General features: G+C 64.7%; 48 protein-coding genes (2 of these 48 running past the window's edge). 21 read left to right on the top strand and 27 right to left on the bottom strand.

The genetic code is table 11. The features are described from left to right. Nucleotides 1–1,880, top strand: the 3' portion of a protein-coding gene (gene ptsP / locus BMY03_RS16375) for a phosphoenolpyruvate--protein phosphotransferase (RefSeq protein WP_094011675.1). Its footprint begins 664 nt before the window's first position; 1,880 of the gene's 2,544 nt are visible here — the last part of the coding sequence; the start codon falls outside the window, past its left edge; its stop codon occupies nt 1,878–1,880. A 12-nt stretch (nt 1,881–1,892) separates the two neighbouring features. Then, the gene (nagE, locus tag BMY03_RS16380; RefSeq protein WP_094011676.1) at nt 1,893–3,554 is read left to right on the top strand and encodes an N-acetylglucosamine-specific PTS transporter subunit IIBC; all 1,662 of its coding nucleotides are present in this window, start codon (nt 1,893–1,895) and stop codon (nt 3,552–3,554) included. A gap of 80 nt (nt 3,555–3,634) precedes the next feature. On the opposite strand, the gene BMY03_RS16385 is transcribed toward nagE, so the two are convergent. After that, entirely contained in the window at nt 3,635–3,946 is a 312-nt protein-coding gene (locus BMY03_RS16385; protein WP_094011677.1) for a YqfO family protein, read from the bottom strand. A gap of 3 nt (nt 3,947–3,949) precedes the next feature. Then, nucleotides 3,950–7,849 (bottom strand): phosphoribosylformylglycinamidine synthase, encoded by a 3,900-nt coding sequence (gene purL / locus BMY03_RS16390; RefSeq protein ID WP_038706725.1) that lies wholly within the window; start codon nt 7,847–7,849, stop codon nt 3,950–3,952. Between the two features lie 222 nt (nt 7,850–8,071). Between purL and mltF the strand changes: the two genes are divergently transcribed. Next, nucleotides 8,072–9,529: a membrane-bound lytic murein transglycosylase MltF gene (gene mltF / locus BMY03_RS16395; protein WP_023631723.1), complete on the top strand. Its 1,458-nt coding sequence runs from the start codon at nt 8,072–8,074 to the stop codon at nt 9,527–9,529. A gap of 104 nt (nt 9,530–9,633) precedes the next feature. On the opposite strand, the gene tadA is transcribed toward mltF, so the two are convergent. The 6 genes from tadA to BMY03_RS16425 form a co-directional block, all read right to left on the bottom strand. Beyond that, entirely contained in the window at nt 9,634–10,113 is a 480-nt protein-coding gene (tadA, locus tag BMY03_RS16400) for a tRNA adenosine(34) deaminase TadA (RefSeq protein ID WP_038706726.1), read from the bottom strand. Beyond that, a complete protein-coding gene (locus BMY03_RS16405; RefSeq protein ID WP_094011678.1) occupies nt 10,113–11,495 on the bottom strand; it encodes a multicopper oxidase family protein in 1,383 nt (460 codons plus the stop codon). Before BMY03_RS16405 ends, tadA begins: the two co-directional genes overlap by 1 nt. An 89-nt stretch (nt 11,496–11,584) precedes the next feature. Continuing rightward, the gene (locus BMY03_RS16410; protein ID WP_094011679.1) at nt 11,585–13,057 is read right to left on the bottom strand and encodes a M48 family metallopeptidase; all 1,473 of its coding nucleotides are present in this window, start codon (nt 13,055–13,057) and stop codon (nt 11,585–11,587) included. A gap of 31 nt (nt 13,058–13,088) precedes the next feature. Then, entirely contained in the window at nt 13,089–13,787 is a 699-nt protein-coding gene (locus tag BMY03_RS16415; protein WP_232887998.1) for a hypothetical protein, read from the bottom strand. Then, nucleotides 13,747–14,406, bottom strand: a complete 660-nt coding sequence (locus BMY03_RS16420; RefSeq protein WP_082337649.1) for a hypothetical protein — start codon at nt 14,404–14,406, stop codon at nt 13,747–13,749. Before BMY03_RS16420 ends, BMY03_RS16415 begins: the two co-directional genes overlap by 41 nt. A 2-nt stretch (nt 14,407–14,408) precedes the next feature. After that, on the bottom strand, nt 14,409–14,855 hold the full coding sequence (locus tag BMY03_RS16425) for a hypothetical protein (RefSeq protein ID WP_094011681.1): 447 nt from the start codon (nt 14,853–14,855) through the stop codon (nt 14,409–14,411). A 177-nt stretch (nt 14,856–15,032) separates the two neighbouring features. Between BMY03_RS16425 and BMY03_RS16430 the strand changes: the two genes are divergently transcribed. Continuing rightward, nucleotides 15,033–15,977 (top strand): helix-turn-helix transcriptional regulator, encoded by a 945-nt coding sequence (locus BMY03_RS16430; protein ID WP_050704159.1) that lies wholly within the window; start codon nt 15,033–15,035, stop codon nt 15,975–15,977. A 65-nt stretch (nt 15,978–16,042) separates the two neighbouring features. On the opposite strand, the gene guaA is transcribed toward BMY03_RS16430, so the two are convergent. The 4 genes from guaA to BMY03_RS16450 all read right to left on the bottom strand — a co-directional run bounded on the left by guaA (nt 16,043) and on the right by BMY03_RS16450 (nt 20,617). Continuing rightward, complete coding sequence (gene guaA / locus BMY03_RS16435) at nt 16,043–17,620, bottom strand: glutamine-hydrolyzing GMP synthase (protein ID WP_038706730.1); 1,578 nt, start codon at nt 17,618–17,620, stop codon at nt 16,043–16,045. 77 nt (nt 17,621–17,697) lie between these two features. Further along, a complete protein-coding gene (gene guaB / locus BMY03_RS16440; protein WP_023628475.1) occupies nt 17,698–19,167 on the bottom strand; it encodes an IMP dehydrogenase in 1,470 nt (489 codons plus the stop codon). Between the two features lie 86 nt (nt 19,168–19,253). Then, complete coding sequence (locus tag BMY03_RS16445) at nt 19,254–19,811, bottom strand: hypothetical protein (RefSeq protein WP_023628476.1); 558 nt, start codon at nt 19,809–19,811, stop codon at nt 19,254–19,256. A 50-nt stretch (nt 19,812–19,861) separates the two neighbouring features. Next, nucleotides 19,862–20,617, bottom strand: coding sequence for a sulfite exporter TauE/SafE family protein (locus tag BMY03_RS16450; protein ID WP_094011682.1), 756 nt, complete (start codon nt 20,615–20,617; stop codon nt 19,862–19,864). Between the two features lie 97 nt (nt 20,618–20,714). On the opposite strand from BMY03_RS16450, the gene BMY03_RS16455 reads away from it, so the two are divergent. From BMY03_RS16455 to leuA, 4 genes are all read left to right on the top strand, one after another. After that, nucleotides 20,715–21,593 carry a LysR family transcriptional regulator gene (locus tag BMY03_RS16455; protein WP_094011683.1) on the top strand — a complete coding sequence of 293 codons (879 nt, stop codon included), beginning with the start codon at nt 20,715–20,717 and terminating at the stop codon, nt 21,591–21,593. A gap of 76 nt (nt 21,594–21,669) precedes the next feature. Further along, the gene (xseA, locus tag BMY03_RS16460) at nt 21,670–23,049 is read left to right on the top strand and encodes an exodeoxyribonuclease VII large subunit (protein WP_038707595.1); all 1,380 of its coding nucleotides are present in this window, start codon (nt 21,670–21,672) and stop codon (nt 23,047–23,049) included. A 3-nt stretch (nt 23,050–23,052) separates the two neighbouring features. Then, entirely contained in the window at nt 23,053–23,880 is an 828-nt protein-coding gene (locus BMY03_RS16465) for a M23 family metallopeptidase (protein WP_094011684.1), read from the top strand. Between the two features lie 350 nt (nt 23,881–24,230). Further along, entirely contained in the window at nt 24,231–25,904 is a 1,674-nt protein-coding gene (leuA, locus tag BMY03_RS16470) for a 2-isopropylmalate synthase (protein WP_023632519.1), read from the top strand. Nucleotides 25,905–26,094: 190 nt separating this feature from the next. Here the strand turns inward: leuA and BMY03_RS16475 are convergent, their stop codons facing one another. Genes BMY03_RS16475 through zwf form a run of 3 tightly spaced genes read right to left on the bottom strand, consistent with a single transcriptional unit; the run spans nt 26,095 to nt 28,956 of the window. Then, complete coding sequence (locus tag BMY03_RS16475; RefSeq protein WP_046854326.1) at nt 26,095–26,769, bottom strand: bifunctional 4-hydroxy-2-oxoglutarate aldolase/2-dehydro-3-deoxy-phosphogluconate aldolase; 675 nt, start codon at nt 26,767–26,769, stop codon at nt 26,095–26,097. Between the two features lie 17 nt (nt 26,770–26,786). Further along, nucleotides 26,787–27,500, bottom strand: a complete 714-nt coding sequence (gene pgl / locus BMY03_RS16480) for a 6-phosphogluconolactonase (RefSeq protein WP_094011685.1) — start codon at nt 27,498–27,500, stop codon at nt 26,787–26,789. After that, nucleotides 27,487–28,956, bottom strand: a complete 1,470-nt coding sequence (zwf, locus tag BMY03_RS16485; protein ID WP_038706735.1) for a glucose-6-phosphate dehydrogenase — start codon at nt 28,954–28,956, stop codon at nt 27,487–27,489. Before zwf ends, pgl begins: the two co-directional genes overlap by 14 nt. 191 nt (nt 28,957–29,147) lie before the next feature. On the opposite strand from zwf, the gene hexR reads away from it, so the two are divergent. Next, entirely contained in the window at nt 29,148–30,011 is an 864-nt protein-coding gene (gene hexR / locus BMY03_RS16490; RefSeq protein ID WP_172670918.1) for a DNA-binding transcriptional regulator HexR, read from the top strand. Here the strand turns inward: hexR and BMY03_RS16495 are convergent. From BMY03_RS16495 to edd, 11 genes are all read right to left on the bottom strand, one after another. After that, entirely contained in the window at nt 30,004–30,858 is an 855-nt protein-coding gene (locus tag BMY03_RS16495) for a D-hexose-6-phosphate mutarotase (RefSeq protein ID WP_094011686.1), read from the bottom strand. The two genes, hexR and BMY03_RS16495, sit on opposite strands and share 8 nt — an antisense overlap. 119 nt (nt 30,859–30,977) lie before the next feature. After that, entirely contained in the window at nt 30,978–32,351 is a 1,374-nt protein-coding gene (locus BMY03_RS16500) for a carbohydrate porin (protein ID WP_371041597.1), read from the bottom strand. A 13-nt stretch (nt 32,352–32,364) separates the two neighbouring features. Further along, nucleotides 32,365–33,519, bottom strand: a complete 1,155-nt coding sequence (locus tag BMY03_RS16505; protein ID WP_094011687.1) for an ABC transporter ATP-binding protein — start codon at nt 33,517–33,519, stop codon at nt 32,365–32,367. 3 nt (nt 33,520–33,522) lie between these two features. Then, entirely contained in the window at nt 33,523–34,368 is an 846-nt protein-coding gene (locus BMY03_RS16510; protein WP_023630394.1) for a carbohydrate ABC transporter permease, read from the bottom strand. After that, nucleotides 34,361–35,269, bottom strand: coding sequence for a carbohydrate ABC transporter permease (locus BMY03_RS16515; protein ID WP_023630395.1), 909 nt, complete (start codon nt 35,267–35,269; stop codon nt 34,361–34,363). The genes BMY03_RS16510 and BMY03_RS16515 overlap by 8 nt, the downstream gene beginning before the upstream one ends. Before the next feature lie 141 nt (nt 35,270–35,410). Beyond that, nucleotides 35,411–36,697, bottom strand: coding sequence for an ABC transporter substrate-binding protein (locus BMY03_RS16520; RefSeq protein WP_094011688.1), 1,287 nt, complete (start codon nt 36,695–36,697; stop codon nt 35,411–35,413). A 115-nt stretch (nt 36,698–36,812) separates the two neighbouring features. Next, entirely contained in the window at nt 36,813–38,030 is a 1,218-nt protein-coding gene (locus BMY03_RS16525) for a D-mannose isomerase (protein ID WP_094011689.1), read from the bottom strand. A gap of 121 nt (nt 38,031–38,151) precedes the next feature. Next, entirely contained in the window at nt 38,152–39,606 is a 1,455-nt protein-coding gene (locus BMY03_RS16530; protein ID WP_094011690.1) for an ATP-binding protein, read from the bottom strand. Beyond that, nucleotides 39,590–40,285 carry a response regulator gene (locus BMY03_RS16535; protein ID WP_201754994.1) on the bottom strand — a complete coding sequence of 232 codons (696 nt, stop codon included), beginning with the start codon at nt 40,283–40,285 and terminating at the stop codon, nt 39,590–39,592. Before BMY03_RS16535 ends, BMY03_RS16530 begins: the two co-directional genes overlap by 17 nt. A gap of 96 nt (nt 40,286–40,381) precedes the next feature. Beyond that, nucleotides 40,382–41,338 carry a glucokinase gene (locus BMY03_RS16540; RefSeq protein ID WP_094011691.1) on the bottom strand — a complete coding sequence of 319 codons (957 nt, stop codon included), beginning with the start codon at nt 41,336–41,338 and terminating at the stop codon, nt 40,382–40,384. Then, nucleotides 41,335–43,161, bottom strand: a complete 1,827-nt coding sequence (gene edd, locus BMY03_RS16545) for a phosphogluconate dehydratase (protein WP_094011692.1) — start codon at nt 43,159–43,161, stop codon at nt 41,335–41,337. Before edd ends, BMY03_RS16540 begins: the two co-directional genes overlap by 4 nt. Nucleotides 43,162–43,427: 266 nt before the next feature. Between edd and gap the strand changes: the two genes are divergently transcribed. The 6 genes from gap (at nt 43,428) to BMY03_RS16575 (ending at nt 50,102) form a co-directional block, all read left to right on the top strand. Next, a complete protein-coding gene (gene gap / locus BMY03_RS16550; protein WP_038706743.1) occupies nt 43,428–44,429 on the top strand; it encodes a type I glyceraldehyde-3-phosphate dehydrogenase in 1,002 nt (333 codons plus the stop codon). Between the two features lie 140 nt (nt 44,430–44,569). Further along, nucleotides 44,570–45,082, top strand: coding sequence for an RNA polymerase sigma factor (locus BMY03_RS16555; protein ID WP_023632569.1), 513 nt, complete (start codon nt 44,570–44,572; stop codon nt 45,080–45,082). A gap of 93 nt (nt 45,083–45,175) precedes the next feature. Continuing rightward, the gene (locus BMY03_RS16560) at nt 45,176–46,138 is read left to right on the top strand and encodes a FecR family protein (protein WP_038706744.1); all 963 of its coding nucleotides are present in this window, start codon (nt 45,176–45,178) and stop codon (nt 46,136–46,138) included. Nucleotides 46,139–46,263: 125 nt separating this feature from the next. Next, nucleotides 46,264–48,852 (top strand): TonB-dependent receptor, encoded by a 2,589-nt coding sequence (locus tag BMY03_RS16565; protein WP_094011693.1) that lies wholly within the window; start codon nt 46,264–46,266, stop codon nt 48,850–48,852. Between the two features lie 181 nt (nt 48,853–49,033). Then, entirely contained in the window at nt 49,034–49,639 is a 606-nt protein-coding gene (locus BMY03_RS16570) for a biliverdin-producing heme oxygenase (protein WP_038706745.1), read from the top strand. Between the two features lie 49 nt (nt 49,640–49,688). Further along, complete coding sequence (locus BMY03_RS16575; RefSeq protein ID WP_031315060.1) at nt 49,689–50,102, top strand: YbaN family protein; 414 nt, start codon at nt 49,689–49,691, stop codon at nt 50,100–50,102. A gap of 24 nt (nt 50,103–50,126) precedes the next feature. Here BMY03_RS16575 and arcD (BMY03_RS16580) read toward each other — a convergent pair whose 3' ends face one another. Continuing rightward, a complete protein-coding gene (gene arcD, locus BMY03_RS16580) occupies nt 50,127–51,554 on the bottom strand; it encodes an arginine-ornithine antiporter (RefSeq protein ID WP_023630516.1) in 1,428 nt (475 codons plus the stop codon). A gap of 425 nt (nt 51,555–51,979) precedes the next feature. Here arcD (BMY03_RS16580) and arcD (BMY03_RS16585) point away from each other — a divergent pair, with 425 nt between their 5' ends. The 6 genes from arcD (BMY03_RS16585) to BMY03_RS16610 all read left to right on the top strand — a co-directional run. Further along, nucleotides 51,980–53,407, top strand: coding sequence for an arginine-ornithine antiporter (gene arcD, locus BMY03_RS16585; RefSeq protein ID WP_023630518.1), 1,428 nt, complete (start codon nt 51,980–51,982; stop codon nt 53,405–53,407). Between the two features lie 32 nt (nt 53,408–53,439). After that, nucleotides 53,440–54,693 (top strand): arginine deiminase, encoded by a 1,254-nt coding sequence (gene arcA / locus BMY03_RS16590; RefSeq protein WP_038706746.1) that lies wholly within the window; start codon nt 53,440–53,442, stop codon nt 54,691–54,693. 68 nt (nt 54,694–54,761) lie between these two features. After that, entirely contained in the window at nt 54,762–55,772 is a 1,011-nt protein-coding gene (locus BMY03_RS16595) for an ornithine carbamoyltransferase (RefSeq protein ID WP_094011694.1), read from the top strand. Between the two features lie 143 nt (nt 55,773–55,915). Then, a complete protein-coding gene (arcC, locus tag BMY03_RS16600; RefSeq protein WP_023630520.1) occupies nt 55,916–56,845 on the top strand; it encodes a carbamate kinase in 930 nt (309 codons plus the stop codon). A gap of 56 nt (nt 56,846–56,901) precedes the next feature. Beyond that, nucleotides 56,902–57,270: a DUF5064 family protein gene (locus tag BMY03_RS16605; RefSeq protein ID WP_031315061.1), complete on the top strand. Its 369-nt coding sequence runs from the start codon at nt 56,902–56,904 to the stop codon at nt 57,268–57,270. Between the two features lie 105 nt (nt 57,271–57,375). After that, a protein-coding gene (locus BMY03_RS16610) for a sigma-54-dependent transcriptional regulator (RefSeq protein ID WP_094011695.1) crosses the window boundary here: on the top strand, nt 57,376–57,671 show its start. 1,213 nt of this gene lie beyond the right edge of the window; only the first 296 of its 1,509 coding nucleotides appear in the window; its start codon is at nt 57,376–57,378; the stop codon falls past the right edge of the window.

Here is a 57,671-nt window from a genome sequence, read left to right on the forward strand (position 1 = left end):
TTGGCGAAGGTGCCGAAGTCGAACTGATCTGCACCGGGCCAGACAGCCAGGCCGCGCTGCTGGCGTTGACCGCCGCCGTGCAGACAGCCTCGGTCGGTGAGCGCCATGCCGCGCACGCGCCGACCAGCACCGCCATGCCCAAGCCCGCTGCCGGGCCCGGCATGCTTACCGGTGTCTGCGCCGCCCCCGGGCTGGCCCAAGGGCCACTGGCCCGGCTGGACGGGGTCAGCCTGCCGCCCGATAACGGCGACAACGATCCCGCCGCACAGCACCAGGCGTTGAACTCGGCCTTGGCCGAAGTGCGCCACGCCATTGACCGTGATTGGCGCCACCTGCCGCGCGGCCAGGAGGACGCGGCCGCGATCCTCGAGGCCCACCTGGCCTTGCTCGACGATCCGGCCCTGCTCGGCGACGCCCGCCAGCATATCGCCAACGGCGTCGCCGCCAGCCATGCCTGGAGCCGTGCCATCGATGCCCAGTGCCAGATCCTGCGCAGCCTGGGCAACCCGTTGCTGGCCGAGCGCGCCAACGACCTGTACGACCTGCAACAGCGCGTGCTGCGCGCTTTGCTTGGTGAAACCCGGCAACTGCGCCTGCCGCCCTCGGCCATTGTCGTCGCCCATGAACTGACGCCCTCCGACCTGCTGCTACTGGCCCGCCACGAGGTCGCCGGGCTGTGCATGGCCGCCGGCGGCGCCACCTCGCACGTCGCCATCCTTGCCCGCGCCCGCGGCCTGCCGTGCCTGGTGGCCGTGGGCGAAGCGCTGCTGGAGCTGCCCGCCGGCACGCCGCTGGTGCTGGACGCCGACCAGGGCCGCCTGGAAACCGAGGCTGATGCGCAGCGCCTGGCCGAGGTGCAGCGTCATGTGCAACAGCGCCACGAAACCCGCCAACGCCAGCGGGCCGCCGCCCAGCAAAGCGCCCGCACCCGCGATGGCCAAGTGATCGAGGTTGCCGCCAACGTCGCCAGTGCCGAGGAAGCCGCCGAGGCCTTGGCCCAAGGTGCCGACGGCATCGGCCTGCTGCGCAGCGAGTTCCTGTTCATCGACCGCCCCACCGCGCCGGACGAGGCCGAGCAGCGCAGCGCCTACCAGGCCGTGCTCGATGCCATGGCCGAACGCCCGGTGATCATCCGTACCATCGATGTGGGCGGCGACAAGCAGCTCGACTACCTGCCCCTGCCGGCCGAGGCCAACCCGGTGCTGGGCCTGCGCGGCATCCGCCTGGGCCAGGTGCGCCCGGAACTGCTCGACCAGCAGTTGCGCGCGTTGCTGCAAGTCAGCCCGCAACAGCGTTGCCGGATCATGCTGCCGATGGTGACCGAAGTCGACGAGCTGATCGCCATCCGCCAGCGCCTGGACCGGCTGGCCGGCGAGCTGGGCATCGGGCAACGCGCCGAGCTGGGGGTGATGATCGAGGTGCCCGCCGCGGCGCTGCTCGCCGAGCGCCTGGCCGAACATGCCGATTTCTTCTCCATCGGCACCAACGACTTGTCCCAGTACACCCTGGCCATGGACCGCGACCACGCCGGGCTGGCTGCGCGGGTGGATGCCTTGCACCCCGCCCTGCTGCGCCTGATCGAGCTGACCTGCCAGGGCGCGGCGAAGCACGGGCGCTGGGTTGGCGTGTGCGGTGCGCTGGCCTCCGACCCGCTGGCCACGCCGGTGCTGATAGGGCTGGGGGTGGCCGAGCTGTCGGTCAGCGCGCCGCAGATCGGTGAGATCAAGGCGCAGGTGCGCCAGCTCGATGCCGCCGCCTGCCGCCGCTTCAGCCAAGGCCTGCTGGGCTTGTCCAGCGCCGCCGCAGTGCGCCAGGCCTGCCGCGACTTCACCGCCCAGTCCCACGCCCAACCGGCCGCCGCCGCGGCCCTACAACAATAATCGGAGCGCACCATGTACCAGCACTTCATCCAGGGCCTGCAACGGCTCGGCCGCGCCTTGATGCTGCCCATCGCCATCCTGCCCATCGCCGGCCTGCTGCTACGCCTGGGCGACACCGACCTGCTCGACATCGCCCTGGTGCATGACGCAGGGCAAGCGATTTTCGCCAACCTGGCGCTGATCTTCGCCGTCGGCATCGCCGTGGGCTTCGCCCGCGACAACAACGGCACCGCCGGCCTGGCCGGAGCCATCGGCTACCTGGTGCTGGTGGCGACGCTGAAGGTGATCGACCCGAAGATCGACATGGGCATGCTCGCCGGGATCATCTGTGGTCTGCTCGGCGGTGGCCTGTACAACCGCTTCAAGGACATCCAGCTGCCGGACTACCTGGCGTTCTTCGGCGGCCGGCGCTTCGTGCCGATTGCCACCGGGGTGTCGGCGGTGTTCCTCGGGCTGCTGTTCGGCCTGGTCTGGCCGCCGATCCAGGACGGCATCAACAGCCTCGGCCAACTGATGCTGGAGAGCGGCAGCATCGGCGCGTTCTTCTTCGGTGTGCTCAACCGCCTGCTGATCATCACCGGCCTGCACCACATCCTCAACAACCTGGTGTGGTTCGTCTTCGGCAGCTTCCAGGCGGCCAGCGGCCAGGTGGTCACCGGCGACCTGGCGCGCTTCTTCGCCGGCGACCCGAACGCCGGGCAGTTCATGGCCGGCATGTTCCCGGTGATGATCTTCGGCCTGCCCGCCGCGTGCCTGGCCATGTATCGCCACGCCCTGCCGGCCCGGCGCAAGCTGATCGGTGGCGTGCTGCTGTCGATGGCGCTGACCTCGGCGCTGACCGGGGTGACCGAGCCGATCGAGTTCGCCTTCATGTTCCTCGCGCCGCTGCTGTACCTGATCCACGCGCTGCTCACCGGAGTGTCCATGGCGGTCTGCGACCTGCTGGGCATCCGCCTGGGCTTCACCTTCTCCGGCGGCGCCATCGACATGGCCCTGGGCTGGGGGCGCTCCAGCAATGGTTGGCTGGTGTTCCCTGTAGGCCTGCTGTATGCGGTGGTCTACTACTTCGTGTTCGACTTCTGTATCCGCCGCTTCGACCTCAAGACGCCGGGACGCGAGGAGCAACCCGGCAACGAAGCGGCGGCCGGGGCGGAGGTGCCCAGGGCCCGGCGCTATATCGACGCACTGGGCGGCGCGGCCAACCTGCAAGGGGTGGACGCCTGCACCACGCGCCTGCGCCTGGTACTTGCCGATCGCGGCCTGGCCCAAGACCAGGCCTTGAAAGCCCTCGGCGCCATGGCGGTGGTACGGCCTGGCAGCGGCGGCAGCCTCCAAGTGGTGGTGGGGCCGATGGCCGATGCGCTGGCCGATGAGATCCGTGGTGAACTACCCCATGCGCGGGTGACGGCAGCGGTGGCCGAGAAGGCCGCCGTGGTCACCGAGACGGTCGTCGTGGATGAATGGCTGCAGGCCCTGGGCGGGCGCGACAATCTGCTGGAAGCGCAGTGCGTGGCCTCGAGCCGGGTGCGGGTGCAAGTCAGGGATGAGAGCAAGGTGGAACAGGATCACCTGGCCGCCTTGGGATGCCTGGGAGTGAGTCTGCAGGCGGGTGGCGTTTGGCATCTGCTGGTGGGTGGCAAGGCGCCTGCGCTGGGCGCCGCCTTGCAAGGCTGAAAAGCATCGCGGGGCAAGCGCGCTCCCACGAATTTGCTTCGTGAGAGCGCGCTTGCCCCGCGATGTCATTCAACGCTTTCCTAGAAATCGGCCAGCGGCCAGACATCATAGGCAGGCGTTTCATACGGGTGGCTCTGCTTGAGCGCAGCGACCACCTGGGCGATAAGCGCATCAGCCACCACCAGCTCCACCTTCCATTCCTCGACCACCTCGACCTGACCGGTCTGCCCGAGGTACGGCTGGCTGCCGTGCAACGGGCGGAACTGGCCCTGGCCGAGGGTCTGCCAGGCGCAGTGGTCATAGTCGCCAATGCGCCCGCCACCGGCGGCGAACACAGCGACCTTGACCACTTCGACATGGCTGTCGGGGACGAAGAAGGCGAGCTTGTACACGCCTTAGTTCACCCACACCCGCGCGTTACGGAACATGCGCATCAGGGCCGCGTCTTCCTGCCACTCATCCGGGCGCCAGGAGTTCTGCACGGCGCGGAACATACGCTCCGGGTGCGGCATCATGATGGTCACGCGACCGTCGCGGCTGGTCAGGCCGGTGATCCCGCGCGGCGAACCGTTCGGGTTGGCCGGGTAGGCTTCGGTGACCTTGCCGTGGTTGTCGACGTAGCGCAGGGCCACGCAACCGGACAGGTCGGCTTCCAGCAGTGCCTCTTCGCTGGCGAATTCGGCATGGCCTTCACCGTGGGCGATGGCGATCGGCATGCGCGAACCGGCCATGCCCTGCAGGAAGATCGAGTTGGACTTCTGCACCTCGACCATGGCCACACGGGCTTCGAACTGCTCCGAGCGGTTGCGCACGAAGTGCGGCCAGTACTCGGTGCCCGGGATCAGCTCGTGCAGGTTGGACATCATCTGGCAACCGTTGCACACGCCCAGGGCGAAGCTGTCGGTACGCTCGAAGAAGGCCTGGAAGGCATCGCGGGCACGGGCGTTGAAGAGCGCCGACTTGGCCCAGCCCTCACCGGCACCGAGCACGTCGCCGTAGGAGAAGCCGCCGCAGGCCACCAGGCCCTTGAACGCTTCGAAATCGACACGACCAGACAGGATGTCGCTCATATGCACGTCGACGGCGGCGAAGCCGGCGCGGTCGAAGGCCGCGGCCATCTCGACCTGGCCGTTGACGCCCTGTTCGCGCAGGATCGCCACTTGCGGGCGCACGCCCTTCTTGATGTACGGCGCGGCGATGTCTTCGTTGACGTCGTAGCCGAGCTTGACCGACAGGCCTGGGTTGTCTTCCTCGAGCAGCGCGTCGAACTCCTGGTCGGCGCAGTCGGCGTTGTCGCGCAGGCGCTGGACCTGGTAGCTGGTCTCGGCCCACTGGCGCTGCAGCAGGCGACGGTCGCCCTTGAACAGCTCTTCGCCTTCGAACTTGATCAGCACTTCACCGTTGTTGATCGGCTGGCCGATCACCGCGACGCAATCTTCGCCCAGGCCTGCGGCGCTGAACTGCGCCAGCACATCCGGCGTGGCGTCCTGACGGACCTGGATCACCGCGCCCAGCTCTTCGTTGAAGAGGATGGCGGCGACTTTCTCGCGCTTGCTGGTCAGGTTGCCCAGTTCCAGCTCCAGGCCACAGTGGCCGGCGAAGGCCATTTCCAGCACGGTGGTCAGCAGGCCACCGTCGGAACGGTCGTGGTAGGCCAGCAGGTGGCCGTCTTCGTTCAGGCCCTGGATAACGGCAAAGAACGCCTTGAGGTCTTCGGCGTCGTCGACGTCCGGCGCCTGGGCGGCCAGCTTGCCGTGGGTCTGCGCCAGGATCGAGGCGCCCATTCGGTTCTTGCCACGGCCCAGGTCGATCAGGATCAGGTCGGTCTCGCCCTTGTCCATGCGCAGCTGCGGGGTCAGGGTCTTCCGGATGTCGGTGACCGGGGCGAAGCCGGTGATGATCAGCGACATCGGCGAGGTGACGCTCTTCTGCTCGCCGGCTTCGCTCCACTGCGTCTTCATCGACATCGAGTCTTTACCCACCGGAATGGTGATGCCCAGCTCCGGGCACAGCTCCATGCCGACGGCCTTGACGGTGTCGTACAGGCGGGCGTCTTCGCCCGGGTGGCCGGCGGCGGACATCCAGTTGGCCGACAGCTTGATGTCGGACAGCTTCTCGATGCGCGAGGCGGCCAGGTTGGTCAGGGTCTCGCCGATCGCCATGCGCCCGGACGCCGGGGCGTCGAGCAGGGCCAGCGGGGTACGCTCGCCCATGGCCATGGCTTCACCGGTGTAGACGTCGAAGCTGGTGGCGGTGACGGCGCAGTCGGCCACCGGAACCTGCCACGGGCCGACCATCTGGTCGCGGGCCACGAGGCCGGTAATGGTGCGGTCGCCAATGGTGATCAGGAAGCTCTTGCTGGCCACGGCCGGGTGACGCAGCACGCGCTCGACCGAGTCCTTGAGTTCCAGGGTGCTCGGGTCGAACTCATCGCCCAGCTCCGCTTCGCGGGTGACCGAGCGGTGCATGCGCGGCGGCTTGCCCAGCAGCACGTCCAGCGGCATGTCCACCGGGGTGTTGTCGAAGTGGCTGTCGGTAACGGTCAGGTGTTTCTCTTCGGTGGCCTCGCCGACCACCGCGAACGGGCAACGCTCGCGCTCGCAGATGGCCTGGAAGCGCTCGAAGTCCTCGGCGCTGACCGCCAGCACGTAGCGCTCCTGCGATTCGTTGGACCAGATCTCGTGCGGGGCCATGCCCGGCTCGTCGTTGGGCACGTTGCGCAGTTCGAAGCGGCCACCGCGGCCACCGTCGTTGACCAGCTCGGGGAAGGCGTTGGAAATGCCGCCAGCGCCGACGTCGTGGATGAAGGCGATGGGGTTCTTGTCACCCAGCTGCCAGCAGCGGTCGATGACCTCCTGGCAACGGCGTTCCATTTCCGGGTTCTCGCGCTGCACCGAGGCGAAGTCCAGGTCGGCGGAGCTGGCGCCAGTGGCAACCGACGAAGCGGCGCCGCCACCCAGGCCGATCAGCATGGCCGGGCCGCCAAGCACGATCAGCTTGGCGCCGACGGTGATCTCGCCCTTCTGCACATGGTCTTCACGGATGTTGCCCATGCCGCCGGCGAGCATGATCGGCTTGTGGTAGCCACGGACTTCCTCGCCGTGCGGGGTGTTGATGCCCTGCTCGAAGGTACGGAAGTAGCCGGTCAGGGCCGGGCGACCGAATTCGTTGTTGAACGCGGCGCCGCCCAGCGGGCCTTCGATCATGATGTCGAGGGCGTCGACGATGCGCTCGGGCTTGCCGTACGGCTTTTCCCAAGGCTGCTCGAAACCGGGGATGCGCAGGTTGGAAACGGTGAAACCGGTCAGCCCGGCCTTGGGCTTGGCACCACGGCCGGTGGCGCCTTCGTCGCGGATTTCGCCGCCGGAGCCGGTGGAGGCGCCGGAGAACGGGGCGATGGCGGTCGGGTGGTTGTGCGTCTCGACCTTCATCAGGATGTGTACCGGCTCCTGCACCGCGCCGTACTGGCGGGTCTCAGGGTTCGGGAAGAAGCGCCCGGCCACCGAACCGACGATCACCGAGGCGTTGTCCTTGTAGGCCGACAGCACGCCTTCGCTGTGCATCTGGTAGGTGTTCTTGATCATGCCGAACAGGCTCTTCTCCTGCGCCTGGCCGTCGATGTCCCAGCTGGCGTTGAAGATCTTGTGGCGGCAGTGCTCGGAGTTGGCCTGGGCGAACATCATCAGTTCGATGTCGTTCGGGTTGCGCGCAAGGCCCTGGAAGGCGGCGACCAGGTAGTCGATCTCGTCTTCGGCCAGGGCCAGGCCCAGGTCGATGTTGGCCTGGGCCAGGGCGGCGCGGCCACCGGCCAGGATGTCGACCGAGGTCATCGGCTTGGGCTGGGCGTGGCTGAACAGGTCGGCGGCGTCTTCCAGCTTGCCCAGCACGCGCTGGGTCATGCGGTCGTGCAGCTCGGCGGCGATGGCCTGGGCGTCGGCGTCATTGATATTGCCGGCTACGTAGTAGGCGATGCCGCGCTCCAGGCGCTGGATCGACTGCAGGCCGCAGTTGTGGGCGATGTCGCTGGCCTTGGATGCCCAGGGCGAGATGGTGCCCAGGCGCGGCACGACCAGGAACAGGCGGCCACTCGGCTCCTGTACCGGCACGCTCGGGCCGTACTTGAGCAGACGGCCCAGCACCTGCTGCTGGTCGGCGGTCAGCTCGCCGTCGACGTCGGCGAAGTGGGCGAATTCGGCATACAAACCAGTAACAGCGGGGACTTTCTGGCTCAGTTGCTCGAGTAATTTACCGTGGCGAAAGGCAGAAAGGGCAGGAGCGCCGCGCAGGATCAACATCGTCGGGACAGCCTCAGGAAGGGGTGTGCTTAGAGGCCGTGCATTCTAGCCTAATTCGCAGGCTTTCGGCACCCGCTCTAAGCCAATGCTGCCGGGCGGTGGAACCGGACCCAGGGGTCAAAAAATCACCCCTTGCGCCACTCCCGTCACAGCGCCTGCTACCAGACAAGCCACCTATTGTCGAGATATGGCGCCGGCAGTCCTTTGCGTATACTGCACCCTATGTTCGCCCACACTGCTTTGCGCCAGCGTTGCGCCAAATGGCTCTTCGCAACCGGACTCTTCCTGATGCTCGGTGCCTGCGTTGAAAAACCCAGCACCCTCGAGCGCGTCAAGGAGGATGGCGTATTGCGCGTGATTACCCGCAACAGCCCGGCCACCTACTTCCAGGACCGCAACGGCGAAACCGGTTTCGAGTACGAACTGGTCAAGCGCTTCGCCGATGACCTGGGGGTAAAACTCGAGATCGAGACCGCCGACAACCTCGACCAATTGTTCGACCAGTTGGGCAAACCCTCCGGCCCGGTGCTGGCCGCCGCCGGCCTGGTCAGCAGCGAGCGACGCGCCAGCCAGGCGAAGTTCTCCCACCCTTATCTCGAGGTGACCCCGCAGGTCATCTACCGCAACGGCCGCTCGCGCCCGACCAATGCCAAGGGCCTGGTGGGCAAGAAGATCATGGTGCTCAAGGGCAGCAGCCACGCCGACCAGCTGGCCGAGCTGAAAAAGCAGTATCCGGGGCTGGAATATGAAGAATCCGACGCCGTCGAAGTGGTCGACCTGCTGCGCATGGTCGACGAAGGCCAGATCGACCTGACCCTGGTCGACTCCAACGAACTGGCCATGAACCAGGTCTACTTCCCCAACGTGCGCGTGGCCTTCGACCTGGGCGACACCCGTGACCAGCGCTGGGCGGTGGCCGCCGGCGAAGACAACAGCCTGCTCAACGAGATCAACGAGTTTCTCGACAAGTCGCAGAAGAACGGCACGCTTCAACGCCTGAAGGACCGTTACTACGGCCATGTCGATGTGCTGGGCTACGTCGGCGCCTACACCTTCGCCCAGCACCTGCAGCAACGCCTGCCCAAGTACGAGAAACACTTCAAGACCAGCTCCAAGGTCGAACAGGTGGACTGGCGGCTGCTGGCCGCGATCGGCTACCAGGAATCGATGTGGCAGCCGGAGGTCACCTCCAAGACCGGTGTGCGCGGCCTGATGATGCTGACCCAGCGCACCGCCCAGGCCATGGGCGTGTCCAACCGCCTGGACCCCCGGCAGAGCATCCAGGGCGGCGCCAAGTACTTCATGCTGGTCAAGGACCAGCTCGACGACAGCATCAAGGAGCCGGACCGCACCTGGTTCGCCCTGGCGGCCTACAACGTCGGCAGCGGCCACCTGGAAGACGCCCGCACCCTGGCCAAGCGCGAAGGCCTGAACCCGAACAAGTGGCTGGACGTGAAGAAGATGCTGCCGCGCCTGTCGCAGAAGCAGTGGTACAGCAAGACCAAGTACGGTTATGCCCGGGGCGGTGAGCCGGTGCATTTCGTCGCCAACATCCGCCGCTACTACGACATCCTCACCTGGGTCACGCAACCGCAGCTCGAAGGCCAGGTGGCCGAGGGCAACCTGCATGTGCCTGCGGTGAACAAGGACAAGCCAGCGGAGCAAGCGGCGCCGATGTGAGTCTTCAAGACCACTTCACCGGCAAGCCAGCTCCCTTGATCGCCCTTCTAAAGCCGAGCGCCATCCTGTGGGAGCTGGCTTGCCAGCGATGAGGCCGGCGCAGGTTAGCCCTTGGCCCGCCGAGCCTTGAAAAACTCGCTGAGTATCGCGCCGCATTCCTCGGCCAGCACCCCGCCCTCGTACATCACCCGATGATTGAGAAAGCTCTGGGTGAAGAACTGCCCCTGGCTCTGCACGATCCCTGCCTTGGGCTCCAGCGCGCCGTAGACCACCCGCGCCACCCGCGAATGGACGATCAGCCCCGCGCACATGCTGCACGGCTCCAGCGTCACGTACAGGGTGCTGCCCGGCAGGCGGTAGTTGCTGGCGGACTTGGCCGCAGCGCGGATCGCCACCATCTCGGCATGGGCGCTGGGGTCGCTGTCGAGGATCGGCCGGTTGAAGCCCTGGCCGAGCACCTGGCCGTGCTGCACCAGCACCGCGCCCACCGGCACCTCGCCCAGGGCCGCGCCCTGGGCCGCCAGTTCCAGGGCCAGGCGCATGAATTCCTGATCGCGGCTGCGATCGATGATCTGCGGACGCATCAGACCACCGCGATCGCGGCCATCAGGCCGGTTTCCATGTGGTCGATGACATGGCAGTGGAACATCCAGGTGCCTGGGTTATCCGCCACCAGCGCCACCTGCGCCCGCTCGTTCTTGCCCAGCAGGTAAGTGTCGGTGAACCACGGCTCGACGATCTTGCGCCGATTGGAGGCGATCACCTTGAAACTCATGCCGTGCAGGTGGATCGGGTGCTGGTACTGGGTCATGTTCTTCAGCTCGAGGATATAGCTCTTGCCCTTCTGCAGCGTGGCGATGGGCCGGTCGGCGCAAGTCTTGTCGGTGATGTCCCAGGCCTGGCCGTTGATCTGCCACAGACTCGGCGGCTTGCCGTTCTCGGTATTCACCGAAACCTTGCCGACCCATTCGAAATTGAAGTTGAGCTTCTCGGCATTCTCCAGGTCCGGCTCGGCGACCGGGTTCGGCGGCAGCGCCTTGGGCCAGTCGCCCGGCGCCTCGCTGCTGGCCACCGAGCGCAAGGTGCCCAGGCGCACGAAGCCATCACGCAACGAGACCTCCTCGCTCGCCTCGGGTATGCGGATCGCCAGGCAGATGCGCATGCCGGGGCCAAGCCAGTACTCCTCGTCCAGCGGGCGCGGGGTGATCGGGTTGCCATCGAGGGCGTAGATCATCGCCTCGCAGTTGCCCTTGAGGTTCAGGCGGTAGGTCCAGGTATTGTCCAGGTTCAGCAGGCGCACCCGTACCACCTGCCCGGCCGGCAGCTCGGTGACCGACTCGGCCTGGCCATTGATGGTGATCAGCCGCCCGGCAGTGCCGTTGCGCGCCGCCTCGCGGGGGATGCTGAACGGCAGCCAGGCGCCCTGCTCGTCCACGTGCCAGTTCTTCAGGCTCAGCGTGCGCTCGTGCTTGAAACCGGTCGGTTCGCGCTCTTCGACGATCAGCGGGCCGACCAGCCCGCGCCCCAGTTCCTCGGAGCTGCTCACGTGGGGGTGGTACCAGTAGCTGCCGGCATCCGGCACACGGAACTTGTAGTCGAAATATTCGCCGGGCTTGACCGGCAATTGCGACACGTACGGCACGCCGTCCATTTCCAGCGGCAGGCGGATACCGTGCCAATGGATGGTGGTCTCGACGGGTAGATGGTTGATGAAGCGCACCCGCAACCAGGTACCCTGGCGCACCCGCAACTCAGTGCCCGGCGCCGACGGGCCGAAGGCCCAGGCCTCGGTCTTGAAGCCCGGCACCAGCTCGACGTCCAGGGGCGCGGCGATCAGCTCGTAGTCGTGCCCGGCGTTGTCGTCCTCGACCTTGCCCAGCCAGTAACGCGCCGCGCCACCGGCGCCCAGGCCTACCACTACAAGGCCGGTCAGGCCCTTGAGCATTTGTCGACGGGTGAAGGACATTGGTGCGGGTACCTCGTGTTCTGCGCAATCAAGCTGCCAGCATGGCTGGCGATGAAGGGCGAATACGATACACCTGCAATTGGGAAATATTAAGTGAAGTCTCTTTGGATGCTGCCCGCAGCCTTGCTATCACAAGTGCTGCCTGGAGCCAGACAAAGGTCATTGAACCACTGCTGGTCATCAGCGGACGGCACGCGCAAGGCGGCCTGCAGCAATTGTGGGTCGAGCAGGATATCCAGGTTGTTCAGGCGCGTGGCGAGGTCGGGGTGCGTATCGAATGGATGGGTAGTGGCCAGCCCCAGCACTTCCTCGCCCAGTTGCAACGGCGTGCCTTGCAGGTGCGCCGCCAGCGCCCGCAAAAGGTTGCTGCCACCGTGGGCGACCAACAAGCCGTCGATCACCCGCCCCAGGGCAATCACCCGTAACAGCGCCTGTACGAACAGCTTCGGGCCAGCGACCTCGGCACCTGCCCGATCAGCCAGCAATTCCTGTGCACGCCCCCAGTGATGAACCGCAAGCTGAAAATGGTGCAAGAACTGCCCGGCCAGCCACAAGGTGGGCCGAACCACCCAGCGCGGAGCATCCTCGTCGCCGACCATGGCCGAATAATGCGCGCACATCAGGCTGAAACGCGCACTGGTTTCGCTGCCCCGCTCCGTATCACGGCGCCTGAAGTGGCCCAGTTCGTGACCGATGACCGAGGCCGCCTCTGCCTGGCTCAAGGCGGCCAGGCAAGGTAGAGGCAGATACAACGTACGCCCCCTGAGGACCTGCCCACCGGGCTGCAGCAGGATCGGAACGCTGGTGACGAAAAAACCCTGGTCAAGGCCGACCACGATATGGTCCGGGACAGGCGCGTGCAGTTGTGTTGCCAAGGTCTCGATCCACTGCCACACCGCTGGCGTCGCCTGCCTGCCTAGCGGGCGGGCGAGAAATCTGGCGGTCGGAGACTGCATCAGCGGCCAGTGCCGACGCATTCGCCAGACCTGGCGAACACACACAACCAGGACTGAGGCCAGCGGCAGCACCACGACCAGCACCGTCATGCCGCCCTGCGCTGCGCGGCTTGCTCCGGAACTGGCCTCATAGAGCAGCAACAGGCACAGCGAACCGGCAAGCATGACCATGTAGAGACTCAAGCAACAGCCCAAGGCCTGCCAGTTGGCCATCATGCGTTCATACAGGTAGGCCGCAGAGCGCAGCGCCCGCCAGGCAGCCAACTTCAGCTTGAGCCAGGCCCAGAGGCCTGCCAGCAGAGCGGCCACTGCCAGCCAGCAGCTCACACTGGCCATCACCTTGCGTACGCTTACCCAAAGACGATCCGCATCGAGCAGGTCCAGTTGACGCTGCAGGGCCTGCCGCGGATCGACATGCCTGGCAAGCTCCTTGCGGGCTTCCCACGGCAATTGGCGTAGCAACGTCTCATTGGGGGCAGCCAGCCATTGCCGTATGGTCAGGGCCTGATCCTGCGCCGTGTCAGCCCGCCAGTACTGCACTTTACCCCAGCCAAACAGCACCAGAGGCAACAGCAGCAGGATCAGGCCCCAACCGAAGCGCTTCATTGCCCCAGAGCGCCAACGGTCACGTTCAGGCTCATCTGGCCGCTTCACCCAGACGCGCCACACCCGGAAACAGCTGCGCCAACGTACGCCTGGCCTGGGCCGCTTGCACATAGGCATAAAGCAGATCCACCAGTTCCTGCAGGCCAAGGCGGCGCCCGGCTACGACGGGCGTGCACAACCACAGCCTGACGCGCAAGCCGCCCGCGACGACCACCGCGTCAGGTGAGGCCAGCGCCCTGAAACAGGCCGGTGCCAGCACTGGTGCATGGCTGAACGCCGACACGGTAAAGATCAGCCGGGTAGTGAAGTAACCCTGCTCGACCTCGAAGCCGTCGAAGGAGTCCAGTGGGATCGGCGCCTGCGCGTTGGCGAAGCACAGGGTATCTGGTGTCACGCTCAGCACCCGCTTGCCGTGCCGTCGGTATAGCACGACGGCACAGGCCAGCCCCGCCACCCCGACGCCGGCCAGGCCGAGGCCGAAACCAGACATCAGCCAGATGACACCGCTGCTGGCACCGGGACTGAACCGCACCGCCAGAGTGGTCAGCCATATGCCCAGCGCGCCGAACAACAGGCCAATCACGGCACATGCCAGCGCCTTGCCGAGCGAATGCTCCAGCAGTACGAAGCTGTCGGTGGGGCCATCAGCCTGAGCCTGCAGGTACGCGAGGTGGGCTTCGCGTTCGCCGTTATCCATCGTTCTGCAACAGATCCAGTTGCCGTTGCGCATGTGCCGCATCGCGGTAGGCTGCCAGCAGCGCGAGCACTTCCTCGTTCCCCAGCTTGCGTCCGTTGCTGGCCAGGCCTGCGGACATGATGCGGATCTGCGGCCGCGGTTTCTTCAACACCATGGCCTGGTTACCGAAGAACTGCAGTTTCACCACATGATGCTTTGGCAGGACGGCTTCGCTGCTCATTTCCAGCGTCTGTACCATGACCAGCCCTTCATCCTTGACCGAAACGTCCTCCACTTCCGCCAGGTCTACCGGTGCATCCAGCGTATCGACGAACAACTGCCGGCGGGTCAAGCGCATGAAGACCTGGGTACCGGCATTACGGTGTTGCCAGGTCACCGCTGCTGCGATCAAGGTGATGAAGACACCTGCTGCAACCGCCCCCAAGCGTTCCGGATTGAAGGTCACGGCCGTGATAATCAGTGCACCCAGCAACAATACTGGCCCCCAGATCCGGTAACGCCGGGAGTTGGTGAACTCGCTCTGCTCGGGCACGCGCTCGATTACCTGCTTGAGCTCAGCGATCACTCGGTCGCGCTGGGCGGCACGGCTTTGCTCGTAGTCCTGGCCCAGCGAGCCAGACAGTTCGGAGAGCGGGTCGTTGAACTCGCTCATGATCATTGCGCCTCCGTGTTCTGTGCTGCCAGATAATCGGTAAGGAACGCCTGGGCATTGCCCTCACGCGACAGCCCTTCCGAATAGCCGACCTGCTGTGTCTGCGCCTCACCCGGCAGGTTCAACTCGCCGCCCCAGTTGCCCTGGATGATCAGCACCACGTACTTCTTGCCGTCCACGGTGGTGGAGTAGCGGGTGTCCTTGCTGGTCTTCTCCACCTGCATTTTCTGGATGCGCATGTTCCAGTCGTGATCGATGCCTTCGATTTGTACCAGCGCTTCGTTGGCGGCACGTTCACCGATACGCAGCGTCCACACCTTGGTCCCTTGCGCCCCCATGTAGGCAACTACCTGGTCGGCCACTTCCGGCCGTTGTTCAGCGTGAACCTGGCCCAGCCACAGGGCGAACGCAGCCACCACCAGGGCTGTCCATTTGCGATAAGCGAGCATGTCTTCTCCATCCTGAATCGAAACAAACGCCCATTGAAATAAGCCTGGCCCGACTAGCCAACCCCGCTGACCGGCTTGCACAACAGACAGCACCCTGCGCACAACGGCTGTCGCTGAAAATGTGCACGCGTTACCATTCGCGGCCATGCCGCCCTCAGCCAAGGATGCCAAGCGCACATGCGATCGATCAGCCCCTACCTCGACACCGACTTTTCATTCGATAGCCCCGGGTCACTCGCTGATGCTGGTGTACTGGATGCGAGCAGCGCGCGAGTGATGGGTAGCGCGACCGGCCACTATCGGGCGCAGACGGTACACAGCGGGTTGCAATACTTCGATTGCAACCTGCAGTTTCCAGAGCCGCTGAGGATCGACAAGGTGCTGCCGCAAAGCCTGTGCATCGTGCAGGTGTTCGACGGGGCGTGGCAGCACACGGTGGACGGAAGGCTCAACAGTTATGCCCCTGGCCAGTTGCACATGCTGAGCCTGGGTGAAAGCCTGGAGGCGCAGGACCAACTGCCCGCCAACAGTCATGCCCGCATGGCCGGAGTACGTATTGCCGGCGATTACCTGCAAGAGCTGGCCCGGGAGGACGCGCAGCTCAAGCCCCTGTTGGCACTTGTCGCCGACGGCATGCGCTTCGACCAGCTACCGCAGTGTCCAGCGGTGAGCCGCCTGTTCCGGCAGCTGTATCTGTCACCCTATACCGGCGGACTCAGGCGCCTGCATTGCGAGAGCCTGAGCTTGGCCATCTTGCTGGAACTGGCCAGCCACCTGATCGGGCACAGATCCGCCGAGAAGAGTCAAGACCGGGGGCGCCGCGACCTGGCCATTGAAACGCGCCGCCAGCTCGATGAAAACCTGAACGCACCGCCCACTGCTGCCGCACTCGCTCGCCAGCTGGGGGTGAGCGAGACCACCTTGCGCCGCGCTTTCAGCCACGAATACGGTCGGTCGCTCTTGCAGTATGTTCGGCAACAGAGAATGGAGCTGGCCCGCGCCCTGCTGCTGGAGCGTCGCTGGCAGGTATCGCAGGTTGCCTATCATGTCGGCTACGCCAACCCGGCCAATTTCTGCCATGCCTACAAGGCGTATTTTGGGCATTCTCCCGGGGCTGAGTAGGGTTCAGCCCCCCCAAAAAAACGGGCCTGCAATGCAGGCCCGTTTCATTCAACCGCGACTCGGGATCATTCCCACTCGATGGTCGCTGGCGGCTTGCTCGACACGTCATAGGTGACGCGGGAGATACCGTCGATTTCGTTGATGATACGGCCGCTGACGGTTTCCAGCAGCTCGTACGGCAGGTGCGCCCAGCGCGCGGTCATGAAGTCCACGGTCTCGACGGCACGCAGGGCCACGACCCAGGCGTAGCGACGGCCGTCGCCGACGACGCCGACCGACTTGACCGGCTGGAACACCACGAACGCCTGGCTGGTCTTGTGGTACCAGTCGGCCTTGCGCAGTTCTTCGATGAAGATGTGGTCGGCGCGACGCAGGATGTCGGCGTATTCCTTCTTCACTTCACCGAGGATACGCACGCCCAGGCCTGGGCCCGGGAACGGGTGGCGGTAGACCATGTCGTACGGCAGGCCCAGTTCCAGGCCGATCTTGCGCACTTCGTCCTTGAACAGCTCACGCAGTGGCTCGACCAGCTTGAGGTTCATTTCCTCCGGCAGGCCACCGACGTTGTGGTGCGACTTGATCACGTGAGCCTTGCCGCTCTTGGCGCCGGCCGACTCGATCACGTCGGGGTAGATGGTGCCCTGGGCGAGGAACTGGATGTTCTCCAGCTTGCTGGCCTCGGCATCGAACACGTCGATGAAGGTGCGGCCGATGATCTTGCGCTTCTTCTCAGGGTCGGCTTCGCCTTGCAGGTTGTCGAGGAACTGCTTCTCGGCATCGGCGCGGATCACCTTGACGCCCATGTTCTCCTTGAACATGGCCATCACCTGGTCGCCTTCGTGCAGGCGCAGCAGGCCGTTGTCGACGAACACGCAGGTCAGCTGGTCGCCGATGGCGCGGTGCAGCAGCGCGGCAACAACCGAGCTGTCGACGCCGCCGGACAGGCCCAGCAGAACGTTGGCCGAACCAACCTGTGCACGTACCTGGGCAATGGCGTCCTCGACGATGTTCGAAGCGGTCCACAGGGCTTCACAGCCGCAGATGTCCTGGACGAAGCGCGACAGGATACGGCCGCCTTGCTTGGTGTGGGTCACTTCCGGGTGGAACTGCACGCCGTAGTAGCCCAGGGCATCGTCGTACATGCCGGCGATCGGGCAGCTCGGGGTGCTGGCCAGCACGCTGAAGTTGCCTGGCATCTGGGTGACCTTGTCGCCGTGGCTCATCCACACGTCCAGGCCCAGCACGCCGTCATCGTCGACATGGTCTTCGATGCCGTCGAGCAGGCGGCTCTTGCCGACCACGTCGACGCGGGCGTAGCCGAACTCGCGCAGGTCGGAACCTTCGACCTTGCCGCCCATCTGCTCGGCCATGGTCTGCATGCCGTAGCAGATGCCCAGCACCGGGACCTTCAGGTCGAACACGGCCTGCGGCGCGCGCGGGCTGTTGGCCTCGTGGACCGACTCGGGGCCACCGGCCAGGATGATGCCGCGCGGGTTGAATTCGCGGATCGCTTCATCGTCCATGTCGAACGGGTGCAGCTCGCAATACACACCGATCTCGCGCACGCGGCGGGCGATCAGCTGGGTGTACTGGGAACCGAAATCGAGGATCAGGATACGGTGAGCGTGAATGTCGAGGGCCATGACTCAATCTCGTCAGTGGAAATCGGAAACGACGCGGGGCTGTGTATGACAGCCCCGTTCGGTAATTGCTGGAAGCCTCAGCCTACGCGGTAGTTAGGGGCTTCCTTGGTGATCTGCACGTCATGCACGTGGGACTCGGCCATGCCGGCACCGGTGATGCGCACGAACTCCGGCTTGGTACGCATCTCTTCGATGGTCGCGCTGCCGGTGTAGCCCATGGACGAACGCAGGCCGCCCATCAGCTGGTGGATGATCGCGGCCAGGGCGCCTTTGTACGGCACGCGACCTTCGATACCTTCCGGCACCAGCTTCTCGGCGCCGGCCGAGGAGTCCTGGAAGTAACGGTCGGACGAGCCTTGCGCCTGCGCCATGGCACCCAGCGAGCCCATGCCACGGTAGGCCTTGTAGGAACGACCCTGGAACAGTTCGACTTCACCCGGTGCTTCTTCGGTACCGGCGAACATCGAACCCATCATCACGCAGGAAGCACCGGCGACGATGGCCTTGGACAGGTCACCCGAGAAACGGATGCCGCCGTCGGCGATCAGTGGCACGCCAGTGCCTTCCAGTGCGGCGGCGACATTGGCGATGGCGCTGATCTGCGGCACGCCGACACCGGCGACGATACGGGTGGTGCAGATCGAGCCTGGGCCGATACCGACCTTGACCGCGTCGGCACCGGCTTCGGCCAGGGCCTTGGCGGCAGCGCCAGTGGCGATGTTGCCGCCGATCACCTGCACTTGCGGGTAGGTCTCTTTGACCCAGCGAACGCGGTCGATCACGCCTTTGGAGTGACCGTGGGCGGTGTCGACGACAACCACGTCAACGCCGGCGGCTACCAGGGCGGCAACACGCTCGCCGGTGTCCTTGCCGGTGCCGACCGCGGCGCCCACGCGCAGACGACCCTGGTCGTCCTTGCTGGCCAGCGGGTAGGCCTTGGCTTTCTCGATGTCCTTGACGGTCATCATGCCCTTGAGGGCGAACTTGTCGTCGACGATCAGGACTTTTTCCAGGCGGTGCTTGTGCAGCAGCTCGCGGACTTCGTTCTTGTCGGCGCCTTCGCGGACGGTGACCAGACGCTCTTTGGGGGTCATCACGTCGCGGACCTTGGCGTCCAGGCGGGTTTCGAAGCGCACGTCGCGGGAAGTGACGATGCCGACCAGGTCACCGTTTTCCAGCACCGGAACACCGGAGATGTTGTTCAGCCGGGTCAGGTCGAACAGGTCGCGCACGGTGGCGTCGGCGTCGATGGTGATCGGGTCCTTGACCACGCCAGCCTCGAACTTCTTGACCTTGCGTACTTCGCCGGCCTGCTGCTCGATGGTCATGTTCTTGTGGATGATGCCGATGCCGCCTTCCTGGGCCATGGCGATGGCCAGGCGCGCTTCGGTCACGGTATCCATGGCGGCGGAGACCAGGGGAATGTTCAGCTCGATGCCACGAGTCAAACGGGTCTTGAGACTGACTTCATTGGGCAGTACCTCGGAGTAGCCAGGTACAAGGAGGATATCGTCGAAGGTCAGGGCTTCTTGGCTGATACGCAGCATCGCGGGGGCTCCCGGGAGGGAAAAATGGAAGCGCGCCATTATACCCATCCATGGCGCGCCGCTCAATGCAAAATAAGGGCCTTCGGTCAGCCTTGCGGCAGTTTTACCTGCACCACCGCCACTGGCTGGTCCAGCCAGTCGGCAAAGCTGTCGAGGAAGGCCTGGGTAAACCCGGCCTCGCCCCAGTTATTGAAGATGAACCCCAGGTTGGAAAAGGCACACGGCTGCAAATAGAGAAAGCCATTGATGTCGTCTTCGAAGCCGCACAGCGGGCAGGTGAAGTTGTCACTCACCCCCGGCATCCACTCCTCCAGGCTCTCGAACAGCGGCTCGCCGACCTCGCGCCGGCACTCCGGGCAACCGGCTTCTTCGAGAAAACCGTCGGTGGGGGTGTAGATGCAACGCTTGAGCATTACCTCCAGGCCGTTGACCTGCTCGCCGAACGGCAACTTCTCGGGATGCAGGGCCACCTTGCGCGCCCCCTCCGCCAGGGCATGGCCCATGCGGTTGCCGGTGCGCCCACAGGTGCTCAACTGTTCCTCGACGATTTTTTCGCGCACCAACCAGCGCAGGATGGCGCGGGCGCGGGCCTCATGGACGGGCACGGTGGACAGTTTGGGGACGATGATGCTCTGGGTATTCATGGGTGAGGCGGGCCTGCGGACTGCGGTAATGGCGCAATTCTAGCGCCTGCTCAGGCGCTCAGATAGCGACCGATCAAGGCCAGGCCGCTGGCCAGGACCAACCAGGTGACCAGGCGGATGAAGGCCTCGCGAGACAGGTTCAAGGTCAGTCGCCTCCCCAACCAGGTGCCCGCGAACATCACCGGCAGCAGGCAGGCGGCGAGCAGCAACAGGCTGGTATCGGCATACACCCCGGCGACCAGGAACAGCGACAGGCGCACCACCGTGCTGCAGCTGATCAGCGCGACCTGGGTCGCGCGCACCTGTTCCTTGGCCTCCAGGCGGGCACTTAGGTAGATCGCGTAGAGGAATCCACCACTGCCGAACAAGGCGCCGAACAACCCGCCCACCGTGCCCATGGGCACCGCCCAGGCGCCCGACAGGCTAGCCGGGCGTACCTTGACCGCCAGGCCATAGACCGCATAGGCGGTCACGAAGATACCCATCAGCAACAGCAACACATCGGACTTGAGCCGCAGCAGGAACACCACGCCCAGGGTGCAACCCACCGCCATGAACGGCAGCAGGCGCAGCAACTCGCCGCGCACCACATCGCGCCGCGACGGCAGCAGGTTGCCGAAGGCTGCGACGAAATCCAGCAGCACCAGCAACGGAATGATCCGTGACAACGGCATGAAATGGATCAGCACGGGGCCGGCGACCAGCGCAGTGCCGAAACCGGCAATACCGAAGACGATATAGGCCACCCCCACTCCCAGCAGGATGGGCAGCCAGTCGAACGTGGAAAACGACAGTTGAGCGAGCATCGCGGCAGTTCCCTTGAAGACAACTGAAGGTTAGCCAGTGACGAGCCATGCCGACTAATATGCATTTTTGCCATTAGCCATCTCGAAAAGGCATGACATGACTTCGATCCGCCAGCTGCGCTACTTCGTCGAAATCGCCGAGGCCGGCAGTTTCAGCGCCGCCGCCGAGCGGCTGTACATTGCCCAGTCGGCCCTCAGCCGGCAGATCAAGGAGCTTGAGCTTCACCTGGGTACCGTCCTGTTCGAACGCACTGCCCGCCAGCCACGGCTGACCGTCGCCGGGCTGGCCTTTCTCGAGCGCGCCCGCCATTTGCTGGCCGACCTGGACAAGGCCGAGCGCCTGGCCCGGGAAATCGGCCAGGGCCTGCGCGGCAGCCTGCGACTGAACCACTCCAGCACCGTGCCGCTGACCGGCCATTTGCTGCAGCGCCTCGGCGGCTACCTCGAGAATAATCCCGGCGTTTCCCTGGAGATCGCTCAGCAATCGTCGGAGGCGCAACTGGAGGACATCGCCGAAGGCCGCCTGGAGATCGGCCTGTTGCGCCTGCCGGTGCTGCGCCAGCATGAAGGCGTGGAGCTGCATGCGCTGTTCGACGAACCCCTGCTGCTGGCAGTGGCGGCGGGCCACCCACTGGCCACGGCAAGCAGTGTTCGACTGGACCAACTGCGCGAGGAACGTTTCATTTCCATCCCCCATCGCCAGCGTGGCGGCCTGAGCTACCTGTCGGCGTCGCTGTGCATGAATGCGGGGTTCTTTCCGCAGGCAGCACAGGTGGTATCGCGCAAGACCACGCAACTGCAACTGATCCAGGCCGGGTTCGGGGTGGCGTTGTTGCCGGCGAGCATGCGCGAGATTGCCCCGCCGGCGGTGCATTTCGTGCCGCTGGACGAGGCGTGCCAAAGTACCGTGGCGCTGGCTTGCCGGCGGGATGCCGGGGAACTGGTGGGCCAGTTCGTGGCGATCATGCAAGGCTGAAGGCCTCATCGCGGGGCAAGCCCGCGATAGAGGCCGGCACAGACAACCAGGCCTTCGCTCATTTATGATGCCCACCATGATCAGAGACCCTTTCGAACGACTCGGCCTGGACCGCGAGGTCCTCACCGTCAGCCAGCTCAACGGCCGCGCCCGCGTGCTGCTCGAGGACGTGTTCCGCAGCGTCTGGGTGGAAGGCGAGATTTCCAACCTCGCCCGCCCGGCCTCCGGCCATATGTATTTCACCCTCAAGGACAGCGGCGCACAGATCCGCTGCGCGCTGTTCCGGCAGAACGCCGCCCGGGTGCGCCAGGCCCTGCGTGACGGCCTGGCGGTACGGGTGCGCGGCAAGGTCTCGCTGTTCGAAGGGCGTGGCGACTACCAGCTGATCCTCGATACGGTCGAACCGGCCGGCGACGGTGCCCTGCGCCTGGCGTTCGAGGCGCTGAAGGAAAAGCTCGGCGCGGAGGGGCTGTTCAGCACCGAACGCAAGAAGCCGCTACCGGCGCACCCGCAACGCATCGGCATCATCACCTCGCCCACCGGCGCGGTGATTCGCGACATCATCAGTGTGTTTGGCCGCCGTGCGCCGCAGGTCGAGTTGAACCTGATCCCCACCGCGGTGCAGGGCCGCGAGGCGATCAGCCAGATCGTCCGCGCCCTGCAGATGGCCGATCGGCAAGGCTTCGACGCGCTGATCCTGGCCCGTGGCGGTGGCTCGCTGGAAGACCTCTGGTGCTTCAACGAAGAGGCCGTGGCCCGCGCCGTGGCCGCCTGCGTCACGCCCATCGTCAGCGCCGTGGGCCATGAGACCGACGTGTCGATCAGCGATTTCGTCGCCGATGTGCGCGCACCCACACCGTCCGCCGCCGCCGAGCTGCTCGCCCCCGACAGCAGCGGCCTGCAGCAGCGCCTTGACGGCCTGCAACGGCGCCTGCTGCTGCGCATGCAGAACCGCCTGGCCCACGACCGCCTGCGCCTCGACGGGCTGGCCCGACGCCTGCGCCACCCCGGCGAGCGCCTGCGCCAGCAAGCCCAGCGCCTGGACGACCTGGACATGCGCCTGCGCCGCGCCTTCATGCTCGACATGAACCAGCGCCAGCAACGCCTCGGCCGCCTCGACACGCGCCTGGCCGCGCAACATCCGGGGCGCAGCCTGAAACTGCTCAAGCAGCGCCTGGACAGCCTCGCCGAACGCCTGCCGCGGGCCATGCGCGACGTGCTCAAGGACCGCCGCCAGCGCTTCCAGGCACAGTTGCAGACCCTGCAGGTGGTCAGCCCGCTGGCCACCCTCGCCCGCGGCTACAGCATCCTCCTGGATGAGCGCGGCCAGGCCATCCGCAGCGCCGCGCAAACCCACAACGGCCAACGCCTGACCGCCCGCCTCAACGAAGGCGAGCTCAAGGTGCGGGTCGAGGACAACCACCAGACCCCGGTCACCCTCTCGCTACTGGACTGACACATGCCACGCCTGTTCGCGCCCCTGCTTGCCCTTGCCCTGCTGCTGCCGGTCACGGCCGCCCACGCCAGCTACATCACCCGCGCCCTCAACAAGCCCGTGCCCGGCGGCGTGGCGGTGGTCGACCTGGGCCCGGCCGCCAGCGCCCCGACCGCGCGCTTCGATGGCAAACCGGTATTGGTGGTCAGGGAGCAGGACAACTGGCTGGCCATCGTCGGTATTCCACTGACGCAAAAGCCCGGCAGTGCCGTGCTGACCCAGGGTGGGCGCAACATTCCTTTCAGTGTCGGCAGCAAGAAGTACCCCGAGCAGCACATCACCTTGAAGAACAAGCGCCAGGTCAACCCTGAACCGCAGGACCTCAAGCGCATCGACCGCGAACTGGCCGAGCAGATAAAGGCCTACCGCAGTTTCAGCCCTGCGCTTCCGAGCAACCTGATCCTCGACAAGCCGGTCAACGGCCCGCTGTCGAGCAAGTTCGGCGTGCGCCGCTTCTTCAATGGCGAGGAACGCAACCCCCATGCCGGCCTGGACTTCGCCGTGCCCGCCGGCACGCCGATCAAGACCCCGGCCAATGGCAAGGTGATCCTGGTGGGCGACTACTTCTTCAATGGCCGCACGGTGTTCGTCGACCATGGGCAAGGCTTCATCAGCATGTTCTGCCACATGTCGAAGATCGACGTGAAGCCGGGCCAGGCGCTGCGCCGTGGCGAGGTGGTGGGCCGCGTGGGCTCCACTGGCCGGGCCACCGGCCCGCACATGCACTGGAACGTCAGCCTCAACGATGCGCGGGTGGATCCGGCGATCTTCATCGGCGCGTTCCAGCCCTGAAATCGCAATCGCGGGGCGAGCCCGCCCCCACGTAGCCCACGCTTGCCCCGCGACTTGCGCAATGAAAAAACTTAACGCAATAAAATCTCATCAGGTCAAATTTAAAAGCCATAAAAACTCAGTAAATTCGTTTTTTTAAGCATTCCTCTCAATTTTCTCGCAATGCTTGCCATACCCAAACCCACTGGTTAGGGTTGAGCATATGAACATCTTCAGCACCCTCCTCCAACAACACCGCAGCCTCTGCCTGGTCAGCGCCCGACTACCAGGGTGAATCGCGTCGCCTCGCCTTTTCATCTCGTACACGTTCGGCAGGCCCGATCACGGCCGCACATAAAAGGATTGCTTCCATGACCATGCTCAAAGATCCATCGAAGAAGTACCGCGCTTTCCCGACCATCGACCTGCCTGACCGTACCTGGCCGTCGAAGACCATCACCCAGGCGCCGATCTGGTGCAGTTCCGACCTGCGTGATGGTAACCAGTCGCTGATCGAGCCGATGGATGCCGAGAAGAAGCTGCGTTTCTGGAAGACCTTGGTACAAGTAGGCGTAAAGGAAATCGAAGCCTCGTTCCCGTCCGCATCGCAGACCGACTTCGACTTCGTGCGCACCCTGATCGAAGACGGCCACATCCCGGACGACACCACTATCCAGGTGCTCACCCAGGCCCGTGAAGACCTGATCGCGCGTACCTTCGAATCCCTGCGCGGCGCCAAGAAGGCCATCGTTCACCTGTACAACGCCACCTGCCCGTCGTTCCGCCGCATCGTCTTCAACCAGGACAAGCAGGGCGTCAAGGACATCGCGGTCAACGCCGCCAAGCTGTTCGTCAAGTACGCGGCGCAGCAGCCTGAAACCCAGTGGACCTTCCAGTACTCGCCCGAAACCTTCAGCGCCACCGAACTGGAGTTCGCCAAAGAGGTGTGCGACGCGGTGATCGAGGTGTGGAACCCGACCCCTGAGCACAAGATCATCCTCAATCTGCCGGCCACCGTCGAAGTCGCCACGCCGAACGTCTACGCCGACCAGATCGAGTGGTTCTGCCGTAACGTCAACCGCCGCGACAGCGTGATCATCAGCCTGCATACCCACAACGACCGGGGCACCGGTATCGCCGCCACCGAGCTGGGCCTGATGGCTGGCGCCGACCGCGCCGAAGGCTGCCTGTTCGGCAACGGCGAGCGTACCGGCAACGTCGACCTGGTGACCCTGGCACTGAACCTCTACACCCAGGGCATCGACCCGCAGCTGGACTTCTCCGATATCGACGGCGTGCGCAAGGTCGTCGAGGAGTGCAACCAGCTGCCGGTGCACCCACGTCACCCGTACGTCGGCGACCTGGTGCACACCGCGTTCTCCGGCTCGCACCAGGACGCCATTCGCAAGGGCTTCGCCAAGCAGCAGGACGGCGAGCTGTGGGAAGTGCCATACCTGCCGATCGACCCGGCCGACATCGGCCGCAGCTACGAGGCGGTAATCCGCGTCAACAGCCAGTCGGGCAAGGGCGGCATCACCTACCTGCTCGAGCAGGAATATGGCATCAGCCTGCCGCGCCGCATGCAGATCGAGTTCAGCCAGGTGGTACAGGGCGAAACCGACCGTCTCGGCCTGGAAATGACCGCCGAGCAGATCTACAAACTGCTGCAGAAGGAATACCTCCAGGCCAACGCGCCATATGCCCTGGTCAGCCACCGCCTGCAGGAAGAGAACGGCAGCAGCCACGTGCAAGTGGAAGTCTCCGGTGAAGGCGAAACCACCCTGCACTGGCACGGCAAGGGCAACGGCGCCCTCGAAGCACTGGTGGCCGGCCTGCCGATCGCCGTGGAGATCATGGATTACAACGAACACGCCATCGGCGCCGGCACCAATGCCAAGGCCGCGGCCTATATCGAGCTGCGCGTGGCCGGCGGGCGTCCGGTGCACGGCGTGGGCATCGACGAGAACATCACCACCGCCAGCTTCAAGGCACTGTTCAGCGCACTGAACCGCTCGCTGAGCCAGCAGCAGGCCAAAGCGGCGTAAGCCAACGCTGATAACCAAAGCCCGCATCCTCGATGCGGGCTTTTTTGTTGGTTTTCCCGAGCCCATCGCGGGCTCGTGGGAGCGGGCTTGCCCCGCGATAGAGCCGGAACCGGCAGCACCCAAATCGCAGGCGAAAAAAAGGGGCGCCGACCAAGCGCCCCACAAGCCGTGTAGCACACAACGAAATCTGTCAGTCCAGCAACGCCATCGCCTCGGCGCTGCACGCCTCGATCCGCGCCCAGTCGCCGTTCTTGATCCAGCTGCTGTCGAGCATCCAAGTGCCGCCCACACACATCACATTGGGCAGGGCCATGTAGTTGCGCACGTTGGCCGGGTTGACCCCGCCAGTGGGGCAGAAGCGAATGTCGCCGAACGGGCCGCCGAACGCCTTGATGGCCGCCACGCCGCCACTGATCTCGGCGGGGAACAGCTTGAAGCGGCGATAGCCCAAGGCGTAGCCCATCATGATTTCCGACGGCGTGCTGATGCCTGGCAACAGCGGAATGTCGCTGTCCACACCCGCCTCGAGAATATCCTGGGTGATGCCCGGGGTGACGACGAACTGCGCCCCCGCCGCCTCGACCGCCGCGAACATGCCGCGGTCGAGCACGGTGCCAGCGCCGACGCACAACTCCGGGCGCTGCTCGCGCAGCACCTGGATGGCCTTCAGGCCGTGTTGCGAGCGCAGGGTCACTTCCAGGGTGCGGATGCCGCCGGCGGCCAGGGCATCGGCCAGGGGCAGGATGTCTTCCTCACGGGCGATGGTGATTACCGGCAGGATGCGCGCCTTGTTGCAGATCGCGTCGATCCGCGCGGCTTTGTCGGCCATCGAGAGCAAAGGCTGTGGGCGTTCGAGGGTGGTCATGACAATGGATCCTTGGCTCATGGGCACCAGTAGATGTCCAGGGGGTCGTGAAGAAAGGCGCGAATCGGCATTTCGGTTGGGTCTTCGGCCGCCAGCGCGGTGCGCAGGGTGGCTAGCTTGGCCGCGCCCTGCACCGACAACAGGGTCAGGCCGGCAGTGGCCAGCAGTGCGCGGGTCATGCTCAGGCGCTGGTGTGGCACGCTGGGTGCCAGCATCGGCAGGCAGCGGCGCTCACCGACCTTGGCCAGGCCCTGGCGCAGGTTGGGGCTGGCCGGGAACAGCGAGGCCGTATGACCATCGTCGCCCATGCCCAGCACCAGCACATCGATCGGCGGCAGGTCGGCCAGCACCTGGTCGGCCTGCTCGGCAGCGGCTTCGAGGGTCGCTGCGGGCTGGTAGAGCCCGATAAAGCGAGCCTTGGCCGCCGGTCCCTTGAACAGGTGGCGAGCCAGCAGGCCGGCGTTGCTGTCGTCGTGCGCCACCGGCACCCAGCGCTCGTCGGCCAGGCTCACGGTGACCCGGGTCCAGTCCAGCGCCTCGCCGGCCAGCTTCTCGAGAAACGGCACCGGGCTACGGCCGCCAGACAGCACCAGGCAGGCCTGCCCCTTGCTGGTGATCGCCTGGCGCAGGCGTTCAGCCACATCATGGGCCTGGGTCGCCGCCAGGGTTTTCGGATCGGCCAGCTGATGAACCTTCACGGTCGCCGGCAGTTGCAGTTCAGATATCGCCATACCAGGCCCTCCCATCACGTGTAATCAATGCAATCGAGCTCATCGGCCCCCAGGAACCGGCCGCATAGGGCTTGGGCGCGTCGCCGGTGTGCTTCCAGCCAGCGATCAGCTGGTCGCACCATTTCCAGGCGTATTCGATCTCGTCCTTGCGCACGAACAGGTTCTGGTTGCCGCGCATCACTTCCAGCAGCAACCGCTCGTAGGCGTCCGGGATCCGCGCGCTGCGCCAGGTGTCGGAGAAATTCAGCTGCAGCGGGCCGCTGCGCAGTTGCATGCCCTTGTCCAGGCCCTGTTCCTTGGTCATCACCCGCAGCGAAATACCCTCGTCCGGCTGCAGGCGAATGATCAGCTTGTTGCCGATTTGCAAACGCTGTTCCGGGGCGAAGATGTAGTGCGGGGTTTCCTTGAAGTGGATGACGATCTGCGACAGCTTCTGCGGCATGCGCTTGCCGGTGCGCAGGTAGAACGGCACGCCCGACCAGCGCCAGTTGCGGATATCGGCGCGCAGGGCGACGAAGGTCTCGGTGTCGCTCTGGGCGTTGGCGTTGTCCTCTTCGAGGTAACCCGGCACCGGCTTGCCGTCACTGAAACCGGCGATGTACTGGCCACGCACCACATGGGTGCTCAGCCCTTCTCCGGTGATCGGTGCCAGGGCCTTGAGCACCTTGACCTTCTCGTCGCGGATGCTGTCGGCCGAGAGATCGCTGGGCGGGTCCATGGCGATCAGGCAGAGCAGCTGCAACAGGTGGTTCTGGATCATGTCGCGCAGCTGGCCGGCCTTGTCGAAGTAGCCCCAGCGGCCCTCGATGCCGACTTTCTCGGCGACGGTGATCTCCACATGGGAGATGGAATTCTGGTTCCACTGGGTTTCGAACAGGCTGTTGGCGAAGCGCAGGGCGATCAGGTTCTGCACCGTCTCCTTGCCCAGGTAGTGGTCGATACGGTAGACCCGGCTCTCGGGGAAGAACCGCGCCACGGCGTCGTTGACCCGGCGCGACGACTCCAGGTCGTGGCCGATGGGCTTTTCCAGCACCACCCGGGTACGCGATGCCAGGCCGGCCTTGTCGAGGTTCTCGCAGATCGCGCCGTAGACCGCCGCCGCCGTGGCGAAGTAGGCGATAAGCGGCTGCCCGCTCGGTGCCTGTTCGGCCAAGGCCTGGTAGCCCTCGGGCTCGACGAAGTCCAGGTGCAGGTAATTCAAGCGCGCGAGGAAGCGCCCCAGGGAAGCGGCATCGATCTCGGCCTCCGGCACGTGGCGGCGCAGATGGGCTTCGATGTTGTTCATGTGCTCCTGCACACTGCCCGGCTCGCGGGCCAGGGCCAGCAGGCGGGTGTCGGGGTGCAGGAGGTCGGCGCGGTCGAGCTGGTAGAGCGCGGGGAACAGCTTGCGCAATGCCAGGTCGCCTAGGGCGCCAAAGAGGGCGAAGGTGCAGGGTTCGACACTGATCGCGGCCATGATGTTGGTTCTTTTATAAATGTTGGACTAGGAATACCGGTTTCAACCCTGCTTTTCAAGGGTTAATGTAGTAAAAACCACAACATTCAATACAGCCATTACAGACAAGTGGTGTGACAATCTTACCGACAGTAGGATACACACCAGCGAAAAAAGCCTGCTTCCCGACCCAAGGACACACCATGGACCGCGTGCGAAACCTCCTGGAACAGATCCAGGGCCGCCTCGACGAGTTGAACAAGGCCGAACGCAAGGTCGCCGAAGTCATCCTGCTCAACCCGCAACAAGCCACCCGCTTCAGCATCGCCGCCCTGGCCCAGGCAGCCAGTGTCAGCGAACCGACGGTCAACCGCTTCTGCCGCTCGTTCGGCGTCAGCGGCTACCCCGAACTCAAGCTGCAACTGGCGCAGAGCCTGGCCAGCGGCGCCGCCTATGTCAGCCGTGCGGTGGAGGCCGACGACGATCCGGCCGCCTACACCCAGAAGATCTTCGGCAGTGCCATTGCCTCGCTCGACAGCGCCTGCCAGGCGCTCGACCCGCAGCAGGTCAGCCGCGCCGTGGACATGATGATCCAGGCCCGGCAGATCCACTTCTTCGGCCTCGGCGCCTCGGCCCCGGTGGCCCTCGATGCGCAGCACAAGTTCTTCCGTTTCAACCTCGCCGTGTCGGCCCACGCCGATGTGCTGATGCAGCGCATGCTGGCTTCGGTGGCCCACACCGGCGACCTGTTCGTGATCATTTCCTACACCGGGCGCACCCGCGAACTGGTCGAAGTGGCGCGCCTGGCGCGGGAAAACGGCGCCTCGGTGCTCGGCCTCACCGCCGCCGGCTCGCCCCTTGCCCAGGCTTGCAGCCTGAGCCTGCATATCCCGCTGCCGGAAGACACCGACATCTACATGCCGATGACCTCGCGGATCATCCAGCTCACCGTGCTCGACGTGCTCGCCACCGGCATGACCTTGCGCCGCGGCGTGGACTTCCAGCCACACCTGCGCAAGATCAAGGAAAGCCTCAATGCCAGCCGCTACCCGATCGAGGACGACGACCTCAACTGAGCCGGTGCGCCTGCAAACGCAGGTGCGCCCGCTCGCCCGGCGCCAGGCTCAGGCCCTCGTCACTGCCGCTGGCCGCCTCCACGCAGACGAAGCCTTGGCACTCCCGCCCGCTCACGCCCATCAAGGGCCGATTGCCAGGGTGCCAGACCACGGTGTCGTCACTGTCGCCGGTATCGATGCACAGTTCGCGCTGCCAAGCCGGGTCCTGCAGCTGCACCCGCGGAGTGCCGGGATAGACCCGCTGGCAACCGCCCTTGAGGGTCAGCGCGCCATCTTCGCGGCAGGCCTGGCGATTGAGGCGGTCGTAGCCGTCGATGTCCTCCAGCCCGGATAGCGCTATCTTCGACACGTCGCTGATCCGCCAGTAGGCCAGCAGCGCATGGCTCAGCTGGCACGGTTCGCTGTCCTGGTGCTCGGTGCTCAGGCTCAACTCCATGCTCGCCCCGAGCCGGGCACGCAGGTCGACCTGCCAGTCGCACAGGTCCAGGCGCCATTTCAGGGTCACCCCTTCCTCGTCCTCGCGGCTGTCCACCAGCTTCCAGTCCAGCAGGCGCGCCCAGCCATGGGCCGGCCACAGGTCCTCGCTGGGATGGCGGCCATACCAGGGCCAGCACACCGGCACGCCACCACGGATGGCCCCCACCTGCGGCCACTGCTCGGCGCACCACAACCAGGGTTTCTCACCGGCGGGTTGAAAGTGCAGGAGCTGCCCGCCCTGGCGGCTGAACACCGCCTGGCAGCGAGGGTGGTCGATGATCAGCACATCGCGCTGCTGGTAACGCTCCCACTCGAAGGTCGGCCTCGGCCGTTGCGAGGTGAAGAAGCGATGTAGCGGATGTTCAGGCATGGTTTCCAAGCTCTTTTGTTGTTCGAGATAGCGCTGTCTCAGCCTGTGCCCGTTAACCACTGCAGACCAGTGGTTAGCGGGAGGCCGAAATGGATGGCGTAAATTTACAACAATTTTTCTCAGAATGACGACTGAATCTTCAATCCCGCGACCAGCGCGTTGTCCACTTCATCCACGCCGCCCGGGCTCTTGATGTACTGCAGGTTCGGGCGCACGGTCAGCCAGTTGGTGACATGGAAGCCATAGTAGAGCTCGGCGTTGTATTCGGTGCGCTGCAGCGGTGCAAAGCCTGGGTTGTCGTAGTCATTGATGCCGGACTGGGCATTGAGCAGCTCGGCGCGCTTTTTCACATCGTCGTTGACGTGGATACGGGCGATGCCAAAGCCGATATCGTCCTTGGGCCGGGCGTCAAAGGCGCCTTTATAGACCATGCCGACCTGCTGGTAGTTGTCGACCACGTTGGTGGCCTTGTCATGCACGGTGAAGTTGGCGAACAGGCTCAGGCCGCGGTTGACGTCGCCAGCATGGGCGGTGACCTGCTGCTGCGCCACCACCCACCAGCCGTGCTTGCTGGAGTGCGACTTGAACGCCGCGCCGGTCAGCGCCTGCGGGTTGCCGTTGATGTCGTCGTACACGTCGTCGGCCTTGGCAGTGCTGTAGTAGTAGCCCAGGCGGTACTCGCCCGGCAGGCCGTTGACCTTCGGCGACCACACCGCCTCCACCGGCAGGATCGCGCCCTTGGTGCCACTGCCGCTGAGCTTGAAGCCGTTGCCGGTCTCCAGGTTCGACGGGTTCTGCTCGTAGGCACCGACCTGGACGAAGAATTCCGGGGTGATGTTGTACTTGACCCGCAGCGCCCACTGGCTGACCGGCCAGTTGTACCAGATGCCGCCCACCCAGTTGCCCACCTGCGAGCCGCAGAAAGCCAGGTTCTGGAAGTCGCAGGGGAAGCTGTTGAAGTCCTCGCCCTCGCCGAAGCGGCCGAATTTCACGTCCAGCGCGCCGTCGAAGTACTTCTGCTTGACCCACATCTGCGTCAGGCGCCAGGTCTGGCCGCGCCCCCAGACCTCCTGCACCGAGCTGAACTGCCCGGCACGCGGGTCGCTGATGCGGTCGTTGGACAGGTTGCGGCCGCTGCGCTCGGTGATCGCCAGCTTGAACTCGGTGTCCTTCCAGCCGAAGATCTTCTCCAGGTCCAGGTGCGCGCCCAGGGCGAACTGGTCGCTGTAGCGCGCGGTCTTGTCGTCGTTGTAGCCACCGTGCAGGTTGCCGGCCACTTCGCCAACGTAGTCGAGGGTGAAGTCGTAGCCCTTCTCCAGCAGCTCGGTGCGGGTGCCGCCCCAGTCGCCGGTCATCCATTTCGATTCCGACGAGAAAGCCTCGGCGGCCTGGGCCCCGCTGCTGCCGACCACCGCCAGCAAGGCGAGCGATCCCAAGGTCTTGATGCGATTGCGATGTTCCATCCCTTTGCGTCCTCTTTTCTTGTTATGCATTGTTCTAGACGATTCAACGGCCTTTGAAGCGAGTCACGTTGTCCTTGATGGCAGTGCCACTGGCGGCGAGGTCGAGGCGCTCGCCGCTGCCGGCGTCGAACAGCAACACCCGCGCCGGGTCGAACTGCAGGTTGAGGCTGTCGCCCACCCGGCACGCCACATCCGGCGCCAGGCGGCAGCAGACCTTGGTCTGGTTGAGGGTGACGAACACCAGCAGATCCGGGCCAGTGGGCTCGGTGACCTGTACTTCGGCGCGGATCGCGGGCATGCCGTTGCCCTCCGCAGCGCCCAGCGAGATTTGTTCAGGGCGCACGCCGAGAATGATCTCGCGCCCCTCCAGCTCGTCCGCCGCCACGCCCAGCGGCAGCTCGCAGCGCGCCTGGCCGCTGTCGAGCAGTGCCAGCACCCGGCCGTCCTGCTTCATCAGGCGCACAGGGATGAAGTTCATCGGCGGCGAGCCGATGAAGCTGGCGACGAACAGGTTGGCCGGGTCGTTGTAGATCTGCTGCGGGGTGCCGAACTGCTGGATGATGCCGTCCTTCATCACCGCCACCTTGTCGCCCAGGGTCATGGCCTCGATCTGGTCATGGGTGACATACACCGTGGTGGTCTTCAGGCGCTGGTGCATCAGCTTGATCTCGGTGCGCATCTCTACCCGCAGCTTGGCGTCGAGATTCGACAGCGGTTCGTCGAACAGGTAGATCTTCGGCCGCCGCGCCAGCGCCCGGCCCATGGCCACGCGCTGCTGCTGGCCGCCGGACAACTGCCCGGGCTTGCGCCCCAGCAGGTGCTCGATCTGCAGCAGCTTGGCGACCCGCGCCACCTCCTCGTCGATGGCGGTCTGGGACATCTTGCGGATCTTCAGGCCAAAGGCGATGTTGTCGCGCACGTTCATGGTCGGGTACAGCGCGTAGGACTGGAACACCATGGCGATGTCGCGATCCTTGGGGCTCATGCCGCTGACATCCTCGTCGTCGATGAGGATCGCCCCGCCGCTGATGCTTTCCAGGCCGGCGATGCAGTTCATCAGCGTCGACTTGCCGCAGCCCGAGGGCCCGACCAGGATCAGGAACTCGCCGTCCTTGATCGCCAGCTGGATATCCTTGAGCGTGTCCGGCAGGCCAGCGCCATAGGTCTTGTGCACATTGCGAAGTTCGAGTGTTGCCATGACTTACCCCTTGACCGCGCCGGCGGTCAGCCCGCGCACGAAATACTTGCCCGCAATAACGTAGACCAGCAGCGTCGGCAGCCCGGCGATCATCGCCGCGGCCATGTCGACGTTGTATTCCTTGGCCCCGGTGCTGGTATTGACCAGGTTGTTCAGGGCCACGGTGATCGGTTGCGAGTCGCCGCTGGAGAACACCACGCCGAACAGGAAGTCGTTCCAGATCTGGGTAAACTGCCAGATCAGGCAGACCATGATGATCGGCGTCGACATCGGCAGGATGATCCGCCCGAAGATGGTGAAGAACCCGGCGCCGTCCAGGCGTGCGGCCTTGACCAGCGCCTCGGGGATGCTCACGTAGTAGTTGCGGAAGAACAATGTGGTGAAGGCCAGGCCGTACACCACATGCACCAGCACTAGGCCGCTGGTGGTGCTGGCCAGGCCCAGCTTGCCGAGGGTGAACGAGGCCGGCAGCAGCACGGTCTGGAACGGCAGGAAGCAGCCGAACAGCAGCAGGCCGAAGAACAGCTGCGAGCCACGGAAGCGCCACATCGACAGCACATAGCCGTTGAGCGCGCCGATCGCCGTGGAGATCAGCACCGCCGGCACGGTGATCAGGATCGAGTTGAGGAAGTAGCCGTTGACCGTGGCCCAGGCCTTGGCCCAGCCGATGCCGGTGAACGCCGCCGGCCAGCTCAGCAGGTTGCCGCTGCCGATGTCCTCGGGGGTCTTGAAGCTGGTCAGCAGCATGACCACCAGCGGCACCAGGTACAGCAGCACCGCCAGCAGCAGCACCGCATGGATGGCGATGCGGCTGAGGTTCAGCGCGGGTTTGTCGACAGGACTAGTCATGGCGTTTGCCCCGTAGTTCGGAGTACAGGTAGGGGACGATGATCGCCAGGATCGCGCCCAGCATGAGGATGGCGCTGGCCGAGCCCATGCCCATCTGCCCACGGCTGAAGGTGAACGAGTACATGAACATCGCTGGCAGGTCCGAGGAGTAGCCCGGCCCGCCCGCAGTCATCGCCGCCACCAGGTCGAAGCTCTTGATCGCGATGTGCGCGAGGATCATCAGCGAACTGAAGAACACCGGGCGCAGGCTGGGCAGAACCACGGTCCAGTAGATGCGCGGCAGGCTGGCGCCATCGAGCTGCGCGGCGCGGATGATCGACTGGTCGACGCCGCGCAGGCCAGCGAGGAACATCGCCATGATGAAGCCCGAGGCTTGCCACACGGCAGCGATCACCAGGCAATAGACCACCCGGTCGGGGTCGATCAGCCAGTCCAGGCGAAAGCCTTCCCAGCCCCAGTCACGCAGCAGCTTGTCCAGGCCCATGCCGGGGTTGAGCAGCCACTTCCAGGCGGTACCGGTGACGATCATCGACAGCGCCATGGGGTACAGGTAGATGGTGCGGATGAAGCCTTCGCGGCGGATGCGCTGGTCGAGCAGCACGGCAAGGAACACGCCGATGGCCAGGGTGATGCCGATGAACAACCCGCCGAACAGCAGCAGGTTCTTGCTCGCCACCCACCAGCGGTCGTTGTCGAACAGCCGGGCGTACTGCGCCAGGCCTGCCCACTTGTAGGTGGGCAGGAAGGTCGAGGTGGTGAACGAGAGGACGAAGGTCCACAGGATGTAGCCGTAGAAGCCCACCAGGACGATGAACATGCTTGGCGCCAGCACCAGTTTCGGCAGCCAACGCTGCAGCGCGTCCAGGGGTGAGGCCCGCAGGCGGGCGGTTGCTGTAGTCATGATCTGGGTTCCCGATGCGAGATTGCCTGCGCGGGCCTCATCGCTGGCAAGCCAGCTCCCACAGGTACAGGTGTGCTCCGCTGTACCTGTGGGAGCCGCGGTTCGCCGCCGCGGCTTGCCGGCGATAGGGCCGTCAGATCCTTACTTGGCGGCGTTGACGGCTGCGGCCAGCTTCTTCGCCGCGTCGGCCGGATCGGCCTTGGGATCGTTGATGTAGTTGGTCACCACATCGAAGAATGCCCCTTGTACCGCCAGGGTGGTGGCCATGTTGTGCGCCATGCTCGGTTGCAGGCCGCCGGACTTGGCGTCGGCCAGGAAGTCCTTGGCCGCCGTCTGGGCACAGCTGTCGAAGCCGTACTTGCCCATGTCGGCGAGCATGTCGTTACGCACCGGGATCGAGCCCTTGTTGATGCTGAAGACCTTCTGGAAGTCCTCGCCCAGGACCTTGCGGGCGATGTCCTGCTGGCCTGCAGCGGTACCCTTGTCCTTCTGCTTGAATACCACCAGCGAGTCGATGTTGTAGAGGAAGGCCTTGTCGGTGCCCGGGAAGGCCACGCACTGGTAGTCCTTGCCGGCGGTCTTCTTCGCCAGGGTCCATTCGCTCTTGGCCCAGTCGCCCATGATCTGCATGCCGGCCTTGCCGTTGATGACCTTGGCCGCTTCAAGGTTCCAGTCCTGGCCCTTGCCGTCCGGGTCCATGTAGGTGGCGACCTTCTTGAGCTCGGTGAGCGCCTTGACCATCTCGGGGCCGGTCAGGGCCTTTTCATCCAGCTCGACCAGGGCCTTCTTGTAGCCCTCGACGCCCATCACCGAGAGCACCACGCTCTCGAATACGGTGCTGTCCTGCCAGGGTTGGCCACCATGAGCCAGCGGGATGAAGCCGGCGGCCTTGAGTTTGTCACCGGCGGCGTAGAACTCCTCAAGGGTGGTCGGGGCCTTGTCGATACCGGCCTTCTTGAACACTTCCGGATTGATCCACAGCCAGTTGATGCGGTGGATGTTCACCGGCACGGCCACGTAGTCGCCGTCGTACTTGACGGTGTCGGCGACTTTCTTGTCGAGCAGGCCGTCCCACTTCTCGTCCTTGGCCACGTCCTTTAGCACGTCGGGATCAAGCAACCCGGTGGCGGCCCAATCCTGAATATCCGGGCCCTTGATCTGCGCGACCCCGGGCGGGTTGCCAGCCACGGCGCGGCTCTTGAGCACGGTCATGGCGGTGGCGCCACCGCCGCCAGCCACGGCGCCGTCCTTCCAGGTGAAGCCGTCCTTCTCGACCTGCGCCTTGAGCACGTCGACTGCGGCCTTCTCGCCGCCGGAGGTCCACCAATGGACGACTTCCACGCTGCCTTTGGAGTCGGCGGCCTGGGCACTGAGGGAGAACAGGGAGGCGAAGGAGATCGCGGCGGCGAGACGAAGCGTCGGATGCATGGGATTACCTTTCTTGTTGTTATGCGAGGCAAGACTGTCGCTTGCATGGCATGGAGTGTAGGGAGGTCGCGCCCGGCGCCAGGTAACGAACGGATGCGCGAATGTCATCGTCTGGTTACAAAGCCAGCGCCGTGGCCAGGCTCGGCGCCAGCGGCAGGCGTGGCAGCAGCAAGGCCTGGTAGGCGTGGTAGAGGTCGGGCTTGCCGCCCCAGATGCGCGCACTGGGCAGCAGCGCCGGGTCGAGTTCGTGGTGCCAGCTGCCGTGGGCGCAGTCGATGAAGTGACTGGCGATGAAGTCCCAGAAGCAGCGGTACCAGTGTTCGTACTGGGCTTCACCGGTACGTCGCAACAGCGCCGCGGCAGTGGCACAGGCCTCGGCATGCACCCAGTGCAGGCGCTCGCGCACCACCGGGCGGTTGTGCCAGTCCAGGGTGTAGACCAGCCCCGGCGCGCCATCTGCCTGCCAGGCGTGGCGACAGGCGCTGTCGAACAGGCCCCGGGCGGCGGGCAGCAAGGACTCGGGCGCAGGCAGTTGCGCCCTTTGCAGGGCCGCCTCCAGGTGCAGTACCAGGCGCGCCCATTCGAAGGCGTGGCCGGGCGTGGTCCCGTAAGGACGGAAGCCATCGACGGGGTTTTCGCGGTTGTAGTCGGGGAGCGCCTGCCACTGCGCATCGAAATGTTCCGTGACGCGCATGCCGTCGGCAGCGGCGCGGGTCAGGATCAAGCGCTCGACGATCCGTTGGGCGCGCAGCAACCACTGCGTGTCGCCGGTCACGTCGGCCAGGGAGAGGAAGGCTTCGACGCCGTGCATGTTGCTGTTGGCGCCCCGGTAGGCCTCCGCGTGCAGCCAGTCGCGGGAGAACGACTCGCGCAGGGCGCCCTCCTCTTCGCACCAGAAGCGCTGCTCGATGACCTGGGTCACCGCCTCCAGCAACGCCGACGCCTGGCTGATGCCCGCCACCACCGCCGAGCTGGCGGCGAGGGCGACGAAGGCGTGCAGGTAGGCGGCCTTGCCGGTGTCGCCATGACCTTCAGGCTGCGCGTACCAACCGTCATGCTCCTTGTCGCGCAACGGGCCTTGCAGGGCCTCGACACCATGCCCGACCAGTTCGCGGCAACCCGGAACGCCCTGGATATGCGCCAGGGCAAAGCTGTGGGTCATGCGCGCGGTGTTCATGGTCTCGGCCAGGGCGCAACGGGGCAGGCGGCCTTCGTCATCGAGGTTGCCGAACCCCTGGGGCAGGCGCGAAGTCCTGGCGAAGGCGAGCAGGCGCAGGGCCTCGGCGTCGAGCCAGGCATGGTGTGTCGGGGAGTCAAGCCAGCTGATGGCCATGGGTGCACCTTCCTTGTTGTTGTCAGCCGATTCTAGCCAGCGGTCCTGGCTGGCATGTCACGAAGCCCGGCTCGATTGTCACCACATCGTTACATCGAAGCGCTTATCGCGTAGCAAGGGCTCATTCGGCTGAACGCGGCAGGTACAAGGTCACCCGCAACCCACCTTCGCGCAGGTTCAACAGGCTCACCTCGCCGCCATGGCTATGGGCGATGTTGCGCGCGATGCCCAGCCCCAGCCCATACCCCTGCTGCTGCCCGGCGAGGCGGAAGTGCGGCTCGAACACTTGCTCCAGGCGCTGTTCGGGCACCCCCGGCCCCTGGTCGTCCACCTGCAGCACGAAGCTCTCGGCGGTATCGATGATGCGCAGCTGCGCGCGCTCGCCGTACTTGATGGCGTTGTCAATCAGGTTGCCGATGCAGCGGCGCAAGGCCAGCGATTTTCCGGGGTACGGTGCCAATGCCTGCCCCTCCACGGTGATGCGCCCATCGCCGAGATAAGGCTCGGCCAGCATCTCCAGTACCTGGTTGAGATCGATCGGCTCGATGTTCTCGTGGATATCGGTGTCCTTCACGCATTGCAGGGCGCCCTTGACCAGCAGCTCCAGCTCATCGAGGTCGCGGCTGAACTTGGCCTGCAGCTTCTCGTCCTCAAGCAGCTCCACCCGCAGGCGCAGGCGCGTGATCGGTGTGCGCAGGTCGTGGGAAATGGCGCTGAACAGCTGGGAACGCTCGGTCAGGTAGCGGCTGATCCGCTCGCGCATGTTGTTGAACGCCCGCCCCACCTCGACCACCTCGCTACCGCCGCCCTCGGCCACTGGGGCCACGTCGGCACCCAGCGACATTTCCCGCGCCGCCCGTGCCAGGCGTTTGAGCGGCCGGCTCTGCCAGTGCACCAGCAGGCCGATGAACAGCAACAACAGCACGGTAGTCAGGGCAATGAAACCGATCTGCTGACGCGGCAGGCGTTCGGCCTCGAGGCTGGTGTAGGGCTCAGGCAACAGCGAGGCGATGTACAGCCACTCGCCCTCGCCGAGGCGGAGCTGGGTCACCAGTACCGGCGGGTTGAGCGGCTCGAGGGTGAGCGAATAGTGCGCCCAGGAGCGGGGCAGCTCATCGAGTTTCAGGCCGCTGTTGAAGATGCGCAGATCGTCAGGGCTGACGAACTCAACGGAGATCTCCATCTGCTGGCCAAGGCGCTCGTGCAGCACCTCTTGAAAAACGTCGATCACCGCCTGCTTGCGCGGGGTGATCGGCAACACCGGCATTTCCAGCGGCTTGACGTTGAGCGAGACGAAGAAGCGCGTGCCACCCATGCTGCGCAACTGGTCCAGCACCATGGGCCGGTAGGCCACCGGCAGCGAACGGAAGTAGCTGACACTGGCACTCATCGAATGCGCGAGGCTGCTGGCGCTGGCGCGCAAGCCCTGCAGCTGGCTGGCGCGCAATTGCGCGACCCAGATCACGCTGGACAGGCCCTGGGCCAGCAACACTACCAGCAAGGTAAGCAGCAGCATGCGCCCCAGCAGCGAGCGCGGCAGCAGGCGCCAGCGACGCTCGTCAGGCCGGGCAGACATTGGCCGCCAGCAGGTAGCCGCTGCCGCGCACGGTACGGATCAGCCGGGGTGGTTTTTCCGTGTCGCGCAGGCGCTGGCGCAGGCGGCTGACCGCCATGTCGACGATACGGTCCAGCGGCATCGGCTCGCGACCACGGGTGGCGTTGCCGATGGTGTCGCGGTCGAGGATCTGCTGCGGGTGATCGAGAAACAGCTTGAGCAGGGCGAAGTCGGCGCCGGAGAGGATCACCTCTTCGCCGTCGCGGTGGAACAGACGGTGGCTGATCGTGTCGAGGCGCCAGTCATCGAAGGCCAGCACCGCACTGGCCGGCGCCGCCTGGCCGAAATCGGCACGACGCAACAAGGCCTTGATCCGCGCCTGCAACTCACGCGGGCTGAAGGGTTTGCCGAGGTAGTCATCGGCGCCCAGCTCCAGGCCGATGACCCGGTCGGCTTCATCGGAACTGGCGGTAAGCATGATGATCGGCACCCGCGCCTGGCGCGGGTGCTGGCGAACCCAGCGACACAGGCTGAAGCCGTCTTCGTCGGGCAGCATCACGTCGAGGATCACCAGGTCGTAGGAGTTGGCGTCCAGGGCGCGGCGAAAGCCCTGGCCGTCAGGTTCGGCGTGCACCTGCAGGCCGCAGCGGGCGAGGTAGGTCTGCAGCAGTTCGCGGATGTCCTGGTCGTCGTCGACCATCAGGATCGATTTGCCGGCAGTGGTCACAATGGTCAGTCCTTTTGTAAACGCAGATCTTGATGCCTGCTGTGGGGGGCCGCAGTGCGGCTCCGTCGGTTAGAGGTCCAGCGCTTGCTGCAAAGCCACTCCGGCCCCCAGCAACCCGGAAAACTTTGCCGTCACCAGCCACACCGGCACCCCGGCGAAATACCCGCTCATGCAGCCCTTGTCGGCGAAGCTCGCGGCAAAGCCGCTGCGCAGGAACAATTCGGCGAAACGGGGAATCACGCCACCGACAATGTAGACGCCACCCCGCGCCCCGAGGGTGAGCACATTGTTGCCCGCCACCCGGCCGAGGAACCGGCAGAACTGCTCGACCACCGCCAGCGCCCGTGGCTCGTTGGCCAGCGCCGCGTCGGTGATCTGCGCCGGGGTCTTGTGCGTCGGCGCAGCACCATCGAGCGCACAAATGGCCTGGTACAGGCGCACCAGCCCACCGCCACTGAGCACGGTCTCGGCACTGACATGGCCGATCTGCCGATGGATTTCCTGGTGGATCGCCGCCTCACGGGCATTGCCCACCGGCAGGTCGACATGCCCGCCCTCCCCCGGCAGTGCCAGCCAATGCTCACCGTGGCGCAGCAGGCTGCCCACGCCCAGGCCGGTGCCGGGGCCGATCACCAGCGCCGGGCGCGATGGATCGGCGAGGCCTGCGCAGACTTCACGAAATTCGCCTGCGCGCAGGCGGGTCATGCCCAGCGCCATCGCGGAAAAGTCGTTGATCAACAACAGGCGATCGACCTGCAGCGTCTGGCAGAACGCACTGCGGCTCAGGCGCCAGTGGTTGTTGGTAAAGCGGAACTCGTCGCCGTCCACGGGGCCTGCCACCGCCAGGCACACCGCCGCCAGGCCGCCACGGGCGATACCCTGGTCGGCCAGGTAGGCCTCGATGGCCTGTTCGGGGCTGGTGTAGTCGGCGGTGGCCAGCACCTGGACCGCCTGCAGTTCTTCGTCGCGCCACACGGCGAAACGCGCGTTGGTGCCACCGATGTCGCCGACCAGCAAGGCCTTCATTCGAGGTTCTCCAGAGCCGAGGTGAAGGCGCTCGCGCCTTGCTCGGCGGAACTGAACGCCACACGCATGAAGCCGAACAGCTCACGCCCGCAGCCCAGGTCGTTACCCTTGGGTGGCGCTGGCAGTTCACGGCCGGCCAGTTCCTCGGCCGAGACCATGATCCGCAGCGTGCCTTCGGCACCATCGACGCGCACGATATCACCATCGCGCACCCGCGCCAGCGGGCCACCATCAAAAGCCTCCGGGCAGACGTGGATGGCCGCCGGGATCTTGCCCGAAGCACCGGACATGCGCCCGTCGGTAACCAGCGCCACCTTGAAGCCGCGATCCTGCAGCACGCCGAGGAAAGGCGTCAGCTTGTGCAGCTCGGGCATGCCGTTGCAGCGCGGCCCCTGGAAACGCACCACCGCGACGAAGTCCCGCTCCAGCTCGCCTGCCTTGAACGCATCGGCCAGCGACTGCTGGTCATGGAACACCCGGGCAGGCGCCTCGACCACCCGGTGCTCGGGCGCCACGGCGGAAACCTTCATCACGCCACGGCCAAGGTTGCCTTCCATCACCCGCAACCCGCCCTCGGCGGAGAACGGCCGCGCCACCGGGCGCAGGATGCTTTCGTCGAGGCTGTGCCGCGGCCCCTCGCGCCAGACCAGGCGGCCATCCTCGAGGAACGGCTCCTGGGTGTAGCGGCGCAGGCCGTGCCCGGCCACGGTGTTGACGTCCTCGTGCAGCAGGCCCGCGTCGAGCAGCTCGCGAATGAGGAAGGCCATGCCGCCGGAGGCCTGGAAGTGGTTGATGTCGGCCTTGCCGTTGGGATAGACGTGGGACAGCGTCGGCACCACATCGGACAGGTCGGCCATGTCCTGCCAGGTCAGCTGGATGCCGGCGGCCTGGGCGATGGCCGGGATATGCAGGGTGTGGTTGGTCGAGCCGCCGGTGGCGTGCAGGGCGACAATCGAGTTGACCAGGGCCTTTTCGTCGACGATCTCGCCAATGGGCATGAAGCTGCCACTGGCCTTGGTCATGCGCGTGACCTGGCGCGCGGCCTCGGCGGTAAGGGCATCGCGCAGCGGCGTGTAGGGGTTGACGAACGAGGCGCCCGGAAGGTGCAGACCCATGACCTCCATCACCAGTTGGTTGGTGTTGGCGGTGCCGTAGAAAGTGCAGGTACCGGGGCCGTGGTAGCTCTTCATTTCCGATTCGAGCAGTTGCTCGCGGGTGGCCTTGCCCTCGGCGTAGCGCTGGCGCACATCGGCCTTTTCCTTGTTGGAAATGCCCGAGACCATCGGCCCGCCCGGCACGAAGATCGTCGGCAGGTGGCCGAAACGCAAGGCGCCCATCATCAGCCCGGGGACGATCTTGTCGCAGATGCCCAGCATCAGCGCGCCATCGAACATGTTGTGCGAGAGGGCGATGGCGGTGGACATGGCGATCACCTCGCGGCTGGCGATGGCCAGCTCCATGCCCGGCTCGCCCTGGGTGACGCCGTCGCACATGGCCGGCACGCCGCCGGCGAACTGGCCGACCGAACCGACTTCACGCAGCGCCTGTTTGATCTGTTCGGGGAAGTGCTGGTACGGCTGGTGCGCCGAGAGCATGTCGTTGTAGGCCGAGACGATGGCCACGTTGGCCGCGTTCATCAGGCGCAGGGTCTGCTTGTCGTCCCCGCCGCAGCCGGCCACGCCATGGGCGAAGTTGGCGCACTGCAACTGGGCGCGCATGGGTCCGTCACTGGCCGCCCCACGGATCAGCTCAAGGTAGCGTTCACGGGTACGGCGGCTGCGGGCGATCAGCCGTTCGGTGACCTCAAGGATGCGCGGATGCATGTACTGGACTCCAGGCTAACTGTGGGGCGGCTTTACTGGGGCATTTTCCCTCCAAACGATTGCGACCTAGTCTCTATGAAAAGGCGCCAGCACCGCTCGACAAGGGGACAACCCAACCACTCGTTGTATGTTTAAACAAAATACTGCCAGCAAAAAGGCTTGTTTTCTATCTCTCGGTGAATAATCTTGTAATTCCAACAACAAAACCGTTTCAGTGAAGCTGTCCTTTGTGCCACAGGCTTCACCCGACTGCCAGAGGTAATACCATGACCCTACGCATCGCCATCAACGGATTCGGCCGCATCGGACGCAACGTCCTGCGCGCACTGTACACGCAGGGCTACCGCCAGGACCTGCAGGTCGTCGCCATCAACGACCTGGGCGACAGCGCGATGAATGCCCACCTGCTCAAGTACGACAGCGTCCACGGCACCTTCGATGCCACTGTCGAGGCCGACCACGAAAGCCTCACCGTCAATGGCGACCGTATCGCCGTCAGCGCCATCCGCAACCCTGCCGAGCTGCCCTGGAAAACCTTGGCCATCGATGTGGTGTTCGAATGCACCGGGCTGTTCACCGAACGTGCCAAGGCCGCGGCGCACTTGAGCGCCGGGGCCGGCAAGGTGATCGTCAGCGCCCCGGCCAAGGGTGTCGACGCCACCGTGGTCTACGGGGTCAACCACGATGTGCTGCGCGCCTCGCACCAGATCATCTCCAACGCCTCGTGCACCACCAACTGCCTGGCGCCGATTGCCCAGGTGCTGCACCGCGAGTTCGGCATCGAGCAAGGCCTGATGACCACCATTCACGCCTATACCAACGATCAGGTCCTCACCGACGTCTACCACAGCGATCCGTATCGCGCCCGCTCGGCCACCCAATCGATGATCCCGAGCAAGACCGGCGCTGCCGAAGCCGTGGGCCTGGTCCTGCCGGAACTGGCCGGCAAGCTCACCGGAATGGCCGTACGGGTGCCGGTGATCAACGTGTCGCTGGTCGACCTCACGGTCAACCTGCAGCGCGAAACCAGCGCCGAAGAAGTCAACCAGCTGTTCCTCGAGGCCAGCCGTCATTCCCGGGTACTGGGCTACAACGCCCTGCCGCTGGTGTCGTGCGACTTCAACCACAACCCGCTGTCGTCGATCTTCGACGCCAACCACACCCGCGCCAACGGGCGGATGCTCAAGGTGCTGGCCTGGTACGACAACGAGTGGGGCTTCTCCAACCGCATGCTGGACAATTGCCTGGCGTTGTTCAACGCGCGTTAAGGCAGGGTCAGGTCTTCAGAGTAAGGTCTTGTGGGAGTGGGCTGCTGCCACAAGCTTTACTCATTCGTGACATTTCCATGCTTGACCTTGGTCGGTGATGATAAGCATTATCATTCATCCCAAAACGCCCAGGTTCCCCCGTGAGTCAGTCCCGGTTCAACTCAGTGTTCCTCACCCAGCGTCTCACCCTGCTGCGCACGCTGCAGCGCATGGTGGGCAACCCCAGCACTGCCGAGGACCTGCTGCAGGAAACCTATCTGCGGGTCACCCGCGCCCTGGGCGAGCGCCCGATCGAGCACCTGGAACCCTTCGTGTTCCAGACCGCCCGCAACCTTGCCCTGGACCACCTGCGCACGCGCCGGGTGCAAGCGCGCACCTTGGTGGACGACGTGCCCGAACAGGTCCTGCATAACGTCGCAGCCCCTGCCGCGAGCAGCGAGGATGCCGCCCACGCCGAGCAACTGCTCAAGCACCTGAGCGTCAGCCTCGGCCAGTTGAGCGAACGCCAGCAGCGCATCTTCATCCTCAGCCGCCTGCACGGCGCCAGCTACCTGGAAATCGCCGAGCAGTTGAGCGTCTCGGCCAGCACCGTGCAGAAGGAGCTGAAACTGATCATGGCCATCTGCATGGGCGTGGCCGATCGTCACCAGTGACGCGACCGCTCGCCGCTGGTCAGCGCAAAGCCCTTGCCATGGGCAAGTTCTGCACTGATCATGCGCCAAAAATGCCCAATGCAAGGATCCGTCGTGACCGACCACCCCACCCCTCGCCCGTCACCCGCCGAGCCTGATGCCCGCGCCCGTGCACGCGAAGAGGCGCTGGACTGGTTGATCCGCCTGCAATGCGCCAGCGAAGACGACACCCGCGCTTTCGAGCACTGGCTGGGCGCCGAGCCGGAAAACGCCGAGGCCTATGTCGAAGCCGAGGCGATGTGGAACGGCGCATCGCTGCGCCAGGTGGCCGGGCAACTGCAGCAACGGCGCAAGCGCTCGCTTGCCGGGCGCCTGCGCAGCCACTGGAAACCTTTGGCCACCGCCGCGGTGCTGCTGGTCGGGCTGTTCACGTTCGGCAACCTGCCGGTGCGCCTGCAGGCCGACCATCTGACCGTGGTCGGCGAGCGCCAGCGCCTGGAGCTGGACCACGGCGCCAAGGTGCTGCTCAACACCAATTCGGCCTTTGCCAGCGACGAGCGCGAAGGCCGCAAGGTCGCCCGGCTGTTGCAGGGCGAGGCGTACTTCCAGGTGTCCAACACCAGCCAGCCGCCGCTGGAAGTCCAGGCCGGCCCACTGCGCGCCAGCGTGCGCGACACCGATTTCGCCGTACGCTACCTCGATGGCGAGGCCCAGGTGCGGGTACAACGCGGCGATGTCGACCTGCAGGCCGCGAGCGACCAACGCATCCGCCTGAGCGCCGGCGACAGCATCAGCGTCGGCCCCAAGGGCTTCGGCCAGCGCCAGCGCCCCGACATGAGCAAGGACCTGGCCTGGATCGAAGGCCGCCTGGTGTTCGAGAACTGCCCGCTGAGCCAGGTGCTCGCGGAGGTCCGCCGCTACTACCCGGGCTGGATCATCAACCGCAACGCGCACCTGGAGCAGGTCGCGGTCACCGGCAACTATCGCCTCGACCAGCCGCTGGAAACGCTGCGTGCCCTGGCCCACATCACCTCGGCGCAACTGCATGAATACCCAGCCGTGGTAATTCTTAACTGACCTTGCAAGTTTTTTTACGCGATCGCCACACCTCGCCCGTCTCGTTATAGCCAATACGATTGATTCTCGTTCGAAAACGAGAACAAACACTGTTTATGACTCACGCGCGACAGGGAGCGCTTTCGATGCCCAAAGGTCAAACCCGCCCGTCCTCTTCTTCCCGCCGCTGCGGGCAATTGTCCCTGTTGACCTTGGCTTTGCTCGCCAGCGGCGCCTGCAGCCTGCCCGCGCTGGCCGTGGAACCGGCCCAGGCGAGTAGCCCGCGCATGGGCGATTACCGCTTCGCCATCGCCCAGCAACCGCTGGTCGAAGCCATCAATGCCTTCAGCCAGGTCACCGGCTGGCAGGTCGGCTTCAGTGCCGAGCTGGCCGACGGTGTGGCCTCGCCGGGCGTACAGGGATCGCTGGCCCCGGAAGCGGCGCTGCAGCGCCTGCTGCGCGGCACCGGCCTGGGCTACCGCAAGATCAGCAATGGCAACGTGGTGCTGGAACGCCAGGCCGCCGGCAACGCCATCGCCCTGCAGCAGGTGACCGTCAGCGCCACCCGCAGCGCCCAGGACGTCAGCCAGGTGCCGAGCACCGTCAGCGTGCAGACCCGCGAGCAACTGGACCGGCAGAACGTCAACGACATCAAGGAACTGGTGCGCTATGAGCCGGGTGTTTCCGTCGGTGGCGTCGGCCAGCGCAGCGGCCTGAATGGCTACAACATTCGCGGCATCGACGGTGAACGTATCCTGACCCAGGTCGACGGCGTGTCGATCCCCGACAGTTTCTTCTATGGCCCCTACGCCCAGACCCAGCGCAACTATGTCGACCCGGAAATCGTCAAGCGCGTCGAGATCCTCCGCGGCCCGGCCTCGGTGCTGTACGGCAGCAACGCCATCGGCGGCGCGGTGAGCTACTACACCCTCGATCCCGAGGACATCATCAAGCCGGGCAAGGATGTCGGCGCCCGTCTGAAGACCGGCTACAGCTCGGCCGACGAAAGCTGGCTGACCTCGGCTACCGTCGCCGGTCGCCAGGGCGATTTCGATGGCCTGCTGCACCTGAGCCAACGTAACGGCCATGAAACCGAATCGTATGGCGAACACGGCGGCACCGGCCTGAACCGCAGCAAGGCCAACCCGGAGGACGTGCGCACCACCAACGTCCTGGCCAAGCTTGGCTGGAACTACGCCGACGATGCCCGCTTCGGCTTCACCTACGAGCACTACAAGGACGACCGCGACCAGAACATCCTCAGCGCCGTCGGAGGCCCCTTCATTCCGGGCCGCGGCGCCTCGAACATGTATCGGATGCGCCAGGGCGACGACACCGTTACCCGCGAGCGCTTTGGCATCAACCATGAGTTCGGCCTTGAAAGCCTGGTCGCCGACCACGTGAAATGGAGCCTGAACTACCAGATCGCCAAGACCGACCAACGCACCGACGAGCTGTATTTCGCCAGTGGCCGCCAGGTGTTCCGCGATCGCCAGACCACCTACAAGGACCGCCAGTGGGTATTCGACGCCCAGCTGGACAAGGCTTTCAGCCTGGGTGCCACCGACCACCTGCTGACCTACGGCACGACCCTCAAGCATGAAAAGATCACCGGTTCACGCAGCGGTACCGGCACCTGCCTCAACGTCGGCGGCAGCTGTACGGCGATCGGCCAGAATAGCCCCGGCGACGGCCAGGTACGGGTCAGCGACTTCCCCGACCCGACGGTCAACACCTACAGCCTGTTCGCCCAGGACGAAATCCGCTGGAACAACTGGACCTTCCTGCCCGGCGCTCGGTACGACTACACCCGCATGGAACCGCAGATGACCAGCGAGTTCCTGCGCGGGGTCCAGGGTAACGGTGCAGCGCCTGGGGCCATCGACGACGCAGACAAGAAATGGCACCGCGTTTCGCCAAAATTCGGCGTGACCTATGCCTTCAACGACAACTACACCTGGTACGGCCAATACGCCGAGGGCTTCCGTACCCCGACCGCCAAGGCCATGTTCGGCCGCTTCGACAACCCGACCCTGGGCTACAGCGTCCAACCCAACCCGGACCTCGAGCCAGAGAAGAGCAAGAGCTACGAAACCGGCCTGCGCGGTAACTTCGAGGCCGGCAACTTCGATATCGCGGTGTTCTACAACAAGTACCGCGACTTCATCAACGAAGACGCCGTGCAGTCGGCCAACCTGGGTTCGACCTTCCAGGCCAACAACATCAAGCACGCCACCATCAAGGGCGCGGAGTTCAAGGGCCGCCTCAACCTCGACCACTTCGGCGCTGCCCAGGGCCTGTACACCCAAGGCTCGCTGGCCTATGCCCGCGGCCGCAACGATGACAACGGTCAGCCACTGAACAGCGTCAACCCGCTGACCGCGGTCCTCGGCCTGGGCTACGAGCAACAGAACTATGGGGGGCTGCTGAGCTGGACCCTGGTCAAGCGCAAGGACCGCGTCGACGACTCCACCTTCTTCGCCCCCGATGGCGCCAGCAAGCAGTTCCGCACGCCTGGCTACGGCGTGCTGGACCTGACCGGCTACTACAAAGTGACCGACGACATCACCGTCAACGCAGGCCTCTACAACCTGACCGACAAGAAGTACTGGCAGTGGGATGACGTACGTGGCTACGACGCGCTTGGCGAAGCGGGAGTGACCCAGCCGGCCAATCTCGATCGCCTGACCATGCCGGGCCGCAACTTTGCCATCAACCTGGTGTGGGACATCTGACGGGTTGAGATCGCCATCGCCGGACAAGCTCGTTCCCCCAGTTCCCGCGTGGGAGCGGGCTTGCCCGGCGCTGCATCGAGCCCTGTGCGAATGATTTCACTTCGCAGGTGAGGTTTTTTTACTGTTCCGCGTCTTCTGTTTCGTCTTGTCACTAGACGCCCCATTTTCCAAGGATGCCCCCATGACCGCCCCTTCCACCGAACGCGCCAACCTGCGCTCCCAGCGCCTGAACCAGGTCACCCATGCCCCGCACACCGAGCTGGACGCCCTGGTCAAGTCGCACAAGCCGTTCGACAGCCGCGAGAGCTTCGCCCGCTTCGTGGTCGCCCAGTACCTGTTCCAGTCCGAGTTGCAGGCGCTGTACACCGACCCGCAACTGATCGCCATCGTCCCCGACCTGGCCGAGCGCTGCCGCGCCGAGCAGGCCCGCCTCGACCTGGCCGACCTCGACACCGAAGTGCCCGCGCCCTTCGCCGGCGCCCTGGGCAAGCCAAGCCTGGGCGAAGCCCTGGGCTGGATCTTCGTCTCCGAAGGCTCCAAACTGGGCGCCGCATTCCTGATCAAGCGCGCCGTGGCCCTGGAACTGTCCGAAACCTTCGGTGCCCGTCACCTGGGCGAACCGGCCGGCGGTCGCGCCGAAGGCTGGAAACAGTTCACCCGCATCCTCGACAGCCTGGACCTGTCGCCCGAGGAAGACGCCGCCGCCGAACGTGGCGCGGTCGCCGCCTTCGAGCGCTTCACCGAGCTGCTCAAGCATGCCTATGCCGCCGACGCGGCGCTGGCCTGACACGCTTTACCCGGCCGTCTGCGGGCGGCCGCACCGTTGCAGTGAGACCATGACCCGAATCGCCCGCTCCAAAGTATCCCGCCTGCTGTATGCGATCCTGGCCTATGTGAGCCTGGGCATTGGCCTGGTCGCCATCGTCATTCCCGGGCTGCCCACCACCGAGTTCATCCTCCTCGCCGCCTGGGCCGCTACCCGCAGCTCGCCGCGGCTGTCCGCGTGGCTCGAGAACCACCGACTGTTCGGCCCGATCCTCTTCAATTGGCGCAACGGCAAGGTGATCCAGCGGCGCGCCAAGATCAGCGCCACTATCAGCATGTTGCTATGCGCAAGCCTCATGCTGATCGTCCTCGAGCACCACTGGCCCGTATTCCTTGCCATCGGCGGCATGGCGCTCGGCAACCTATGGATCTGGTCACGCCCGGAACGGCCTGTTCCGCAAGGCAGCGTCGAATTGCAAAATTGATTCAATCGCGCCTGACATGAGCAGTCAGAGGCTAAGCAAGCCCGAATACAGCGCATACGCCGCCAACCCGGCGCCCACCAGCACCGCCGCGAAAATCAGCTTCTCCCATGCGGTGAACAGCACCTGCCCCTGCTCGCGCTTGGCCCGGGCGAACAGGATCACCCCCGGGGCATAGAGCAACGCCGACAGCAGGATGTACTTGAGCCCACCGGCATACAGCAACCACACCGCATATGACAGCGCGATCACGGCAACCAGCATGTCCTTGCGCCGCAACCCCGCCTGCCCCTGGTAGCTCTCGCCTCGCACGGTCAGCAACACCGCATAGGCCGCCGACCAGAAGTAAGGAACCAGGATCATCGACGACGCCAGGTAGATCAGGCTGGTATAGGTACCGGCGGAGAACAGTGTGATCAGCAAAAAGCCCTGAATCATCACGTTGGTCAGCCACAAGGCGTTGGCCGGCACATGGTTGGCGTTTTCTCGCGCCAGGAACCGCGGCATGGTCTTGTCACGGGCAGTGGCGAAGAGGATCTCGGCACACAACAGCGCCCACGACAGCAGCGCCCCGAGCAACGACACCGCCAGGCCGAGGCTGATCAGTAATGCGCCCCAGGGCCCGACGATGTGCTCCAGCACCGACGCCAACGATGGATTCTGCAACCCGGCAAGTTCCGGCTGGGTCATGACCCCCAGCGACAACACGTTGACCAGCACCAGCAGCGCCAGCACGCCGAGAAAGCCGATCACCGTGGCCTTGCCCACATCAGTGCGACGCAGCGCTCGCCCCGAATAGACACTCGCACCTTCGATGCCGATGAACACGAACACCGTCACCAGCATCATGTTGCGGACCTGCTCGAGGACGCTGCCGAACTGCGGATTGCTCATCCCCCAGATGTCGCGGGTGAAAATATCGGCGCGAAAGGCGACAGCCGCGATGACGATGAATATCAGCAACGGCACGACCTTGGCCACAGTGGTCACCTGGTTGATGAAGGCCGCCTCCTTGATGCCACGCAGCACCAGGAAGTGCACCGCCCACAGCAGCAATGAAGCACAGCCGATGGCCATCGGCGTATTACCTTGGCCGAACACCGGGAAGTAGAAACCGAGGGTGCTGAACAGCAGCACGAAATAGCCAACGTTGCCCAACCAGGCACTGATCCAGTAGCCCCAGGCCGAAGAAAAGCCCATGTAGTCGCCAAAACCGGCCTTGGCATAGGCGTACACCCCGGAGTCCAACTCAGGTTTGTGGTTGGCCAGGGTCTGGAACACAAAGGCCAATGCCAGCATGCCCACCGCGGTGATGCCCCAACCGATCAGCACTGCGCCGACATCGGCGCGCGCCGCCATGTTTTGCGGCAACGAGAAGATCCCACCGCCGATCATCGAACCGACCACCAACGCGATCAGCGCGCCCAGGCGTAGCTTCTGTCCCGGTTCGCTCATGGGGCTCCTCGTGCGCGGGTGCGCGTAAACGTATTTGGCAACATGAATGTTACAAGTTTCTTATTGAATCGAGCCATTAAAGCTATAGCACTCATAACCGGACTGTCTATAGCGCGGGGGAGTGAAAAGTGACAATTGCAAAGTATCTCACTCCCCACCTAAATACGTCGCTATTTACTGTGAAAAATTTGCGAAAAGCCTAAAAGAGACTAACTTCATGGTTCGCAGGCAAAACGGAGCGTTTGCTCCAGAAGGACATGGAGGTGCCAGCGTACAAGGCCTGCAACGAAGCTGTCGGCATCCTCCAGGAGACGCATGAAGGTTTTTTCTTACCTTCATGCTGGCATGAACTGATCTAAGTCAGCGAATGATCCAGGCGTCAGATTTATTCTGAGGTCAACTTTCTCCTGGTACGGAGTCGATAAATGTCTGATTCTCCCGGAAAACTAAAACTGGGTGCGCTTGTTGCACTTGTAGTGGGTTCGATGATCGGCGGCGGGATCTTCTCATTGCCGCAAAACATGGCCGCCAGTGCCGGTGTCGGCGCGGTGCTGATCGGCTGGGCCATCACCGCGGTGGGCATGCTCACCCTCGCCTTCGTATTCCAGACCCTGGCCAACCGCAAACCCGACCTGGACGGCGGCGTGTACGCCTACGCCAAGGCTGGTTTTGGCGATTACATGGGCTTTTCCTCAGCCTGGGGCTACTGGATCAGCGCCTGGCTGGGCAACGTCGGCTATTTCGTGCTGCTGTTCAGCACCCTGGGGTACTTCTTCCCGGTTTTCGGTGAGGGCAACACCCCGGCGGCGGTGATCGGCGCCTCGGTCCTGCTGTGGGCCGTGCATTTCCTGGTATTGCGCGGCATCAAGGAAGCCGCGTTCATCAACCTGGTCACCACCGTGGCCAAGGTCGTGCCGCTGGCCCTGTTCGCCCTGATCTGCCTGTTCGCGTTCAAGCTCGATGTGTTCACCGCGGATATCTGGGCCGTGGGCACACCGGAGTTGGGCAGCGTGATGAACCAGGTGCGCAACATGATGCTGGTCACCGTGTGGGTGTTCATCGGCATCGAGGGCGCGAGCATCTTCTCTTCTCGTGCGGAAAAGCGCTCTGACGTCGGCAAGGCCACGGTCATCGGCTTTATTACCGTGCTGCTGTTCCTGGTGCTGGTCAACGTGCTGTCGCTGGGCGTGATGACCCAACCCGAGCTGGCCAAGCTGCAGAACCCGTCGATGGCTGCCGTGCTTGAACATGTGGTAGGCCACTGGGGCGCGGTGCTGATCAGCGTCGGCCTGATCATCTCGCTGCTGGGGGCGCTGCTGTCGTGGGTGCTGCTGTGCGCCGAGATCATGTTCGCCGCCGCCAAGGACCACACCATGCCGGAGTTCCTGCGCCGCGAGAACGCCAACCATGTGCCGGCCAACGCCCTGTGGCTGACCAACGCCATGGTGCAGATCTTCCTGGTCATCACCCTGTTCTCCAACAGCACCTACCTGTCGCTGATCTACCTCGCCACCTCGATGATCCTGGTGCCTTACCTGTGGTCGGCGGCTTATGCCTTCCTGCTCGCCTGGCGCAACGAAACCTACGAACAGGCCCTGGCCGAACGCAAGAAAGACCTGATCATCGGCGGCATCGCCCTGCTCTACGCGATCTGGCTGCTGTACGCCGGTGGCGTCAAGTACCTGCTGCTCTCGGCCCTGCTCTACGCCCCCGGCGCGATCCTGTTCGCCAAGGCCAAGCGCGAGGTCGGCCAGCCGATCTTCACCAGCGTGGAAAAACTGATCTTCGCCGCCGTGGTCGCGGGCGCCCTGTTGGCTGCCTACGGCTTGTATGACGGCTTCCTGACGCTCTGAACCCATGTCTTCGCATTACAGGAGGATTCACCATGTCCACTGAGAAACAGAAATACGGCGTTCATTCCGAAGCCGGCAAGCTGCGCAAAGTGATGGTCTGCAGCCCGGGCCTGGCGCACAAGCGCCTGACCCCGAGCAACTGCGACGAACTGCTGTTCGACGATGTGATCTGGGTCGACCAGGCGAAGCGCGATCACTTCGACTTCGTCACCAAGATGCGTGAGCGCGGCGTCGATGTCCTGGAGATGCACAACCTGCTGACCGACATCGTCCAGCAACCTGAAGCGCTGAAGTGGATTCTCGACCGCAAGATCACCTCCGACACCGTCGGCGTCGGCCTCACCAACGAAGTGCGTAGCTGGCTCGAGGGCCTCGACCCACGCCACCTGGCCGAATTCCTGATCGGCGGCGTGGCAGGCCAGGACCTGCCGGAAAGCGAAGGCGCCAGCGTGGTCAAGATGTACAACGACTACCTGGGCCACTCCAGCTTCATCCTGCCGCCGCTGCCAAACACCCAGTTCACCCGCGACACCACCTGCTGGATCTACGGCGGCGTGACGCTCAACCCGATGTACTGGCCTGCGCGACGCCAGGAAACCCTGCTGACCACCGCCATCTACAAGTTCCACAAGGAGTTCACCAACGCCGACTTCCAGGTCTGGTACGGCGACCCGGACAAGGACCACGGCAACGCCACCCTCGAAGGCGGCGACGTGATGCCGATCGGCAAGGGCGTGGTGCTCATCGGTATGGGCGAGCGCACCTCGCGTCAGGCCATCGGCCAGCTGGCACAGAGCCTCTTCGCCAAAGGCGCGGTGGAAAAAGTCATCGTCGCCGGCCTGCCCAAATCCCGCGCCGCGATGCACCTGGACACCGTGTTCAGCTTCTGCGACCGCGACCTGGTCACGGTCTTCCCGGAGGTGGTGAGAGAGATCGTGCCGTTCATCATTCGCCCGGACGAAAGCAAGCCTTACGGCATGGACGTGCGCCGCGAGAATAAGTCATTCATCGAGGTGGTCGGCGAGCACCTGGGGGTCAAGCTGCGCGTGGTCGAGACCGGTGGCAACAGCTTCGCCGCCGAGCGCGAACAGTGGGATGACGGCAACAACGTGGTGGCCGTGGAGCCCGGCGTGGTCATCGGCTATGACCGCAACACCTACACCAATACCCTGCTGCGCAAGGCCGGGATCGAGGTCATCACCATCAGCGCCGGCGAGCTGGGCCGGGGCCGCGGCGGCGGCCACTGCATGACCTGCCCGATCGTGCGCGACCCTATCGACTACTAAACGTCCATCACCCCGGCCGCGCTCACCCAGCGGCGGCCGGGGGATTACCGAACTCAAGGAGAATCATCATGGCGTTCAACATCCACAACCGTAACCTGCTCAGCCTCGAACATCACACCACCCGCGAGCTGCGTTACCTGCTTGACCTGTCCCGCGACCTCAAGCGCGCCAAGTACACCGGCACCGAGCAGCAGCACCTGAAAGGTAACAACATCGCCCTGATCTTCGAGAAGACCTCGACCCGCACCCGCTGCGCCTTCGAAGTCGCCGCCTACGACCAGGGCGCTAACGTCACCTATATCGATCCCAACTCCTCGCAGATCGGCCACAAGGAAAGCATGAAGGACACCGCCCGCGTGCTCGGGCGCATGTACGACGCCATCGAGTATCGCGGCTTCAAGCAGGAGATCGTCGAGGAACTGGCCAAGTTCGCTGGCGTGCCGGTGTTCAACGGCCTCACCGACGAATACCACCCGACCCAGATGATCGCCGACGTGCTGACCATGCGCGAGCACAGCGACAAGCCGCTGCACGACATCAGCTATGCCTACCTGGGCGATGCCCGCAACAACATGGGCAACTCGCTGCTGCTGATCGGCGCCAAGCTCGGCATGGACGTGCGCATCGCCGCGCCCAAGGCCCTGTGGCCGCATGACGACCTGGTCGAACGGTGCAAAAAGTACGCAGAAGAAAGCGGCGCGCGCATCACCCTGACCGAAGACCCGAAAGCCGCGGTCAAGGGCGTCGACTTTGTCCACACCGATGTATGGGTATCAATGGGCGAACCGGTCGAGGCCTGGGGCGAGCGTATCCAGCAACTGCTGCCGTACCAGGTGAACAAGGAGCTGATGAAGTCCACCGGCAACCCGCGCACCAAGTTCATGCACTGCCTGCCGGCGTTCCACAACTCCGAGACCAAGGTCGGCAAGCAGATCGCCGAACAGTACCCGCACCTGGCCAACGGCATCGAAGTGACCGATGACGTGTTCGAGTCGCCGGCGTGCATCGCCTTCGAGCAGGCGGAAAACCGCATGCACACGATCAAGGCGATCCTCGTGTCGACCCTGGCTGATCTCTGACAGCGGCCTTGACTCTGCGGGAGCCGGCTTGCCGGCGATACGGGCAACACGGTGCATGGCACCGGCTTCGCCAGTGATCGCCGGCAAGCCGGCTCCCACAAAGGAACGAGGCGCTTACCCTAAATCCGCAAAGGACATTCCCCATGCGTATCGTTGTTGCATTGGGCGGCAACGCCCTGCTGCGCCGCGGCGAGCCGATGACCGCCGACAACCAGCGCGCCAATATCCGCACCGCCACCGAACAGATCGCCAAGATCCATCCCGGCAACGAACTGGTCATCGCCCACGGCAACGGGCCGCAGGTCGGCCTGCTGTCGCTGCAGGGGCTGTCGTACAAGCCGGATGAAGCCTATCCGCTGGACGTGCTTGGCGCTGAAACCGAAGGCATGATCGGCTACATGATCGAACAGGAACTGGGCAACCTGCTGGACTTCGAGGTGCCGTTCGCCACCCTGCTGACGCAAGTCGAAGTGGACGCCAACGACCCGGCGTTCAAGGATCCGACCAAATTCATCGGCCCCGTGTACGCCAAGGACGAAGCCGAACGCCTGGCCAAGGACAAGGGCTGGGTGGTCAAGCCCGACGGCGACAAGTACCGCCGGGTGGTGGCCAGCCCGAAACCCAAGCGCATCTTCGAGATCCGCCCGATCAAGTGGCTGCTGGAAAAAAGCAGCATCGTGATCTGCGCCGGCGGCGGCGGTATCCCCACCATGTACGACGAAAACCGCAAGCTCAAGGGCATCGAGGCGGTGATCGACAAGGACCTGTGCTCGGCGCTGCTGGCCGAACAGCTGGATGCCGACCTGCTGATCATCGCCACCGACGTCGACGCTGCGTACATCGATTTCGGCAAGCCGACACAAAAAGCCATCGCCCAGGCGCACCCCGACGAGCTCGAGAAGCTGGGTTTTGCCGCCGGCTCCATGGGGCCCAAGGTGCAGGCTGCCTGCGATTTCGCCCGGCATACCGGCAAGGTCGCGGTAATCAGCTCGCTGGAGAACATCGAGGACATCGTCAAAGGCACCGCCGGTACCCGCGTTTCCACCGCCAAGCCGGGAATCAGCTACCGTTGAACGCAGTTGGCCGGTGCCTGGCACCGGCCGTTTTCAACCTTCCGGAGGACTTCGCCATGGCCCAGTATCAACCCGGTCACGTGCATATCGAGCGCACTGCGCTGAACACCAACGACCACAGCTACGACCTGTGCATCGACTACGAGGCCGTATCGGATCCCAGCGAAGGCCGCGGTATCCAGTTCCGCATGCATGGCCACATCGAGGGCAAGGCCGTCGATGAGAAGTTCTTCCTGGCCAAGGACCAGGTGCTGCCAAGCTTTCTGATGCAGTTGAGCCGCAAGGCCCAGTCGTACCTGCCAGCGCCGAAGAAATTCGAGAGTCTCGGTTCGCCGCACAAGCTCTACGACTACATGTTCGAAGACATTCGCCAGAAGCTCGATGTGAAATCGGGCGATTCTATCAAGCCTGAGCATCTGGGCTGAGTGCAATCGCGGGGCTTCGTGGCAGCGGGCTTGCCCCGCGATTGGGTTTAATCCGCCTGGCAAGGCATACTGGCGCACTCGCTTGGCCACTGCCCCGATCTCCCCATGCGCATCCACGTCAGCTTCATCGACCGCGTCGGCATCACCCAGGAAGTCCTGGCCCTGCTCGGCGCCCGCAACCTCAACCTCGATGCCGTGGAGATGGTCCCGCCGAACGTCTACATCGACGCCCCGACCCTGAGTCCCGCCGTGCTCGAAGAGCTGCACGACGCGCTGTTCGAAGTACGCGGCGTGCAATCGGTGGAAGTGGTCGACATCCTCCCCGGCCAACGCCGGCACCTGCAACTCGACGCCCTGCTCGCCGCCATGAGCGACCCGGTGCTGGCGGTGGACAGCGCGGG

It is taken from the genome of Pseudomonas soli (assembly GCF_900110655.1).
Taxonomy (GTDB): domain Bacteria; phylum Pseudomonadota; class Gammaproteobacteria; order Pseudomonadales; family Pseudomonadaceae; genus Aquipseudomonas; species Aquipseudomonas soli.

Bases quoted from the DNA above. Each gene is read 5' to 3' on its own strand.
- nagE (WP_094011676.1), top strand. From the start codon at position 1,893: ATGTACCAGCACTTCATCCAGGGCCTGCAACGGCTCGGCCGCGCCTTG.
- purL (WP_038706725.1), bottom strand. From the start codon at position 7,849: ATGTTGATCCTGCGCGGCGCTCCTGCCCTTTCTGCCTTTCGCCACGGT.
- mltF (WP_023631723.1), top strand. From the start codon at position 8,072: ATGTTCGCCCACACTGCTTTGCGCCAGCGTTGCGCCAAATGGCTCTTC.
- tadA (WP_038706726.1), bottom strand. From the start codon at position 10,113: ATGCGTCCGCAGATCATCGATCGCAGCCGCGATCAGGAATTCATGCGC.
- BMY03_RS16405 (WP_094011678.1), bottom strand. From the start codon at position 11,495: ATGTCCTTCACCCGTCGACAAATGCTCAAGGGCCTGACCGGCCTTGTA.
- BMY03_RS16410 (WP_094011679.1), bottom strand. From the start codon at position 13,057: ATGAAGCGCTTCGGTTGGGGCCTGATCCTGCTGCTGTTGCCTCTGGTG.
- BMY03_RS16415 (WP_232887998.1), bottom strand. From the start codon at position 13,787: ATGCGCAACGGCAACTGGATCTGTTGCAGAACGATGGATAACGGCGAA.
- BMY03_RS16420 (WP_082337649.1), bottom strand. From the start codon at position 14,406: ATGAGCGAGTTCAACGACCCGCTCTCCGAACTGTCTGGCTCGCTGGGC.
- BMY03_RS16425 (WP_094011681.1), bottom strand. From the start codon at position 14,855: ATGCTCGCTTATCGCAAATGGACAGCCCTGGTGGTGGCTGCGTTCGCC.
- BMY03_RS16430 (WP_050704159.1), top strand. From the start codon at position 15,033: ATGCGATCGATCAGCCCCTACCTCGACACCGACTTTTCATTCGATAGC.
- guaA (WP_038706730.1), bottom strand. From the start codon at position 17,620: ATGGCCCTCGACATTCACGCTCACCGTATCCTGATCCTCGATTTCGGT.
- guaB (WP_023628475.1), bottom strand. From the start codon at position 19,167: ATGCTGCGTATCAGCCAAGAAGCCCTGACCTTCGACGATATCCTCCTT.
- BMY03_RS16445 (WP_023628476.1), bottom strand. From the start codon at position 19,811: ATGAATACCCAGAGCATCATCGTCCCCAAACTGTCCACCGTGCCCGTC.
- BMY03_RS16450 (WP_094011682.1), bottom strand. From the start codon at position 20,617: ATGCTCGCTCAACTGTCGTTTTCCACGTTCGACTGGCTGCCCATCCTG.
- BMY03_RS16455 (WP_094011683.1), top strand. From the start codon at position 20,715: ATGACTTCGATCCGCCAGCTGCGCTACTTCGTCGAAATCGCCGAGGCC.
- xseA (WP_038707595.1), top strand. From the start codon at position 21,670: ATGATCAGAGACCCTTTCGAACGACTCGGCCTGGACCGCGAGGTCCTC.
- BMY03_RS16465 (WP_094011684.1), top strand. From the start codon at position 23,053: ATGCCACGCCTGTTCGCGCCCCTGCTTGCCCTTGCCCTGCTGCTGCCG.
- leuA (WP_023632519.1), top strand. From the start codon at position 24,231: ATGACCATGCTCAAAGATCCATCGAAGAAGTACCGCGCTTTCCCGACC.
- BMY03_RS16475 (WP_046854326.1), bottom strand. From the start codon at position 26,769: ATGACCACCCTCGAACGCCCACAGCCTTTGCTCTCGATGGCCGACAAA.
- pgl (WP_094011685.1), bottom strand. From the start codon at position 27,500: ATGGCGATATCTGAACTGCAACTGCCGGCGACCGTGAAGGTTCATCAG.
- zwf (WP_038706735.1), bottom strand. From the start codon at position 28,956: ATGGCCGCGATCAGTGTCGAACCCTGCACCTTCGCCCTCTTTGGCGCC.
- BMY03_RS16495 (WP_094011686.1), bottom strand. From the start codon at position 30,858: ATGCCTGAACATCCGCTACATCGCTTCTTCACCTCGCAACGGCCGAGG.
- BMY03_RS16500 (WP_371041597.1), bottom strand. From the start codon at position 32,351: ATGCATAACAAGAAAAGAGGACGCAAAGGGATGGAACATCGCAATCGC.
- BMY03_RS16505 (WP_094011687.1), bottom strand. From the start codon at position 33,519: ATGGCAACACTCGAACTTCGCAATGTGCACAAGACCTATGGCGCTGGC.
- BMY03_RS16510 (WP_023630394.1), bottom strand. From the start codon at position 34,368: ATGACTAGTCCTGTCGACAAACCCGCGCTGAACCTCAGCCGCATCGCC.
- BMY03_RS16515 (WP_023630395.1), bottom strand. From the start codon at position 35,269: ATGACTACAGCAACCGCCCGCCTGCGGGCCTCACCCCTGGACGCGCTG.
- BMY03_RS16520 (WP_094011688.1), bottom strand. From the start codon at position 36,697: ATGCATCCGACGCTTCGTCTCGCCGCCGCGATCTCCTTCGCCTCCCTG.
- BMY03_RS16525 (WP_094011689.1), bottom strand. From the start codon at position 38,030: ATGGCCATCAGCTGGCTTGACTCCCCGACACACCATGCCTGGCTCGAC.
- BMY03_RS16530 (WP_094011690.1), bottom strand. From the start codon at position 39,606: ATGTCTGCCCGGCCTGACGAGCGTCGCTGGCGCCTGCTGCCGCGCTCG.
- BMY03_RS16535 (WP_201754994.1), bottom strand. From the start codon at position 40,285: ATGGTCGACGACGACCAGGACATCCGCGAACTGCTGCAGACCTACCTC.
- BMY03_RS16540 (WP_094011691.1), bottom strand. From the start codon at position 41,338: ATGAAGGCCTTGCTGGTCGGCGACATCGGTGGCACCAACGCGCGTTTC.
- edd (WP_094011692.1), bottom strand. From the start codon at position 43,161: ATGCATCCGCGCATCCTTGAGGTCACCGAACGGCTGATCGCCCGCAGC.
- gap (WP_038706743.1), top strand. From the start codon at position 43,428: ATGACCCTACGCATCGCCATCAACGGATTCGGCCGCATCGGACGCAAC.
- BMY03_RS16565 (WP_094011693.1), top strand. From the start codon at position 46,264: ATGCCCAAAGGTCAAACCCGCCCGTCCTCTTCTTCCCGCCGCTGCGGG.
- BMY03_RS16570 (WP_038706745.1), top strand. From the start codon at position 49,034: ATGACCGCCCCTTCCACCGAACGCGCCAACCTGCGCTCCCAGCGCCTG.
- BMY03_RS16575 (WP_031315060.1), top strand. From the start codon at position 49,689: ATGACCCGAATCGCCCGCTCCAAAGTATCCCGCCTGCTGTATGCGATC.
- arcD (WP_023630516.1), bottom strand. From the start codon at position 51,554: ATGAGCGAACCGGGACAGAAGCTACGCCTGGGCGCGCTGATCGCGTTG.
- arcD (WP_023630518.1), top strand. From the start codon at position 51,980: ATGTCTGATTCTCCCGGAAAACTAAAACTGGGTGCGCTTGTTGCACTT.
- arcA (WP_038706746.1), top strand. From the start codon at position 53,440: ATGTCCACTGAGAAACAGAAATACGGCGTTCATTCCGAAGCCGGCAAG.
- BMY03_RS16595 (WP_094011694.1), top strand. From the start codon at position 54,762: ATGGCGTTCAACATCCACAACCGTAACCTGCTCAGCCTCGAACATCAC.
- arcC (WP_023630520.1), top strand. From the start codon at position 55,916: ATGCGTATCGTTGTTGCATTGGGCGGCAACGCCCTGCTGCGCCGCGGC.
- BMY03_RS16605 (WP_031315061.1), top strand. From the start codon at position 56,902: ATGGCCCAGTATCAACCCGGTCACGTGCATATCGAGCGCACTGCGCTG.